Source organism: Veillonella sp. ICM51a, from assembly GCF_000524355.1.
In the GTDB taxonomy this organism is placed as follows: Bacteria; Bacillota; Negativicutes; order Veillonellales; family Veillonellaceae; genus Veillonella; species Veillonella atypica.
Genome location: NZ_JAPX01000030.1, coordinates 57,672 through 115,342 on the forward strand (window position 1 = coordinate 57,672; position 57,671 = coordinate 115,342).

53 protein-coding genes (2 of these 53 cut by a window edge) are annotated in these 57,671 nt (G+C 40.0%); 42 read left to right on the plus strand and 11 right to left on the minus strand.

Going from position 1 to position 57,671, the window contains the following annotated elements; all coding sequences use genetic code 11:
* The 3 genes from HMPREF1504_RS05125 to HMPREF1504_RS05135 all read left to right on the plus strand — a co-directional run.
* A protein-coding gene (locus HMPREF1504_RS05125; protein WP_038123993.1) for a dicarboxylate/amino acid:cation symporter crosses the window boundary here: on the plus strand, positions 1-644 show its 3' portion. It extends 679 nt beyond the left edge of the window; the window shows 644 of its 1,323 coding nt (coding positions 680-1,323); the start codon falls outside the window, past its left edge; the stop codon is at positions 642-644.
* 152 nt (positions 645-796) lie between these two features.
* Complete coding sequence (locus HMPREF1504_RS05130) at positions 797-1,432, plus strand: CoA pyrophosphatase (protein ID WP_038123995.1); 636 nt, start codon at positions 797-799, stop codon at positions 1,430-1,432.
* Positions 1,422-2,459 (plus strand): nicotinate-nucleotide--dimethylbenzimidazole phosphoribosyltransferase, encoded by a 1,038-nt coding sequence (locus tag HMPREF1504_RS05135; RefSeq protein WP_038123997.1) that lies wholly within the window; start codon positions 1,422-1,424, stop codon positions 2,457-2,459. The genes HMPREF1504_RS05130 and HMPREF1504_RS05135 overlap by 11 nt, the downstream gene beginning before the upstream one ends.
* 57 nt (positions 2,460-2,516) lie before the next feature.
* Here HMPREF1504_RS05135 and HMPREF1504_RS05140 read toward each other — a convergent pair whose 3' ends face one another.
* On the minus strand, positions 2,517-4,271 hold the full coding sequence (locus tag HMPREF1504_RS05140) for a 1-deoxy-D-xylulose-5-phosphate synthase (RefSeq protein ID WP_038123999.1): 1,755 nt from the start codon (positions 4,269-4,271) through the stop codon (positions 2,517-2,519).
* A 266-nt stretch (positions 4,272-4,537) separates the two neighbouring features.
* Positions 4,538-5,428 carry a PocR ligand-binding domain-containing protein gene (locus HMPREF1504_RS05145; protein ID WP_038124001.1) on the minus strand — a complete coding sequence of 297 codons (891 nt, stop codon included), beginning with the start codon at positions 5,426-5,428 and terminating at the stop codon, positions 4,538-4,540.
* A gap of 396 nt (positions 5,429-5,824) precedes the next feature.
* Between HMPREF1504_RS05145 and pduB (HMPREF1504_RS05150) the strand changes: the two genes are divergently transcribed.
* The 22 genes from pduB (HMPREF1504_RS05150) (at position 5,825) to HMPREF1504_RS05255 (ending at position 27,088) form a co-directional block, all read left to right on the plus strand.
* Complete coding sequence (gene pduB / locus HMPREF1504_RS05150) at positions 5,825-6,565, plus strand: propanediol utilization microcompartment protein PduB (protein ID WP_304412470.1); 741 nt, start codon at positions 5,825-5,827, stop codon at positions 6,563-6,565.
* A gap of 21 nt (positions 6,566-6,586) precedes the next feature.
* Positions 6,587-8,248, plus strand: a complete 1,662-nt coding sequence (locus HMPREF1504_RS05155) for a propanediol/glycerol family dehydratase large subunit (RefSeq protein ID WP_038124006.1) — start codon at positions 6,587-6,589, stop codon at positions 8,246-8,248.
* A 9-nt stretch (positions 8,249-8,257) separates the two neighbouring features.
* The gene (locus HMPREF1504_RS05160) at positions 8,258-8,956 is read left to right on the plus strand and encodes a propanediol/glycerol family dehydratase medium subunit (protein ID WP_156919363.1); all 699 of its coding nucleotides are present in this window, start codon (positions 8,258-8,260) and stop codon (positions 8,954-8,956) included.
* A gap of 11 nt (positions 8,957-8,967) precedes the next feature.
* Positions 8,968-9,489, plus strand: a complete 522-nt coding sequence (locus HMPREF1504_RS05165) for a diol dehydratase small subunit (protein WP_038124012.1) — start codon at positions 8,968-8,970, stop codon at positions 9,487-9,489.
* An 18-nt stretch (positions 9,490-9,507) separates the two neighbouring features.
* Positions 9,508-11,334 (plus strand): diol dehydratase reactivase subunit alpha, encoded by a 1,827-nt coding sequence (locus tag HMPREF1504_RS05170; RefSeq protein ID WP_038124014.1) that lies wholly within the window; start codon positions 9,508-9,510, stop codon positions 11,332-11,334.
* Positions 11,331-11,705 (plus strand): glycerol dehydratase reactivase beta/small subunit family protein, encoded by a 375-nt coding sequence (locus tag HMPREF1504_RS05175; protein ID WP_051411676.1) that lies wholly within the window; start codon positions 11,331-11,333, stop codon positions 11,703-11,705. Before HMPREF1504_RS05170 ends, HMPREF1504_RS05175 begins: the two co-directional genes overlap by 4 nt.
* A 27-nt stretch (positions 11,706-11,732) precedes the next feature.
* Complete coding sequence (locus tag HMPREF1504_RS05180; protein WP_038124020.1) at positions 11,733-12,785, plus strand: cob(I)yrinic acid a,c-diamide adenosyltransferase; 1,053 nt, start codon at positions 11,733-11,735, stop codon at positions 12,783-12,785.
* A 13-nt stretch (positions 12,786-12,798) separates the two neighbouring features.
* Complete coding sequence (locus tag HMPREF1504_RS05185; protein ID WP_038124023.1) at positions 12,799-13,521, plus strand: MIP/aquaporin family protein; 723 nt, start codon at positions 12,799-12,801, stop codon at positions 13,519-13,521.
* Between the two features lie 85 nt (positions 13,522-13,606).
* The gene (gene eutS, locus HMPREF1504_RS05190) at positions 13,607-13,969 is read left to right on the plus strand and encodes an ethanolamine utilization microcompartment protein EutS (protein ID WP_038117203.1); all 363 of its coding nucleotides are present in this window, start codon (positions 13,607-13,609) and stop codon (positions 13,967-13,969) included.
* 13 nt (positions 13,970-13,982) lie between these two features.
* A complete protein-coding gene (locus HMPREF1504_RS05195; protein WP_038124027.1) occupies positions 13,983-14,423 on the plus strand; it encodes a EutP/PduV family microcompartment system protein in 441 nt (146 codons plus the stop codon).
* 18 nt (positions 14,424-14,441) lie between these two features.
* Positions 14,442-15,449, plus strand: a complete 1,008-nt coding sequence (locus tag HMPREF1504_RS05200) for a nicotinate-nucleotide--dimethylbenzimidazole phosphoribosyltransferase (RefSeq protein WP_038124030.1) — start codon at positions 14,442-14,444, stop codon at positions 15,447-15,449.
* 45 nt (positions 15,450-15,494) lie between these two features.
* Entirely contained in the window at positions 15,495-15,776 is a 282-nt protein-coding gene (gene pduA, locus HMPREF1504_RS05205) for a propanediol utilization microcompartment protein PduA (RefSeq protein WP_005385289.1), read from the plus strand.
* Positions 15,777-15,778: 2 nt separating this feature from the next.
* Positions 15,779-16,630, plus strand: coding sequence for a propanediol utilization microcompartment protein PduB (pduB, locus tag HMPREF1504_RS05210; RefSeq protein WP_071991548.1), 852 nt, complete (start codon positions 15,779-15,781; stop codon positions 16,628-16,630).
* Between the two features lie 113 nt (positions 16,631-16,743).
* Positions 16,744-17,250: a BMC domain-containing protein gene (locus tag HMPREF1504_RS10635; RefSeq protein ID WP_051411677.1), complete on the plus strand. Its 507-nt coding sequence runs from the start codon at positions 16,744-16,746 to the stop codon at positions 17,248-17,250.
* 26 nt (positions 17,251-17,276) lie between these two features.
* Positions 17,277-17,552, plus strand: a complete 276-nt coding sequence (pduA, locus tag HMPREF1504_RS05220) for a propanediol utilization microcompartment protein PduA (RefSeq protein WP_005385294.1) — start codon at positions 17,277-17,279, stop codon at positions 17,550-17,552.
* A 6-nt stretch (positions 17,553-17,558) separates the two neighbouring features.
* Entirely contained in the window at positions 17,559-18,179 is a 621-nt protein-coding gene (pduL, locus tag HMPREF1504_RS05225) for a phosphate propanoyltransferase (protein WP_038124033.1), read from the plus strand.
* A 10-nt stretch (positions 18,180-18,189) separates the two neighbouring features.
* Entirely contained in the window at positions 18,190-19,029 is an 840-nt protein-coding gene (gene eutJ, locus HMPREF1504_RS05230; RefSeq protein WP_051411678.1) for an ethanolamine utilization protein EutJ, read from the plus strand.
* Between the two features lies 1 nt (position 19,030).
* Positions 19,031-19,522: a PduM family microcompartment protein gene (gene pduM / locus HMPREF1504_RS05235; protein WP_038124037.1), complete on the plus strand. Its 492-nt coding sequence runs from the start codon at positions 19,031-19,033 to the stop codon at positions 19,520-19,522.
* Positions 19,509-19,775, plus strand: a complete 267-nt coding sequence (locus HMPREF1504_RS05240; RefSeq protein WP_024066335.1) for a EutN/CcmL family microcompartment protein — start codon at positions 19,509-19,511, stop codon at positions 19,773-19,775. Before pduM ends, HMPREF1504_RS05240 begins: the two co-directional genes overlap by 14 nt.
* Positions 19,776-19,903: 128 nt before the next feature.
* Positions 19,904-21,337, plus strand: coding sequence for an aldehyde dehydrogenase family protein (locus tag HMPREF1504_RS05245; protein ID WP_232203322.1), 1,434 nt, complete (start codon positions 19,904-19,906; stop codon positions 21,335-21,337).
* An 11-nt stretch (positions 21,338-21,348) separates the two neighbouring features.
* Entirely contained in the window at positions 21,349-22,467 is a 1,119-nt protein-coding gene (locus HMPREF1504_RS05250; protein WP_038124046.1) for a 1-propanol dehydrogenase PduQ, read from the plus strand.
* Between the two features lie 364 nt (positions 22,468-22,831).
* On the plus strand, positions 22,832-27,088 hold the full coding sequence (locus HMPREF1504_RS05255) for a 2-hydroxyacyl-CoA dehydratase (RefSeq protein WP_038124048.1): 4,257 nt from the start codon (positions 22,832-22,834) through the stop codon (positions 27,086-27,088).
* Between the two features lie 110 nt (positions 27,089-27,198).
* On the opposite strand, the gene HMPREF1504_RS05260 is transcribed toward HMPREF1504_RS05255, so the two are convergent.
* The 3 genes from HMPREF1504_RS05260 to HMPREF1504_RS05270 form a co-directional block, all read right to left on the minus strand.
* Positions 27,199-28,392: a multidrug effflux MFS transporter gene (locus HMPREF1504_RS05260; protein ID WP_005375595.1), complete on the minus strand. Its 1,194-nt coding sequence runs from the start codon at positions 28,390-28,392 to the stop codon at positions 27,199-27,201.
* A 211-nt stretch (positions 28,393-28,603) separates the two neighbouring features.
* Positions 28,604-30,241: an L-lactate permease gene (locus tag HMPREF1504_RS05265; RefSeq protein ID WP_005375607.1), complete on the minus strand. Its 1,638-nt coding sequence runs from the start codon at positions 30,239-30,241 to the stop codon at positions 28,604-28,606.
* Positions 30,242-30,537: 296 nt separating this feature from the next.
* Positions 30,538-31,677 carry an Ldh family oxidoreductase gene (locus tag HMPREF1504_RS05270; protein WP_005379755.1) on the minus strand — a complete coding sequence of 380 codons (1,140 nt, stop codon included), beginning with the start codon at positions 31,675-31,677 and terminating at the stop codon, positions 30,538-30,540.
* A gap of 594 nt (positions 31,678-32,271) precedes the next feature.
* Here HMPREF1504_RS05270 and HMPREF1504_RS05275 point away from each other — a divergent pair.
* The 13 genes from HMPREF1504_RS05275 (at position 32,272) to cysK (ending at position 44,772) form a co-directional block, all read left to right on the plus strand.
* Positions 32,272-34,308 carry a molybdopterin-dependent oxidoreductase gene (locus HMPREF1504_RS05275; RefSeq protein WP_038124052.1) on the plus strand — a complete coding sequence of 679 codons (2,037 nt, stop codon included), beginning with the start codon at positions 32,272-32,274 and terminating at the stop codon, positions 34,306-34,308.
* A gap of 99 nt (positions 34,309-34,407) precedes the next feature.
* Positions 34,408-35,742: a branched-chain amino acid transport system II carrier protein gene (brnQ, locus tag HMPREF1504_RS05280; protein ID WP_005375597.1), complete on the plus strand. Its 1,335-nt coding sequence runs from the start codon at positions 34,408-34,410 to the stop codon at positions 35,740-35,742.
* Between the two features lie 187 nt (positions 35,743-35,929).
* Complete coding sequence (locus tag HMPREF1504_RS05285) at positions 35,930-36,169, plus strand: DUF1653 domain-containing protein (protein ID WP_005375614.1); 240 nt, start codon at positions 35,930-35,932, stop codon at positions 36,167-36,169.
* Positions 36,170-36,233: 64 nt separating this feature from the next.
* The gene (locus tag HMPREF1504_RS05290; RefSeq protein WP_005375586.1) at positions 36,234-37,010 is read left to right on the plus strand and encodes an HAD-IIB family hydrolase; all 777 of its coding nucleotides are present in this window, start codon (positions 36,234-36,236) and stop codon (positions 37,008-37,010) included.
* Positions 37,011-37,167: 157 nt separating this feature from the next.
* On the plus strand, positions 37,168-37,806 hold the full coding sequence (locus HMPREF1504_RS05295) for a peptidylprolyl isomerase (protein ID WP_005379758.1): 639 nt from the start codon (positions 37,168-37,170) through the stop codon (positions 37,804-37,806).
* 1 nt (position 37,807) lies between these two features.
* Entirely contained in the window at positions 37,808-38,104 is a 297-nt protein-coding gene (locus tag HMPREF1504_RS05300) for a GIY-YIG nuclease family protein (protein ID WP_232203323.1), read from the plus strand.
* Positions 38,105-38,180: 76 nt separating this feature from the next.
* Entirely contained in the window at positions 38,181-38,639 is a 459-nt protein-coding gene (locus HMPREF1504_RS05305; protein WP_038124057.1) for a DUF1934 domain-containing protein, read from the plus strand.
* Entirely contained in the window at positions 38,605-40,338 is a 1,734-nt protein-coding gene (argS, locus tag HMPREF1504_RS05310; protein WP_038124060.1) for an arginine--tRNA ligase, read from the plus strand. The genes HMPREF1504_RS05305 and argS overlap by 35 nt, the downstream gene beginning before the upstream one ends.
* Before the next feature lie 15 nt (positions 40,339-40,353).
* Entirely contained in the window at positions 40,354-41,964 is a 1,611-nt protein-coding gene (locus HMPREF1504_RS05315; RefSeq protein WP_009661514.1) for a CTP synthase, read from the plus strand.
* Between the two features lie 9 nt (positions 41,965-41,973).
* A complete protein-coding gene (locus tag HMPREF1504_RS05320; protein WP_005384033.1) occupies positions 41,974-42,186 on the plus strand; it encodes a hypothetical protein in 213 nt (70 codons plus the stop codon).
* A gap of 184 nt (positions 42,187-42,370) precedes the next feature.
* Positions 42,371-42,934 (plus strand): alkyl hydroperoxide reductase subunit C, encoded by a 564-nt coding sequence (ahpC, locus tag HMPREF1504_RS05325; RefSeq protein ID WP_005375602.1) that lies wholly within the window; start codon positions 42,371-42,373, stop codon positions 42,932-42,934.
* A gap of 383 nt (positions 42,935-43,317) precedes the next feature.
* Positions 43,318-43,767, plus strand: a complete 450-nt coding sequence (locus tag HMPREF1504_RS05330) for an Rrf2 family transcriptional regulator (RefSeq protein ID WP_005375570.1) — start codon at positions 43,318-43,320, stop codon at positions 43,765-43,767.
* 69 nt (positions 43,768-43,836) lie between these two features.
* Complete coding sequence (cysK, locus tag HMPREF1504_RS05335) at positions 43,837-44,772, plus strand: cysteine synthase A (RefSeq protein WP_038124066.1); 936 nt, start codon at positions 43,837-43,839, stop codon at positions 44,770-44,772.
* A gap of 161 nt (positions 44,773-44,933) precedes the next feature.
* Here cysK and HMPREF1504_RS10440 read toward each other — a convergent pair whose 3' ends face one another.
* Positions 44,934-48,212 carry a subtype B tannase gene (locus HMPREF1504_RS10440; protein ID WP_051411679.1) on the minus strand — a complete coding sequence of 1,093 codons (3,279 nt, stop codon included), beginning with the start codon at positions 48,210-48,212 and terminating at the stop codon, positions 44,934-44,936.
* Between the two features lie 487 nt (positions 48,213-48,699).
* Here HMPREF1504_RS10440 and HMPREF1504_RS05345 point away from each other — a divergent pair, with 487 nt between their 5' ends.
* Both HMPREF1504_RS05345 and HMPREF1504_RS05350 read left to right on the plus strand, forming a co-directional pair.
* The gene (locus tag HMPREF1504_RS05345; protein ID WP_038124070.1) at positions 48,700-49,284 is read left to right on the plus strand and encodes a hypothetical protein; all 585 of its coding nucleotides are present in this window, start codon (positions 48,700-48,702) and stop codon (positions 49,282-49,284) included.
* Positions 49,285-49,292: 8 nt separating this feature from the next.
* Entirely contained in the window at positions 49,293-49,871 is a 579-nt protein-coding gene (locus tag HMPREF1504_RS05350) for a hypothetical protein (protein WP_038124072.1), read from the plus strand.
* A gap of 126 nt (positions 49,872-49,997) precedes the next feature.
* On the opposite strand, the gene HMPREF1504_RS05355 is transcribed toward HMPREF1504_RS05350, so the two are convergent.
* Genes HMPREF1504_RS05355 through dapF form a run of 4 tightly spaced genes read right to left on the minus strand, consistent with a single transcriptional unit; the run spans position 49,998 to position 55,191 of the window.
* The gene (locus HMPREF1504_RS05355; RefSeq protein WP_038124076.1) at positions 49,998-51,977 is read right to left on the minus strand and encodes a fructose-specific PTS transporter subunit EIIC; all 1,980 of its coding nucleotides are present in this window, start codon (positions 51,975-51,977) and stop codon (positions 49,998-50,000) included.
* 40 nt (positions 51,978-52,017) lie between these two features.
* Positions 52,018-52,926 (minus strand): 1-phosphofructokinase, encoded by a 909-nt coding sequence (gene pfkB / locus HMPREF1504_RS05360; RefSeq protein WP_038124079.1) that lies wholly within the window; start codon positions 52,924-52,926, stop codon positions 52,018-52,020.
* Between the two features lie 35 nt (positions 52,927-52,961).
* Positions 52,962-54,299: a Na+/H+ antiporter NhaC family protein gene (locus HMPREF1504_RS05365; protein ID WP_038124149.1), complete on the minus strand. Its 1,338-nt coding sequence runs from the start codon at positions 54,297-54,299 to the stop codon at positions 52,962-52,964.
* A gap of 58 nt (positions 54,300-54,357) precedes the next feature.
* Positions 54,358-55,191 (minus strand): diaminopimelate epimerase, encoded by an 834-nt coding sequence (dapF, locus tag HMPREF1504_RS05370; RefSeq protein ID WP_005381293.1) that lies wholly within the window; start codon positions 55,189-55,191, stop codon positions 54,358-54,360.
* Between the two features lie 205 nt (positions 55,192-55,396).
* On the opposite strand from dapF, the gene ptsP reads away from it, so the two are divergent.
* The gene (ptsP, locus tag HMPREF1504_RS05375) at positions 55,397-57,124 is read left to right on the plus strand and encodes a phosphoenolpyruvate--protein phosphotransferase (protein WP_038124084.1); all 1,728 of its coding nucleotides are present in this window, start codon (positions 55,397-55,399) and stop codon (positions 57,122-57,124) included.
* 114 nt (positions 57,125-57,238) lie between these two features.
* Entirely contained in the window at positions 57,239-57,499 is a 261-nt protein-coding gene (locus tag HMPREF1504_RS05380) for an HPr family phosphocarrier protein (protein ID WP_005377050.1), read from the plus strand.
* A 45-nt stretch (positions 57,500-57,544) separates the two neighbouring features.
* On the opposite strand, the gene HMPREF1504_RS05385 is transcribed toward HMPREF1504_RS05380, so the two are convergent.
* Positions 57,545-57,671 carry the final stretch of a metal-sensing transcriptional repressor gene (locus HMPREF1504_RS05385; RefSeq protein WP_005377006.1) on the minus strand. Its footprint extends 152 nt past the window's final position, so only the last 127 of its 279 coding nucleotides appear in the window; the start codon falls outside the window, past its right edge; it ends in the stop codon at positions 57,545-57,547.

The window sequence follows — 57,671 nt, forward strand, 5'->3', positions numbered from 1 at the left end:
CACAAATCGAAGCGGGTGTCATCGTTGGTGCATTAGGTAAATATACAGCTGTTGTAATCGGCGGTAACTTGATTCAATTCTTTATTGTAATTCCATTGTTCTTGTTGTTCCGTGGCTTAAACCCTATCGATGTATTCCGCAAAATGTCTCCAGCTGTAGCTGTTGCATTGTTTACAAAATCCTCAGCTGCTACATTGCCTGTAACATTAGCATCTGCAGAAGACAATTTGAAAGCACATCCTTCTGTAGCGCGTTTCGTATTGCCAATTTGTACAACAATTAACATGAATGGTTGCGCAGCTTTCATTCTTGTTACATCCTTGTTTGTAATGCAAAATGCAGGCATTGAACTAACAGCTGGTACTATGGTAGCTTGGCTCTTCATCGCTGTTCTTGCAGCCATCGGTAATGCAGGGGTTCCAATGGGTTGCTATTTCTTAACATTATCCTTGATGAGCTCCATTGGCGCGCCAATCGGTTTACTTGGTATTATCTTGCCAATCTATACGATTATCGACATGATTGAAACGGCCGAAAACGTTTGGTCCGATGCATCTGTATGTGCCATGGTTGATAATGATTTGAAAGGTACATTAGACGATCCTGACTCTCATGATGATATGCCTCAATTCCAAGGTGCGTAGATTGTACTTTACAAAAGCATAATATATAAATAGGTTGCCTCTTATATGTGAGGCAACCTATTTTGCTTTCAAATAAAAAAATATAATATTGTGCTATTTCTACTGTTTTCTGGAAAACGATTATTGGTATAATGAAGAAAAGGGGGATGACTATGGATAGACAATTGAGCGCATACTTAAATGGACGAGATCCACAAGTGGCCACAGATATTGATGTTATAACGGCTGCGGTGGCAGTGCCATTAGTTGAAGTTGATGGTGAGGATCATGTCCTATTTACTGTGCGTAGTCAGACCTTACGTAGACAGCCTGGTGAAATTAGCTTTCCTGGTGGACATTGTGAAAGCACTGATAAAACAGGAGCTGATGCGGCCATTCGTGAATGCTCGGAAGAACTAGGAATCGATACAAGTCAAATTGAAGTACTGGGACCTCTAGATTGTTTAGTCTCTGCCATTGGCGTGAAACTACATGCAGTGGCCGTACGTTTACATACATCTGAGTTTAATCCAAACCCAGACGAAGTAGGAGAAATTTTTACGGTGCCATTGTCGTATTTACTTGAAATGGAACCTACTGTAGGTCATTTGGATATTGGTACAAAACCGTTGCGAGACTTTCCATTCCACCTATTAGAAGGATATCAAATAGACTGGAAGATTCGTCAAAATTACTCGGTTTATTTTTATCCCTATAAACAATATACAATATGGGGATTAACAGGTAGGGTACTTAAAAATTTCCTAGATTTATATGGACAAGGTAATACGATTAAAAATGAAAGATAATGAAATAGCTTCATTTGATAAAGAATTGAATAAATTCCTCCAACCTAAATGCCTTATTCCTGGTGGTCTAGGACTGTGGGAAACTTATTTTCGTAGAATCTGTACTGCTTGGGGCTGTATTGACAGTGAAATCAGACCGCAGCACATCATATTTTCCGCCGATAATGGGTGCAATATGGAAGGCTATGTAGGTTATAACTATGAAGTAACACAGAAGCAGTCTCGAAATATGGTGCTTGGGAATACAGCTGCTACACTATTTTGTAAATTCAATACTATTCCTTATGAGGTTGTCGATGTAGGGATTGCCTCAGAGGATGGTATTGGTGTTGATTGTAAGGTTGCAAAAGGCACAAAGAATATCTTGCATGGTCCAGCTATGACATCCGAAGAGTTTAATGCTGCCTTTCAAGCTGGGTATGAACGGGTAGAATATTACGTAGCACAAAAAATTAATTTGTTTTCTTTTGGAGAAATGGGGCTAGGGAATACTACGACATCTGCCTGTGTCTTATCTGCATTGACGAAGGCTACTCCAGAGGAAACAGTCGGTTTTGGATCATGGCCTGATAAGCCGGATTTGATGAAGCGTAAGATTGATTTTGTGCGACAAGTATTAGACTTTCATCAGGATTATTTGGATGTGTCAAATGAAATTGATAGGGTTCATACCATAATAGCTCGTGTAGGAGGATTTGATATTGCGGCCATTACCGGTGCCATGATAGCCTGTACAGAGCATCGTGTTCCATTTGTCATTGATGGTTTTATTACGGCCGTAGCGGCAGCTTGTGCTACGCATATAAATCCACAAGTTGAGGACTATGCATTACCATCCCATCATTCAAGAGAACGAGGTATGGATATAGCGTTGGCGGAGGTTGGCCTTACCCGAGATATGGTTCCTATTCAAGCTCAAATGGCTATGGGCGAGGGGACGGGGGCTATTTTAATGGTACAAATGCTTAGAACTACGCATCATATGTTCGTCAACGTAGGCACGTTTGCAGATATAATGAAATTATAGAATATATACAAGAAACGCTCAGTTTTAAACTGAGCGTTTTGTCATATCTGTATTGAATTAATATTGTATGGTTCGTATATCATTTAAAATTTGAGCTATATCCAAATGATTTTGATGTAATACATCTTCCGGTTTGTATCGGTCGTAGAATTGTTTGGAAATACCATAGTTTAAGACTTTCATGGATGTTTTTCCATAATAGCTAGCAATCTTTTGACCATAGCCACCTTCCAGCTCACCATCTTCTAGGGTAATGACGATTTGGTGATCCTTTGTTAATTGATTTAATGTGCCGGTGTCCAAACTAGAAATGCAAAGCGGTTTTATAATGGTCGGAGAAATTTGCATTGTGTCTTGTATTGCGTGGCCAAGTTCGATAGCTTTATGGTAGAAATTACCGACACCTATGATGGCAATCGTATTACCGGATTGGGTTATGCCATACGATGTGACGGGACTATCTGTTGTATTGGATTGATTGGTGTCATGAATCGGTATCCCTACAGGAATGCGTATGGCGATAGGGTGATTGTGCTGCTCCAAGCCATAATGAATGGCCGATTCTAATTCTTCTACTGTTGTAGGGGATAGGTACATGAGGTTTGGCATGTTGCCGAGCATGGTAATATCGTTGAATCCAAGGTGTGTCATGTCCTTGTTACCATAAATGGATGCACGATATACAAGGATCAGTGCACTGCTATTGTTAATACATAGGTCATTAATGACTTGGTCGTAAGCACGTTGTAAAAATGTACTGTAAATCGGTAAAATCGGCGTGCCACCATTATGGGCGATGCCGGCAAGTAATGTTGTGGCGTGCTCTTCTGCAATGCCTACGTCGATATATTGGTTACCTAGTTTTTCACGTATATCCTTCGTTAAGCAGAATCCGCCAGGTGTAGCAGCTGTAACGATACATGCAGCTTTATTTTGCTCTAGTGTATCGATGAGTTGTTTTGCAACGATAGATTCATAGCTATTGGTATAGCGTTTTTTTGTTTCCCCTGTGTCAATATCAAATCCAGATGGATTGTGAAAGCTTTCAGGATTGGTAATAGCCTTGTCGTAACCGTAACCCTTTGTCGTATGGATGTGGAGTACTATCGGTGTTGTCTCTGCTTTACATTCTGTTAGAGCCTTGATTACGGTTGGCAACGAATTGCCATCGTCGACGTAACGATACGAAAAGCCTAGAGCTTTAAAGATATTATTAGGGCTTTCACCATTAGTTTCGCGCAATCGTTGAAGATGGCTATACAAACCGCCGTGATTTTCCGCAATAGATTGATCGTTGTCGTTGATGATGATCAAACATTGAGAGGCCATTGTAGCTAAATGATTCAATGCTTCATAAGCTTCGCCACCAGAGAGCGCTCCGTCGCCGATTAAAGTAATAATTGGATGCGTCTTATGCTGTAAATCGCGTCCAATCATGAGTCCACAAGCTAAACTGAGGCTTGTAGAAGCATGGCCTAGGTGAAATGCGTCGTAGGTGCTTTCATCAGGATTACTATAACCGGATACGGTGTGAAATTTGTCCTTATCCTTAAAGCCTTCGTGACGGCCTGTTAAAATCTTATGAGCATAACTTTGATGGGAAATATCAAATATAAATTGAGAATCATCAAGGCCGAACACATGATGCAAGGCAACAATAATGTCAGTGGCTCCTAAGGATGAACCGATGTGACCGCCAATGTGTGATGTTCTATGGATGATTAAGTTTCGTATATGTTGTGCGATGACCTCGAGCTCTGATATAGAGCAGTCGCGCAAGTCGCTAGGAATTTGAATATCTGTCAGTTCCATAGGTCTCCTACATGATCCATACTAATGGATAAATCAATTACAGTTAATGAAATATATAACTCATTAATAGCTATTATAACATTATAGAGTAAAATTATTTATAAACAAAAAGAAAGTTCGATATATTTAGATATAACTCTAACTCTATATGTAAAGTGACTGTTATAATATAATCTCTTATTACTAAAAATAGCTATTAGATGATTGTGTATCAAATCAACTAATAGCTATTTTTGTATATTTCTCAAGAAAAAGCCTTTATTTTATTAAACATCAATGGGTTTGGCATATTTTTTTCTGTATGAATGGGGCGTTTCATTGGTAGCCATTTTAAATATTTTGCAGAAATAACTAGTCCGATTATATCCAAGTGTTTTACTTATTTGATTAATCGTTAATTGTGAGTAGGCTAGCAATTTCTTTGCTTCTTGTATGCGTAGTAGTGTTATGTATTGCACTACTGAGAGCCCTGTGTCATCTTTGAAAATTTTAGAGAAGTAGGACTCGCTTAAATGAATATGTTCTGAAATTCTCCTTAGAGATACACGTTTGCTCAGGTTTTTTTCTATGTATAGCATAGCTTTTCGAATCTCTGGACGATTAATAGGTCGTTCAGTTTCTACGAAGTCTGGCAATTGTTCATAAGGCATTTCTTCGGCTATGACATCGTTAAATGGAAAATAATGCTCTACTAAGATCCGCAACACCTTTGTAGCACTGTAAATTTGTTCAGCAGTCAGAGTGGGTAATGCTAGATACAAGGCACGAAGTTTAGTGTCATGGTGCCAGTCTGTTTGGGTCGGTAAAATTGGCTTAATAGTTGTATCTTCTGTTTTTGTTTGTCCTGCCATGATGAAGCCTAAGATGGCACCATCTTTCATAATCGGCACAGAAAAATCTATGAGTCCCATATGACAACGGTATGGGCAGGAAGATAGTTCTTTTGTAGCATCTAGTCCGCCATATAAGTCGCATTGATTACAACGTTTGGCATAGGTTGAATTGCGCCTAACAACTTTGCAAAATGGAGAAAAGTTATACTCCTGAGATAACACTTTTCCACGATTATTTACAAAAATTGCCGCAATTTTTGTTATATTTGTGAAATCACGCATGATTTCGTTAATAAGTTTTGTATCTGTTGTGGTACAAATCATATTGGAGTCTCCAATCACAAATGTGTTAAGAGGTCTAGAATACACACCAATTTAATAGCTCTACTTGCTCTCTATCTAATATGCTGGCTCTAAACCTAAAAAGAGAAAAGTGACATATTAAATAAAATTCATATACATATAATTAGAGGTAATTACTCTTACGTATTCACCTTTATATGTAGGAGTATAACAAAATTTTAGTATTTTGATAATAGAAAAATCATATTTTACAAATATTCATAAAAAAGTTATATTTGAAAGTTTCTATAATAAAGATATAGATATCCATATTATTTCATAAATTTAGAAAGGATTGAGCCCAATGAATAATGAACAATAAAGCATCTCTATAAATTTATGGATATGGGAACTTTAGTCGTTTATATATTTGAGTAAATACTGAAGTTACCTTACGTTACACATAAGGAGGGTATTATGGCGACTACATGTGGATTAACCGAATTTGTGGGTACTAGCAAAACAGGTGATACTATAGGTCTCGTAATTGCTAATGTTGATCAACAAGTATTAGATGCGATGAAATTAAAGAAAAAATATCGTTCCATCGGTATTTTAGGTGCGCGTACTGGTGCAGGTCCACACATTATGGCAGCTGACGAAGCAGTAAAAGCAACAAATACAGAAATCGTTAGCATCGAATTACCACGTGATACTAAAGGTGGCGCAGGCCATGGTTCATTAATCATCTTTGGTGGTGATGATGTATCCGATGTAAAACGAGCTATTGAAGTGGCATTGGCTGAAGTGGAACGCACCTTTGGCGACGTATACGCAAACGATGCTGGTCATATTGAGCTTCAATATACAGCACGTGCTAGCCACGCGGTAAATGCAGCATTTGGCGCTCCTGAAGGTAAAGCCTTTGGCCTTATCGTAGGTGCTCCAGCAGCGATTGGTGTAGTGATGGCCGATGTAGCTGTTAAATCTGCAAACGTTGATGTAATTGGTTATGCATCACCTTCTGCAGGTACAAGTAATTCTAATGAAGTAATTTTACAGATTTCTGGCGATTCTGGGGCTGTGCGACAAGCGGTTATTTCTGCTCGTGAAGTAGGTAAACAATTGCTCGGTACTATGGGTGACGAACCAGTGAACGGAGCCCCTTCCTATATCTAATCTGAAAGGATGGTATGCCCTATGAAATCAAAACGTTTCGAAGTCTTAAGTCAACGTCCTGTTAATCAGGATGGTTATGTAAAGGAATGGGTAGAGGAAGGTTTTATAGCCATGGAATCTCCTCAAGATCCAAAGCCTAGCCTCAAAATCGAAGGCGGTCGCATCGTTGAACTCGATGGTAAACGCCGTGAAGATTTTGATCTTATCGATACATTTATTGCGAACTACGGTATCGTTCTCGATGGTGCTCAACAAGCGATGGCAATGGACTCAAAAGAGATTGCTAATATGATGCTTACACCATCAGTGCCTCGTGAAGAAATCGTTAAGATTTGTAAATCTATTACCCCAGCGAAAATGCTGGAAGTTGTTTCTTGCATGAACGTTGTTGAAATGATGCAATGTATGCAAAAAATGCGTGCTCGTCGTACAATGGCTAACCAAGCCCATGTAACGAACGTAAACGACAACCCAGTACAAATCGCAGCGGATGCTGCAGAAGGTGCGCTTCGTGGGTTCGCAGAAGAAGAAACAACAGTTGCAGTTGCTCGTTATGCACCACTTAATGCGATCAGCTTACTTGTAGGTTCTCAATGTGGTCGACCAGGCGTATTGACTCAATGCTCCTTGGAAGAAGCAACAGAATTGGAACTTGGTATGCGTGGCTTCACAGCTTATGCAGAAACTATTTCTGTATATGGTACAGAAGATGTATTTACTGATGGTGATGATACACCTTGGTCTAAAGGCTTCCTCGCATCTGCTTATGCATCTCGGGGCCTTAAAATGCGCTTTACTTCTGGTACAGGTTCTGAAGTACAAATGGGCCAAGCAGAAGGTAAATCTATGTTGTACCTTGAAATCCGTTGCCTATACATCACAAAAGGCGCTGGCGTACAAGGTATCCAAAATGGTTCTGTAAGCTGTATCGGTATTCCAGCAGCCGTACCTTCTGGTATCCGTGCTGTATTAGCAGAAAACCTTGTAGCAGCTATGCTCGACCTTGAATGTGCATCTAGTAATGACCAAACATTCAGTCACTCCGACTTGCGTAGAACAGCTCGTACATTGATGCAATTTGCACCTGGTACTGACTTCATCTGCTCTGGTTATAGTTCTACACCAAACTATGACAACATGTTCGCTGGTTCCAACTGGGATGCAGAGGACTATGATGACTGGACAGTTATTCAACGCGACCTCAAGGTAAATGGTGGTCTTATTCCTGCTCGCGAAGAAGAAGTCGTAGCAGTACGTAATAAAGCGGCGCGTGCATTACAAGCTTTGTTCAAAGCCTTAGGCTTACCTCCAATTACAGATCAAGAGGTAGAGGCTGCTACCTATGCGAATGGTTCTAAAGATATGCCTCCTCGGGACAAGGTTGCAGATATTAAAGCGGCTCAAGACTTGTTGAATCGCGGTGTTACAGGTGTTGACTTCGTAAAAGGCTTAGCTAAAGAAGGTCATCAAGATGTAGCACAAAGTATTTTGAACTTATTAAAACAAAAAATCTCCGGCGATTACTTACAAACATCGGCCATCTTTGACCGTGATTTCAATGTTATCTCCGCGATTAACAATAGAAATGACTATCAAGGTGTTGGCACAGGGTATCGTGTGGAAGGTGAAGATTGGGAACGTATTAAAGATATTCCAAACGCCATTGATCCACGGGATATATAAGGAGGTGTCATGATGGCTGAAATTAACAGAGATGTATTACGTTCTATTATCCTAGACGTTTTACAAGAAATGGGTGGTGTTCATGAGGCACCACAATTCAAGGCTAGTGTTGGTGAAAGCACAGCACCAAGTGCGGCTCCTAGACATGAAGAACCAACTGGTGATGATAGCTGGCTCCAAACTGGTGGACCTGCACAACCTGGTACAAGTGCTGATGAAGTAGTCATCGCTGTAGGCCCTGCTTTTGGCCGCAGTCAACGACAAACCATCGTTGGTGTACCGCATCAAGAAGTAATTCGCCAATTAGTAGCTGGTATCGAAGAAGAAGGTTTAAAAGCTCGTGTAATCCGTGTATATCGGTCCTCTGACGTAGCGGCTGTAGCTGTTGAAGGTGATTCTATTTCTGGTTCCGGTGTATGTATCGGTATTCAATCTAAAGGTACAACCTTGATTCACCAACGGGATTTACAACCACTTTCTAACTTGGAATTATTCCCTCAGGCACCGCTATTAACAGCTGAAACATACCGCGCTATCGGTAAAAATGCTGCTAAATATGCTAAAGGTGAATCCCCAACACCAGTACCAACCTTGAATGATCAAATGGCTAGACCAAAATATCAAGCATTATCTGCATTGCTTCATATTAAAGAAACTAAGCATGTAGTTAAAGGTAAGCCAGCTGATGAAGTCCGTGTCACTGTATAAGGAGGTTTACTATGGCTAATGAATTAGAAACCTTAATTCGTCAAATCGTTTCCGAATTAGAAGGGGCAAAAAGTAATGTAACACATTCCACTGCCCCATATACAACAGCTACTGTAGATAGAGATGTTACAGTAGAAGATTATCCAATTGCAAAAAAACACCCAGAGTGGATTGATCTTGGACAAGGTCGTGATTTGAGCCATATTACGATGGATAACGTAATGGCAGGACACATCACAATGGATGATTTGAAAATTTCTCCATCCATTTTGAAAGCTCAGGGTCAAATCGCTAAGGCAGGGGGCCGAGATCAAATTGAACTCAATTTCTCACGTGCCGCAGAAATGACTAAAGTCAGCGATAAACGCTTACTTGAGATGTATAATGCACTTCGCCCATATCGTTCTTCTAAACAAGAATTGTTAGATATTGCAAGCGAACTCGATGGCCTAGGGGCTCCAATTTGTGCAAATTTTGTGCGAGAAGCTGCAGAGAATTATGAACGACGTAAAAAACTGAAAGGTGATAATTAATCTATAGGAGATGTCATTATGAAACGAATTGTTGGCATCGATATCGGAAACTCTACAACAGAAGCGGCCTTGGCCGAAATTCATAGCAATGGGGAAGTAAAGTTTTTATCCTCTGCTATTGCTAGTACGACTGGTATTAAGGGAACACGAGAAAATATCATAGGTCTCATGGATGCTCTTAAATCGCTAATCAAGTCTGCTAATCTTACACTGCGAGATATTGACTTAGTTCGCATTAATGAGGCTACACCAGTTATTGGTGATGTGGCTATGGAAACGATTACTGAAACGATTATTACAGAATCGACTATGATTGGTCACAATCCTAAAACACCAGGTGGTTTAGGCCTTGGGGTAGGCTATACGGTTCCTATTGAACAACTTATCGACAAGCCGCAAGGTCAGCCATACATCGTGGTAGCTCCAAAGATTATTGATTTTGAGGTTATAGCAAAGCTTATCAATGCATACTGTCAACGAGGGTATGATATTCGAGCTGCTATCCTTCAAGCCGATGATGGGGTGCTCGTCAACAATCGATTGGATAATAAAATTCCTATCGTAGATGAGGTTGCATATATCGATAAAATTCCAATGGGTATGCTTTCTGCTGTAGAAGTTGTAGAACCGGGACAAGTGGTATCACAATTATCAAATCCTTATGGGATTGCCACTGTATTTGAACTTTCACCAGAGGAAACAAAGAATATTGTACCCATTGCTAGAGCCCTCATCGGGAACCGTTCTGCTGTAGTCATTAAAACACCGGCAGGGGACGTTAAAGAACGGGTAATACCGGCAGGTTCCATCATTGTTATGGGAAATGACAGAACTGTATCCGTTGATATATCTGCAGGGGCGGAAAGAATCATGGAAACCCTTGAATCTGTCCATCCAATTGAGGATATCAGTGGTGAACCAGGGACGAATGTAGGTGGCATGCTTGAAAAGGTTCGCCTTACAATGGCGCAATTGACAAATAAATCACCAAAAGACGTATATATTCAAGATTTACTAGCTGTAGATGTGGCTGTTCCTATTAATGTGAAAGGTGGGCTTGCAGGTGAGTTCTCTATGGAACAGGCTGTAGGCATTGCCTCTATGGTTAAGTCAGATCATTTACAAATGGAAATTATCGCAAAGCAGGTAGAAAAAGAGTTAGGCGTACCTGTTGAAATCGGCGGTGAAGAGGCTGAATCAGCTATTTTAGGCGCTTTGACTACACCAGGGACAGCCAAACCAATGGCTATACTCGATTTAGGAGCGGGTTCTACTGATGCATCTATCATCAACCAAGAAGGGAAAATTAAGGCCATTCATCTTGCAGGGGCAGGAAATATGGTAACCATGTTAATCAACTCCGAACTTGGTTTAGAGGACATGCATATTGCAGAAGCCATCAAACGAGATCCATTGGCTCAAGTGCTTAGTGTATATCATATTCGTCACGAAGATGGAACGGTGCAGTTCTTTAATGAACCACTTTCTGCAGCATTGTTTGGTCGTGTTGTTATTGTCACTCCTGATGGGCTCGTTCCTGTAGAGCGAGATATCCCCTTAGAAACGATTAAGCGCGTCCGTCAAACGGCAAAGAAGCGGGTGTTTGTAACAAATTCTCTCCGTGCCTTGGCATCTGTTAGTCCTACTCATAATGTGCGAGATATACCATTTGTTGTTATCGTTGGTGGTTCTGCATTAGACTTTGAAATTCCTCAACTCGTAACCGATGCACTTTCACAATATGCATTAGTAGCAGGTCGAGGTAATATTCGAGGCGTTGAAGGAGCACGAAATGCGGTAGCAACAGGATTGGTATTATCCTATGCACAGAAGGGAGGCCTATGATGGATCAAAGTATCGTCAGTAAGCCAACCATATTGCTGTATGCTACAGAGCATATCAGTGAGGATGTACTAAAACCCGTTCTATATGGTATTGAAGAGGAAGGTCTACCTGTTGTCATTGAATCCCATTGTGGTACGCATATGGCATTGGCTGATTTAGCATCTCGTAATTCAGCTTTGTCCGTAGGCATAGGCGTTGATGAACAAGCTATTGTATTGACCTATAAAAATATACCAGCGCATCAATTTATCTACCGACTTAGTGATTACAGTCAATATCCAGATAGCTTACGCACCTTAGGTGTCAATGCAGCTCGTCTTGTAAAAGGAAACCCTTTCGTTTCTGATGAACGATTGGAAGTGGCCTTTTAAATATAACTAACTTGAGAGGTGGTGCATATGGCTATTTATACGAAAACCGGTGATGCAGGTACAACGGCCTTATTTGATGGGACACGGGTACCTAAAAATTCACTTCGTGTGGACACATATGGAACCTTTGATGAATTAAATGCACAGGTTAGTGTATGTGAGAAATTGGTCGTCTCACCAGACAATAAGCATGTGCTTCACACATTACAACATCAGCTCTTCCGCTTATGTGCGGAGGTAGCAACGCCTCATGTAGAAAATCTTAGTGAAAGCAGCAATTTGATTTCACAACAAGATATAAGCGAATTGGAACACATGATTGATGACTATACAAAGAGATTGCCGCAGCAACATAGCTTTATATTAAGCGGAAATTATCTATCTGCTGCAGAGCTACATGTGGCGCGCACAATCTGTCGTCGCGGTGAACGGTTGCTTATTAGCTTAGGATCTGTAGAACCAATTCGCGATGAGGTTCGTAAATTTATTAATCGACTATCTGATGCTCTGTATATCATGGCTCGCATGGAAGACTATGTACAATTTGTAGAAACAATTGTAGAACGCGTTTCAGAACGTGTAGCAACTAGTCCTGCGGAAATACTGATAGAAACCAATCAATGCGTAGGTAATATAGAGCATACTACTGAAAATGGCGTTTATGATATGACAACTGGAACAGAGTTAGAGCATATTATGACGAAGCTTTCACAAACAGCAATGGACTACGCTCAGTCCATAGATGTACCTATCGTTGTATCTATAGTAGATGCAAATGGTATATTAATGTATTTCCAACGTATGTCAGATGCATTGCTCATTAGTAACGACATCGCACAGGCAAAAGCGTATACCGCAGTGGCGCTTAAATCAGCAACTCATGAAATACATCCAAGCGCACAGCCTGATGGTGACCTATTTAATATAGAATCCATGGTAAACCGTAAAATCTGCACCTTTGGTGGAGGATATCCAATCATCATGAATGGAAAGATTGTTGGAGGACTTGGCATTAGCGGTGGTACCGTGGCACAGGATATGGACATTGCATCTCACGCATTACAATCTTTGTTAATTTAATGAGGTGAAAACAATGGACGTAACACAAATGTATATTAGTGAATTTGTTGGTACAGCCGTTTTAATTGCATTTGGTAATGGTACAAATGCATCAATTCTGTTAAAGAAAACAATAGTAAGTGCTTTTGGTACTAACTGGTTAAATATTATTTTTGGATGGGCTTTTGCCGTAGCCTTTGGTGTGTATGTTGGGATTACACTTGGTGGTCCCGGCCATTTGAACCCAGCTGTTACCTTTGCCCTTGCTGTGGCGGGTATATTTCCTTGGGATCAAGTGGTTCCAATGTCTATTGCTCAAATTGCTGGTGGTTTTACAGGTGCTGCCATTGCTGCACTATTCTATTATCCACACTTTAAAGTAACCGGTCCTGACGAAGGTAACTGTGTAGGAATTTTTGCAACAGGTCCAGCTATTGATAATAAACCTTTCAATTTGATATCTGAAATTATAGCAACGTTTATGTTTATGTTAGCTATTCTCTGTTTAGGTAAAATGGCTGATGGTTTAGCACCTATGGTCATCGGTATCTTGGTAGCATCTGTTGGTATGTCCTTTGGTGCAACAACAGGATATGCCTTAAATCCAGCGCGCGATTTTGGCCCACGCTTAGCATATTTCTTACTACCGATTCCTAATAAGGGAACTGCGAACTGGCAATATGCATGGGTACCATTTATTGGTCCGTTGATTGGGGCAGGTTTGGCAGTATTATTCTTCCAATTAGTGGCGCCTTAATTATAGCTAGAGTATATAAAACAAGGACGAACTATGGTGTGTCGGTATAGTTTAAAGAATACATATTGAATTAGGAGGAAATTATATGGCCTTTCAAGAGGTAATTGATGCAAAACAGCGCATCATACAAGAATTTGTACCCGGAAAGCAGGTTACGATAGCACATGTTATTGCCAATCCTAAGCCTGATTTATTTAGGAAAATGGGGCTAGAGGAAAAAGGGCGTAATGCCATTGGAATTCTTACCATAACACCTGGCGAAGGGACCATTATTGCAGCCGATATTGCGAGTAAATCTGGTGATATCGAAATTGGTTTCATCGATAGATTTTCGGGGGCACTTCTTATAACTGGTGATGTATCTGCTGTTGAATCTGCATTGCGTAGTGTAATTGAAGGATTGCAACGCATATTAGGATTTTTCCCAACAGATTTAACAAGATCCTAATGAAAGGATAATTATGAGCACTGAAAAGAAAGAAAAGCGTATCCTTCTAGTAGGACGTAGCGGTTGTGGAAAGACTACATTAGCAGATACGATTACACATGGCTCAGCTACGTATCATAAGACACAAGCGATAACGCGCGTGGGAAACTTCATCGATACCCCTGGAGAATACATGGAAAATCCTAATTATTATCGAGGCATTATCTTGCACGCCTATGATGCGGATTTAGTGATTTTCATGATTCCTGCAGGTGATGAAACAACCATATTCCCACCAAGTTTTGGGAACTCCTTAAACCGCGAGGTTATAGGTGTTGTATCAAAGGTGGATACGGGTAAAGATATAGAGGCGCCTCGACGCAATCTCAAATTAGCGGGAGCTACTAAGATTTTCGAAATATCAGTTCACGACGAAGAGTCGTTAAAACAATTATGTAACTACATATACGGTTAGTTGAAAGAAGGTTTTTCCATGGACAAAGGTTTTGAAGAACAAGTTAATCAATTTATTTTAAATAAGGCGATCATTCCAAAAAGCTTGGGTCTATGGGAACGATATTTCAAAAAAATGTGTCTTGCTTGGCAGGATATGAAACCTGAGATTCATGCTCAGCATATTATCTTTTCTGCAGATAATGGTATTTCTGTAGATGGTTTAATCGGTTATAACTATGAGATTACCCGTAAACAATCTCAGAATATGATTGATGGTAAAAGTGCAGTTGCTAATTATTGTATTTTTAACCATATTCCTTACGAAGTGGTAGATGTAGGCATTGCTTGCCCCCGAGGTATTGGGGTCAATCGAAAGGTAGCTCAAGGCACGAAGAATATATTAGATGGTGCTGCTATGAGTGATGAAGAATTTGACCTAGCATACCAAGCGGGATATAACCGCGTTGTCTACTATGCAGAATCGGGAATTAATCTATTTTCCTTCGGAGAAATGGGTGTTGGTAACACGACTACGTCAGCAGCTGTCTTAAGTGGTCTTACAAAGCTAGACCCACGGATAACCGTAGGTCCTGGATCCGGTCCTGAGGACGAAGCGTACATGAATCAAAAACGTGAGTTTGTGCGGACTGCACTATCTCATCATAAGGGGCACTTAAATAGTCCAAAAGAAGTAATTAGTCGCGTAGGTGGCTTTGATATAGCCGCTATTACAGGCGCTATGGTAGCTTGTACAGACCTACATATTCCATTTGTAATCGATGGATATATTACAGCAGTTGCAATGGCTTGTGCTACTCAAATGAATGGAGAAGCTCCATTATACGGCATTCCATCTCATTATTCTCGCGAGGTAGGGATGGCCGCAGCATTGGCTTATGCAAATATTCGTCTTGATGAAGTTCCAATCCATGGACAAATGGCATTAGGAGAAGGAACTGGTGCTGTACTAATGGTACAACTACTTAAAACAGCACACTTTGCCTTTATGAATATAGGTACCATGGTGGAACTATTAGAAAAATAAAATTTGTAACCTTTGTTTTATATTTTGTAAAAGGAGAGAAAACAGATGACACAAGAAGCATTAGGTATGGTGGAAACTAAGGGCCTAGTAGGCGCAATTGAAGCAGCTGATGCAATGCTTAAAGCAGCTAATGTAGAATTAGTAGGCAATGAAAAAATTGGTTCTGGTCTTGTTACTGTTATGGTTCGTGGTGATGTAGGTGCTGTAAAAGCGGCTGTAGACGCAGGTGCAGCTGCTGCAGAGCGCGTAGGCATTGTTATCTCTACTCATGTAATTCCAAGACCACATAAAGATGTAGAAGGTATTTTACCAACAAAGGGTGAATAATTATGGCCGATACTAAAAGTATGGTAGATGAGATTTTAAAACGCGTGTTGATGCGTATAGATGATGCTGACTTGGGTGATATTACAACTAATACAGCAAATAACGTGCCTGGTGCATGTGACTCAGCGACTATAAAATTACCTACCGTCTCACAACTACAAACTTCTATGATTACTGAACACGTAGGTAGCACTACAACTGGCGATACAATTGGTCTCGTAATTGCCAATGTAGATAGTCAAGTATTGGAAGCTATGAAGCTCACTAAGTCATATCGATCCATAGGTATCTTGGGTTCACGAACAGGTGCAGGACCACAAATTATGGCTGCTGATGAAGCTGTAAAAGCAACGAATACAGAGATTGTTAGTATTGAGTTCGCTCGTGATATGAAAGGCGGTGCCGGAGCTGGTTCCCTTATCATATTTGGTGGCGATGATGTATCTGATGTAAGGCGTTCTGTGGAGGTCGCATTACGTGAATTAGAACGCACCTTTGGTGAAGTATATATGAATGAAGCTGGTCATGTAGAAATTCAATATACAGCTCGTGCAGGAGAAGCATTAGTTACTGCCTTTGGTACACCAGAGGGTAAAGCTTTTGGATTAATCGTTGGTGCGCCAGCAGCTATCGGTGTAGTTATGGCGGATACAGCAGTTAAGTCAGCTAATGTAGATGTGGTAGGCTATCGTTCACCATCTAGCTCAGCTATGAGTAATGAAGTTATTTTACAAATCAGTGGTGATTCAGGGGCTGTTAAACAGGCTGTAAAAGCAGCGCGTGATGTAGGCCTAGCATTGCTTGAAACTATGGGAAACGTACCTAAGAACACAGGTTGTTCCTATATAATCTAGATATTCAATCTTTTATATTGGTTTAATATAATTGCCACGTTGTAATGAATGATATTTTCATAATATGAATCTTAAAAGCGAATCATCTAGAAAGTTAGTTAATGGGAGGTGTTATGGTGAAAGATTCACTAGGGTTACTAGAAGTAGCAGGCTTACTGGGGGCTATCACCGCATCAGATGCAATGGTTAAAGCTGCAAATGTACGGCTTATAGGCATAGAAAAGGCAAGAGGTCTTGGTTGGATGACCGTAAAGGTTGTTGGTGATGTGGGAGCTGTTGAGGCAGCTGTTCAGACTGGTGTAGCTATTACAAAAGATATGAATCTTTATGTAGCTCATAAAGTAATTCCAAGACCTGCAGAAGGTTTGGTGGAATCCTTTAATGATGACTTTACAGATAAGTTAGATAATGTATCTGATGATACAAAATTAGCTGAGAATTCTGTGGATAATGAATCAGTAAAAACAGACGTTATTACTTCTGTGGAAGAGAAACCTGTATTAGATGAAAAGGTTGTTGAGGTGTTAGACGAAATTGTATCTACAATTGTAGAACCGAAAAGTTCTAAGTCAACAGAGACTAAAAAAACAACACCAAAGAAAAAAACTAAAAAGAAATAAAGTAGTAAAAAATAAAGGAGATTATCATGAATAACGCATTAGGCATGGTAGAAACAAAAGGTTTAGTAGGCGCAATTGAAGCGGCTGACGCAATGGTAAAAGCAGCTAACGTTACATTAGAAGGTACCGAAAAAATTGGTTCCGGTCTTGTAACTGTCATGGTCCGCGGTGATGTAGGTGCTGTAAAAGCGGCTGTTGATGCAGGTTGTGCAGCAGCACAAAAAGTAGGCGAAGTAGTATCTACTCATGTAATTCCACGTCCTCATAGTGACGTAGAATTAATCTTACCTAAGAAAGGATAATAGTTTATGGATCGGGAAAAGATTCGTGCTATCGTACGAGAAGTGATCGAAGCCATGTTCGAATCATCCATTCCCGTAGGTGTAAGCAATAGACATGTTCATCTATGTCAGGAGGACTGGGATATATTATTTCCTAATCAGGCTATTACTAAGAAAAGTGACTTAAAACAAACTGGAGAGTTTGCATCAGAACAAACAGTTACTTTAGTGGGGCTTAAAGGGGTCATTCAAAATGTCCGCGTATTAGGTCCGCTTAGAAAACAGTCACAAGTGGAGGTTTCTTTGACAGATGCTCGTACATTAGGTATAAAACCTCCTATAGTGTTATCTGGTCATTTAGAATCAGCCGTAGAGATTACTCTATGTACTGAAAATGGTGAAATCACGAAACCTATTTGTATCGCTGCAAAACGACATATTCATATGTCGCCTGATGATGCAAAACGGCTTAATGTAAACGATGGCGATAACGTTAATGTTGAGCTTCAAACGCCAGAACGCACCACTGTATTTGGTGATGTTATCGTTCGGGCCGTGCCCGGTTTTGTCCTAGAACTCCATATTGATACAGATGAGGCAAATGCTGCCAATGTACAAGGTACAGTGATGGCGAGAATTGTACAGTAAAGTAGGTGATATGATGAAAGGTTTGAAAAAGGCAAATAATACCTTGCAAGAGTTCTCTGATCTTGTAGAGTCTAAAAAAGTGAGCTCTCATAATCAAAAGAATTTGCGCGTAGGCATTGACCTTGGTACATCATCTATTGTCCTATCCGTAGTAAATGATAAAGGTAAACCTATATATGGTGCCTTTGAATATAATGAGTCCATTCGAGACGGCCTTGTAGTTGACTATGTGGGAGCTGTTACGATTACTCGAGCGTTAAAGGCTAAGGCAGAAGCAGCCTTAGGAACAGAACTTGTATATGCCGCAGCAGCTGTTCCACCTGGAACGATAGGCAAGAATAAAGATGTAGTAGGTCATGTTCTTGAAAGTGCCGGTTTTGAAGTAACTTGCATTCTAGACGAACCTACCGCTGCTGCTAATGTGCTAGGCATTACCGATGGCGCTGTTATCGACGTCGGTGGTGGTACTACGGGCATAAGCATTTTAAAAGATGGCCGAGTTGTATATACCGTAGATGAGCCTACAGGAGGTACCCATATGAATCTTGTTATTAGTGGGGCCTATGGGATTTCAATCCCGGAAGCGGAGGCCTATAAGCGCAATGAAGCTAATAAACGCGATGTATATGCAACCATACGGCCTGTTGTAGAAAAAATGGCAGCTATTTCTAAGCGTGCGTTACAAGAGGGTGGCTATGAAAAGGGGACTCCCATTGTTGTTGTAGGTGGTGCTTCTAATTTTGAGGAGTTTACAAAAACTTTCAGTCAATATATAGGATTACCCGTAGATAAGCCATTATATCCAGAGTTTGTAACGCCCTTAGGAATTGCCATGGGAAGTGAGCATTAATATGGATGCATTAGTTAAACTGGTGCTAGAACGCCTAGAAAAGCGCATGACATCCACTGCTACGTTTATAGTCACAGAGTGTAATAGCTATGATGAACATATATTGTTGCAGAATCAACTCATTTCTTTTACTGGTATAGATTATGGTCATATACGAGAGTTAATAAGCGATACATTGGTGCCTTGGGTAGTTTGCCTGCACCGTGCATTAGCGTATGACTGTGAGGTGACAATACGCCTAGCAGTTCCTGTAACCTCGTTGTTGAATCCATCAGTCATTCTAGATTGGCCTATCAGATTTTTAGATAAAGTTGGCCGTCCTATATGCGCCAGTCATCAAGCATGGATTACGGCCTCTTTTGTAAAATCTTGTGAAAGTCATTCTATTATCGTCATATATAGGGGACAACGGTTCACCATGGCTGCTCGTGATGAAATTGAGCGCTTAGGTATCACAATAATTGAAGGGAACGAGAAGTATGCAAGTCGGTAAAGTAGTGGGTAGTATCGTATCTACTCAAAAGCATGAATCTCTAAAGGGAATGAAACTGATGATGGTAGATATTCTCGATGGAGAACAAGAGTTGACGGGGCGCATAGAAATCGCCGTCGATACAGTATGTGCTGGTGAAGGTGAATATGTGCTTCTAACTCGAGGCTCATCGGCACGGCATATTTTCGAAGATGATAAAGGCACCGCAGTAGATTGTGCTATTGTGGGTATTATTGATAGTTTTGAAAAATAATTGTATAGGAAATAGCTGGTGCCAGAGTTAAACCTAGTTATTGTGTCACATCATGAATGTATCTTTGATTGTGTACACTGTAAGTTGAGATGGTCATTGCATCAGCCATGCAACCTATATGGAGGTTCATGATGGAAAATAATATACAGTTGAAAGAAATGATTCGCTCCATGGTTATAGATGTATTAGAGGGGAAAAAGCAAGAAACAGCTTCATCACAACATATCAAACAAGCATCTAGAGGGCAAGTTGAACCAGGTGTATTTGATACAGTTGATGAAGCAATTCAAGCAGCAAAAGTAGCACAAGAACGCTTTGAAGATTGCACTTTGGCAACTCGTGAGAAGGTAATAGCAGATATTCGTGCTGCTATGCGTCCACGAGTACAAGAGTTGGCTTTAAAAACTGTTGAAGAAACAGGTATGGGTCGTGTTGCGGATAAAGTACTGAAATTGAATCTTACTCTAGATAAAACACCTGGAGTAGAAGATCTTGTTACAGAGTGTGAAACTGGTGATAATGGTATGACATTGTATGAATTATCTGCTTACGGTGTTATTGGTGCTATTACCCCAAGTACTAATCCAGCAGAAACTTTAATATGTAATACAATTGGTATGCTAGCAGCAGGGAATGCAGTATTTTTTAGTGTGCATCCTGGTGCTAAGCATCTCAGTCGATTGTTAGTTAGTGAACTTAACCAAATAATTTCTAAATCGATTGGCATTGAAAACCTTATCGTTACACTTAGTGAACCATCTATTGAGTCTGCTCAAGAGATGATGGTACATCCAGATGTAAGCTTATTGGTTGTTACTGGTGGCCCTGGTGTAGTAAAACAAGCACTACAAAGTGGCAAAAAGGTGATTGGTGCAGGTGCTGGTAATCCACCAGCTTTTGTAGATGAAACCGCAGATATAAAAAAGGCAGCTCAAGATATTGTTCTCGGTGCTAGCCTTGATAATAATATTTTATGTATTGCCGAAAAGAGTGTCGTTGCAATGCGTCAAATTGAGCCACAGTTGGTTCAAGAAATGGTGAGAGTAGGCTGTGTACTCGTTGAAAATCAACAAGATATTCAACGTTTGGTAGACTTAACTGTATTACCGAATGGGACACCAAATAAAAAGTTTGTTGGTAAGAATGCTAGCGTTATACTTGATGCGGCACGTATCCCATATAATGGTGATCCACGATTGATTATTATACGTACTCCTAAAGACCATCCATTTGCAGTTATTGAAATGTTGATGCCTATTCTCCCTGTTGTGACAGTAGACAGCTTTGATGAAGGCCTCGAAGTATGCTTGATGTTAGAAGCAGGCTTACATCATACGGCAACAATGCATTCCTTAAATATGGAACGCCTTAATCGAATGGCGCGTAAAATGAAAACATCTATTTTTGTTAAAAATGGTCCATCCTATGCGGGCCTTGGATTTAGTGGTGAAGGTACGACAACCTTTACAATCGCTACACCTACTGGGGAATCGACTACATCTGCTCGATGCTTTGCACGACGTCGTAGATGTTGCTTAACGACAGGATTTAATATTCGATAGGTGGTGAGCATGTGGATAAATGGACTTTTCCAACTCAAATTTATGCAGGATCAGATTCGTTGAATCGTCTTACAGAATTTAATAATGAATCCATCCTTATCATATGTGATCCATTTTTAAAAGATTCTCCAAGCCTTACTTATGTAATGGGGTTAATGGATAATAAAAATGAGGTCAGCATTTATACTGATGTTGTACCAGATCCTCCAATCTCGCATGTCGCTAAGGGGATTGAATATATGCAAGGTATTAAACCTTCTATAATTATCGCCATAGGTGGGGGCTCTTGTATTGATATGAGTAAAGGTATAGCCTATTTTGGACGTAAGTTAAAGCATATGAATATTAAATCTTTCATTGCTATTCCTACCACTAGTGGGACTGGCTCAGAGGTTACATCTTTTGCGGTTCTTACGGACAGCGAAACTAAGATAAAATATCCTCTTGTGGACGATGCAGTACTACCTGATGAAGCATTATTAACGCCATTATTTGTAAAAACATCTCCACCAGGTGTTACTGCTTATAGTGGCATGGATGTATTAGTTCATGCACTTGAAGCTTATGTGGCAACGGCAGCAAATAACTTTACCGATGCTTTAGCTCAACAGGCAATTGAACTTGTTTTTGAATACTTACCAAAATGTCATAAAACAACAGCTACAGATCAAGACCGCATGTCTATGCACGAAGCATCATGCCTTGCAGGACTTTCTTTTAATAAGGCTGGATTAGGTATTGTTCATGCTATGGCTCATCAGTTGGGAGGACAGTTTCATGTGCCTCATGGCCTTGCTAATAGCATGCTTTTACCTTATGTAATTGCCTTTAACTGTTCTCATAACCCTGAAGTAGCGAAAAAGTATGCAGATTTGTCTGCTAAATTGGGCTTTGCATCGTATGAATCTTCAGAAGAAAAGAAATTAGGTGCTTTTTTAGAAGCAATTATTAAATTGCAACGCACTTTAGAGTGTCCAATGACACTTACTGATTTCGGCATAGATAAGGCCACAGCTGAGGAGAAATTAAATCTAATGGCCGATAGAGCATTAGAGGATATGTGTTATCGATTTAATCCATATCCAGCTAATCGAAATGATTTAATTAAGTTATATAGAAATGTTTTATAAAACACAATATAAGACTAGTATTAATGGATACTTAAAAAGAGGCTTTAATAGTTATTAAGGTCTCTTTTTTGTAAGTTTTACGCAGTTAATGTATCTTTGCACACAAAACTTTTCACGTGGGAGTGGTATAATAAAAAATACACGACATATAGAGTTATATATATTTTATTAGGAATAGTCATGTTCTATATACCACATTGGAATATGGAAAAACCTAGAATTAATCTCTGTTTGTTGTATAATATATTTAATATTTAATTTTTTAGATGTGTAGTTAAAAGCTTTATTATTTAACTTTTACTTAAATGTATGAAGAAAAATGGTGCGAGCGTACTAATTCTTCATTTTTTCAAGAGAGGTATATATGCAAAAATCCTTACGTATGGGGATCGATGTTGGCTCTACAACGGTCAAGGTCGTTTTGTTGGACGAACAAGATAATTATTTGTATAAAAAATATATCCGACATTACGCCAATATTTTGGATACTGTTCATACATTGCTACAAGAGGCTCAAGTGGGCTATGAAGAAGCAAAAGTACATGTAGCAATTACAGGTTCTGGCGGTATGGCGATGGCTGATAAGGTGCGTATACCTTTTGTACAAGAAGTAATTGCCGAAACAAAGGCGATAAAAGCGTTGTACCCACAAACTGATGTTATTATCGAACTTGGTGGTGAAGATGCTAAGGTTACGTATCTAGGTCGTACTGCAGAACATCGCATGAATGGTTCTTGTGCCGGTGGTACAGGTGCTTTCATAGATCAAATGGCAACATTATTGCAAACGGATGCATCCGGCCTTAATCAATTGGCGATGAATGCGGATACTATTTACCCAATTGCCGCTCGTTGTGGTGTATTTGCGAAAACAGACGTACAAGCATTGCTAAATCAAGGCGCATCTCATGAAAATATTGCAAAGTCCGTATTTCAAGCCATCGTTAACCAAACGATTGCAGGCCTTGCATGTGGTCATAAAATTGAAGGGAATGTAGCCTTCCTCGGTGGTCCATTGACATTCTTATCCGAATTACGTCAATGCTTCTGTGACACCTTAGAACTCGATGAAGCACATCGTATCATCCCTGAAAATGGTGAGTTGTTTATTGCCCTAGGCGCAGCTCTCATGAATGATGAATGTCGTGATATTACAGTAGGTGAATTGACGAAGGAAATCGGTGCGCTTATTGGTGTACCAATGGAAGCAACCGATCGTGTGGATCCGCTATTTAGAAATGAAGCGGAATTAGAAGAATTCCGTGCACGTCATGCTAAGGCGGTAACACCGAAGGGTGATATTAAAGATGCTGAAGGTCCATGTTACCTCGGTATCGATGCGGGTTCTACGACGTTGAAAGTCGTCTTGATCAATAGCAAGAATGAAATCATCTTCTCTCACTATGGCCCAAATCATGGTAAACCATTAGAAAAATCCCAAGAACTAATAGAGAAAATCTATAGCTTATTGCCAAAAGGGGCTTACATCGCTCATTCTGGTGTAACTGGATATGGCGAAGCCTTCTTGAAACGAGCTCTTGGTATCGATATTGGGGAAGTAGAAACAATTGCCCATTATCGTGCTGCTCAATTCTTCTGCCCTGATGTATCCTTCATCTTGGATATTGGCGGTCAAGATATGAAATGTACAAAGGTACGCGATGGATACATTGAAGACATAGTATTGAATGAAGCCTGCTCCTCTGGTTGTGGTTCCTTTATTGATACCTTTGCTACATCCTTGCGTTTGCCGATTGAGCAATTTGCCAAGGAAGGTTTATTGGCACCTATGCCAATCGACTTGGGGTCTCGCTGTACCGTATTTATGAATTCCAAGGTAAAACAGGCGCAAAAAGAAGGGGCTACTGTACCGGATATCGCCGCTGGCCTTGCATATTCTGTTATCAAGAATGCATTGTATAAGGTGCTTAAGGTAAAAGATCCTAAGGAATTAGGTGACCACATCGTCGTACAAGGCGGTACATTTTATAATGAAGCGGTGCTTCGTGCCTTTGAAAAATTAATGGGCGTCGAAGTAATTCGCCCTGATGTATCCGGCTTGATGGGGGCTTATGGTATGGCATTGCTCGCTTCTGAAGCGGCAGAAGAGTTACAAAATCAACATAGCACATTGCTTGATAGTGACGGTTTGAAATCCTTGCAAGTGTCTACATCCATGCGTAATTGCGGATTGTGCTCTAATAATTGTATGCTTACCATCAATGCATTCTCCGATGGCCGTACCTATGTAACGGGTAATCGTTGCGACCGTGGTGCCGGTGATATGATTCAAGAGAAACATAAGCCTGTTCCAAATATGGTAGACGTAAAATTACGCCGTTATTTTGATTACTTCCTCAAGAAAAATATTCCTGAGTTTGAAGGTAAATTGCGTATTGGTATTCCTCGCGTCCTCAATATGTACGAAGATTTTCCGTTCTGGTTTACATTCTTCAATCAATTAGGCTGCGAAGTGGTATTGTCAGATTATACGACGAAGGATCAATATAATAAAGCAATTGATACGATTCCTTCCGATACAGCGTGTTATCCTGCTAAGGCTGTTCATGGTCATATTCGTGATCTTGCCCAAGCCCAAGTTGATTTAATCTGGTACCCATGTATTCAACATGGTCCAAAGGAATTTAGCCGCGACAATAATTACCATTGTCCTATGGTTATTTCTTACCCAGAATTGATTCGAAACAATATGCAAGATGTGATGGGAAAAACGCCATTTTATGCGCCATTCTTACCACTAGCAGATAAGAAATCATTGGTGCCTGCTTTGGTGAAAGCCTTAAAAGATTTGCCATTCTCTAAATCTGAAATTTCTAATGCCGTTGAGACTGCTTGGGCCGAACAAGAAAAATGTAAGGCTGACTATCGCGAGATGACAAAGAAAACTGTATCTCGTCTCGTAGCAGAACAAGTGCCTACCATCGTATTGGCAGGTCGTCCATATCACTTAGACTCCGGTATTAATCATGGTATCCCTGAGCTCATTACCTCTCTTGGTATGGCGGTTCTTACCGAAGATGGTGTAGCACCATTAGGTAAGGATATTAAACATCTTCGCGTTGTAGACCAATGGTCATACCATAGTCGTCTATATCATGCAGCTGAATTCGTAAGTCGTACAGAAGGGTTCCAAATTGTTGAGTTGAACTCCTTCGGTTGTGGTCTTGATTCCATTGTGGCAGATCAAGTAAAGGATATCTTATCTGCAAAGCATAAGATTCATACATTGCTTAAAATTGATGAAGGTACAAACTTAGGCGCTGTCACTATTCGCTTACGTTCCTTGCAATCCGTAATGGAACGGAGTATGCGTAAACACCATAATCCAGAAGCTCCTATAGAGACCGTTGTTGATGATACACCAGCATATGATTATGAACGCGTTGTCTTTACTGAAGAAATGCGTAAGACCTATAAGATTTTGGTGCCTCAAATGTCACCTCTTCATTTCCAACTATTGGAGCCAGTGCTTAAGTCTGAAGGTTATGACTTTGACATGTTACCAGCACCTACGCGTGAAGATGTAGAGATAGGTCTAAAATATATCAATAATGATGCATGTTATCCTGCTATCATCGTTGTAGGCCAATTGATGAGCGCCTTATTGTCTGGTAAATATGATGTTAATAAGACAGCTGTTATTATCTCTCAAACCGGTGGCGGTTGTCGTGCTACCAACTATATTGGTTATTTGCGTAAAGCCCTCATCGATGCAGGTATGAAACAAGTTCCAATCTTGTCACTTAATGCGAGTGATATGGAACGTCAACCAGGCTTTAAATTGACTAAATCCTTCTTACATCGCATGATTCAAGCCGTAGTATACGGCGATGCGTTGATGCAATGTGTATTGGCTACGCGCCCTTATGAAATTAATCCAGGATCTGCAGATGCATTGTGCGATTATTGGGTTAAAAAATTACGGGAACGTATTACAAAAGCTAATATATTCCAATATAGTAAATATATTAAGAACATCATTGAAGACTTTGACAATTTACCAGTCGATAAATCTAAGCCGAAACCTCGTGTTGGCGTGGTAGGTGAAATCTACGTTAAATTCCATCCAAGTGCGAACAACCATATTAATGAACTTATAGAGAAGGAAGGTGGCGAGGTTGTAACCTCTGGTCTACTAGACTTTTTCTTGTACTGTGCTATGGATAGTACATATCGTGCTAAACACTTAGATGGTACATGGCTTTCCGGATTCTTTGGATCCTTGGCTCGCGAAGCGTTAGAATTATACCGTTTGCCATATGCAAAAGCCGTTGCAGCATCTAAGCATTTTGATCCATTGCAACGGATGACGAAGGTTTCAAAAGAAGCGGCTCATTATATTGACCTTGGTAATCAATGCGGTGAAGGTTGGTTCCTTACAGGTGATATGATTGATCTTATCGAAAAAGGTGCGAAACAAGTAGTTTGCTTGCAACCATTTGGCTGCTTACCTAACCACGTTAGTGGTAAAGGCATGGTAAAAACATTATCCGAAGCATATCCTGATGTGCGCATTGCAGCCATCGACTATGATCCAGGTTCAAGTGCGGTAAACCAAGCAAATCGATTGAAATTGTTGTTAGCAACAATGTTTGAATGATAATGTAATAATCAATTATATAATTACTGAATATAAAAAAAGCGTCCCTAGTGATATGTCCCCTCTTTACTGAACAACCAGTAAAGAGGGGACATATGAGGGACGCTTTTTTATGAAATTGATGAATCTTCTTTAATCATTGTATAGAAGCATACTAATGCTAATACAGCACATACAACCATAACAATCCCCATAGGGATACCAGTATGACTTCCACCAATACCAACTAATGGCGATACGAACCCGGCTGAAAACATGCCTGCAAATCCTAAAATAGCAGAGGCGCTACCTGCTTTATGTCCATATTTCGCCATTGCCATAGAGAACCCTGTTGATCCAAATACAGATACGGTACAAACTGTAAAGAACAGAATGACACTAGTTATAATAAAGGACCAATTAAAATACATTGCACAAAGGAATAGGATAGAACCAATCGTTAATTGCAATAGACTGGTATGTAAAATGGTTTTTATTTTTACAACATTACTTACTTTGGCACTGATTACGCTAGCGAGGATAATACCGCAACTATTAATCCCGAACATATAACTAAACTCTTGTGCAGATAAATTGAATATATTTTGATATACAAAGGATGAACCCGAAATATAGGCAAAGAAACCACCAAAGGCGAATAGCTGAACTAGAGTCTGGCCTAAGAAAGAATTATCTTTTAGTAGAGCACCGTAGTTTTTAAATGCTGTTGCTATACCACCGGAAATACGCTTTTCTGATGGTAGGCTTTCAGTAAAAATGAAAGAGCCCATAAGTAACAGTGCAGAGAAAACGGCGAGGACAATAAAAATAAAGCGCCATGTAGAAAATAATAAAAGCTGACCACCTATAAGCGGTGCAATAACAGGAGCTAATCCGTTGACGAGCATGAGTAGAGACATGAGTCGCATTAATTCCTTACCAGATGCAAAATCCCGGGAGATGGCCTTAGCAATAACAACTCCGATAGAACCTGTTAAACCTTGTAAAAATCGTGCAACTAGTAAAATCTCAATATTGGGCGCAATAGCACAGAGTATACTAGCGATTACACAGAGGATATTGCCAATGATGAGTGGTTTTTTTCGCCCCAATGAGTCACTAAGCGGACCGCCAATCAATTGACCGATAGCGATACCAAAAGTCATAATACCAATTGTCATCTGAATGAGGGACGCATTTGTATTAAGTTCATGAGGCATGATTGGTAATGCTGGTAGATATAAATCAGTACCAAGTGGTGTGATGGCCGTAAGAAGTCCTAGAAATACGACAATGAATAAAGATATTTTCTTTGTAGACTCCATAAAATCTCCTATATTAAAAAAGGGAAAAATAAAAGTCTGCGAATCGCACTTCGCAGACTGCATTTAATTTTATCTATTTAACAAGGGTATTGTAACATGATTAATAAGAAAAAGCTATAGGTTTATGTATGAGTAACAAGGGTATTGCTTATTAGTATTTGAAATAAAAAGAACAGCTCACGAATGAGCTGTTCTTTTATATTACCAATTCTTAGAAGAAGATGTGGTGAATTTCATGGATGAAATGTTGACCGAAGAAGGAGATACAACCATGCATGATGATGAAGATGATGAAGTATTTGAACGCGCTGTTCATGATAACACTTGCTTCGATTTCATGTTCTAAGTTGTGAGCTTCTTCTGCATTGATTTCTTTGTGGTTTTCTAAGTATGCTTTCAAAGCAGGACCTACGGCACCAATAGAAATTGCAATGGATTGTGGGGACAACATTTTGCCGATACCAGCTGCACCGGAGTTAACAGCTGCTAACCAGAAGCCAAGATCTTCGAAGTTTGTAGGATTTAAACCTTGAGCTGCAGCGATTTGAAGTGGTCCAAACAATACGTTGGAGTTTGTACCGGAACCTGTTAAGAACGCACCCAATGCACCTACGATAGGAGCGAATAGAGGATACAAGGAACCTGTACCTGCAACCATTGCTTTAGCGATGTCTGCAGTCATACCAGAGTATGTCATCAATTTAGCAGTCATAACAACTGTGATGATTGTAAGGTATGTGAATTTCAAGTTTTTAACTGTGGAACCCAATGTACCGAAGATTTCACCAGCTTTTGCTTTTTGGATGAAACCACCAACGATACCAGCGATGAAAATCATGATACCAGGAGTTGCAATCCATACGAATGTGTAAGGTTTTGCACCAGCACCTTGGTAAATAGGTACAGATGTTTTAATGGATGCAAGAGGACCATTGATTGCTGGGAACAATTTAGAGGTTAATAATAATAATACGAAGATTAAGATGAATGGCATTGCAGCCACAAGGCCTTCGCCACCAGAAACTTTAGGAACTTCGCCAGTTTGTTTAACTGCGTATTGAGGATCATTAGGAGGCATAATTTTTGCACAACCGATGATCACTGCCATGATTACGATGGATGCAGAAATTACGGATAATTCAGGACCCATTACAGCATTGATTACAGTTTCAGGAATAGCTAATGCTAAACCAGAAAGTAATGTTACAAGGAATACGCCTTTTAACGCTTTGATACCGCCACCGATAATCATAACTACGAAGAAAGGAGCGATAAGGTTAAGCAAGAATAATTGTACGGAAATGAATGTACCTAAATGGCTTGGATCAAGGCTTGTTAAGGAAGCCAATGTAGTTGTTGGGATACCAATGGAGCCGAATGTTGTTGGTACGGAGTTTGCAACGAGACATGCGATGATAGATTTTAGTGGGTCAAAACCTACGGCAACCATCATAGCAGCTGGAATTGCAACGGCAGTACCAAAGCCAGCCATACCTTCCATGAAAGCACCGAAGCCCCATGCAAGTAATAATGCAAGTACACGAGTATCAGATGTTACAGAGGAAAGCATGGTTTTAATAGTTTCCATAGCTTTCGTATGTACTACCAAGTTGTAAACGAAGATAGCTGCTGTAATAACTAATAGGATAGGCCAAATTGCCAATGCGGCACCTTCAAGGGCACCAGTGACCATAATAAATGGGTCGGATTGGAATGCTGTAATAGCGATGATGAAAGAACCGATTGCAGCAACACTTGTTGCTTGCCATGCAGGTAATTTCAAGATGGATAACGCTACAATCAACCAAATGATTGGAGATAGCGCTAATAGAACGGTGAGAGCACTCATTTCTAAAATCATCCTTTCAAGAAAAATAAAAATATATGCTTAACAGGACGATGTAGCAATAATCAATTTAATTGATGAGTAATTCGCTATTGGATTGAGTTGTAAAAGTTCAGTAATAATAAAAGATTACAATAAAATAACAGATATACTTATCAGAAAAAGTGATATATCTCTTAAAATTTTTTAACCTCATAGTTTATGAGGTTAAAAAAATATAAGAGAGGGGACATAAACAGTGTTTATGTCCCCCTCTGTACTAACTACATGTCCGTGTTAGGGCCAACACTAATTAGATATTAGTAGTTACCTTTGAACATTGTAGCAGGAGCTTCTGGTACATAATCGCCGAAGTAGGATTTGAAGTCTAAACCTAATTCATTGCAAAGATCTTGAACTTCAAGCATTGTACCGTTAAGTACAGGGATGCCTTCAGCTTTAACTTTAGCAACAGATTCATGTTCTTTTTCGCCATGAGTATAGATGCGGTCTTGACCTTGAGCTTTAGGAGCTTCACGTAATTCTTGTAAGAATTGAGAGAAGTGTTTTTTGATTTCAGCTGGGTCACCGAAGAATTCAGGGTTGATAGCCATGAAGCCGTGGCAGATATTGGATTTGCCGCCAACCATACATTTATTGGAAGTACCACCTTGGGAAAGGATGGAGGAGAATAATTCAGCAATCATGCCGTTACCATAACCTTTGTGGCCGCCAAGAACTTCTGTAGCACCACCTAAAGGAAGGATACCGCCGCCTTCATGACGAGAAATGTTGCCCAATACTTCAGCTGCATCAGTGGAAGGAACGCCGTCTTTGTTAACAGCCCAGCCATCTGGAGTAGCTTTGCCCATTTTGTTGTACATTTCAAGTTTACCACGAGTTACTACTGTAGTGGAGCAATCGAAGAAGAAGTCAACAGGATCAGCTGGTACAGTCCAAGCGATAGGGTTGGAACCAAGCATAGCTTTACGAGCATATACAGGAACCATGATTGCTTCGGAGTTTGTACAAGAGAAACCGATTAAGCCTTGGTCGGATGCCATTTTAGCATAGTAACCAGCGATACCATAGTGGTTGGAGTTACGTACGGATACGATACCAACACCGGATTTTTTAGCTTTTTCGATAGCCATTTCCATAGCTTTGTGACCCAACAATTGGCCCATGCCGTCATGACCGTCGATAACTGCGGAGATTGGAGTTTCTTTTACGATTTCAGGTTTTGCGTCGATTTTGATCAAGCCGTTAGTGATACCTTTGTGGTAACGAACCATACGTTGCATACCATGGCTTTGAATACCGAATAAGTCGGAAGTCAAAAGTACGTCTTGGATGATGTCAGCTTCTTTTTCGGAGAAACCGAATTTTTGGAAAGCATCCATGCTCAATTTTTTCAATGTTTCATAAGGGAAAAGAACAGTGTTTTTTGCGTCTGCCATTGTTAAAACCTCTTTTCAGAAAATATGACCTGATATAGTTGACTCCACTCTGTTATATCAATGAATGTGATATGATGTCCGGTGAGTTCTATATCCTCTCAAATGACAATGTCAGTATAGCACACAAAGTTGAGTTATTGAATAGTTTTACATAACTTAATGCATTACATAATTTGCATAACTTACGTGAAATTTATCACACAGGTTAACGAAAAGCACTGAAATAATCGATAATACCTTGAAATTATAAATCATGACTTTTGGTAATAGATACATTCCTGAACGTAAAAAATGGTACTTTTATGCGTTGCTTATCTGTTTGTATTGTAGGGGAGAAACTATAAATAAATACTGAAAAGTATCGATATTTATTGTGTATCTACATGGTACACATTAATAAAAGTTATAACGTCATACACTTATTTTGATAAGTGATTTTGCTATATGCATTGATATACAATGTATTCATTGATGCGAAGTTTGAAAAATATCGATATTCGTTAATTTTGTTACAGATATAGTGGTATATGTATGATACTATAATTATACATATAAAATTACTGCTATAAATAAGATGATAAGCGAGGTGCTTATATGAAAGAATATAAAAGTGTATGTCCCTATGATTGTCCTGATGCTTGTGGACTTATACTTATAGTAGATGAGAATAAAGTGACAAAGGTTCGCGGTAATAAAGAGCACGCTTTCACACGGGGGACATTATGTCCTAAGATGGCTCATTATGAGCGTGTTATTCATTCGCCTAAACGTTTGATGACACCATTACGCCGAATTGGTAAAAAAGGTATTGGTCCAGATCAATTTACACCCATTTCATGGGACGAGGCCTTAGAGCGAATTGTAGAAAATTTTAACCATACTATTAATACCTATGGTAGTGAAAGTATTCTTCGTTATTCCTATGCGGGGACCATGGGGGCTGTAAATAGTCCTGCAGCGGATTATTTCTTCCGTTGTATTGGCGCTACTAGTCAAGACAGAGGGATTTGTTCTCCTGCGAAACAAGCAGCATTTAAGTCTGTTTATGGAGACACAGTAGCTATCAAACCACAAGAAGCACAACATAGTGATTTGATTATATTATGGAGCCTTAATGCGACGGCTACAGATGTACATATATTACACGATGTGAATGTGGCAAAACGAAACGGCGCTTTTGTATGGATTATAGATACCCATAAAACATATACTTATGATCAAGGTACACATCATGTGTATGTAAAACCCGGTTCTGATGGTGCATTAGCACTTGGTATGATGCATATCATACATCGGGATGGTCTTGAGGATACTACATTTATTCAAGCATATGTGCAAGGTTATGATGAGCTAGTACGAGCTGTATTGCCTACATTTACTCCAGAATATGTTTCCTCTATATGTGGTGTACCGGTTGAAATCATAGAAGAACTAGCTCATGCCTATGCAAAAGCAAAGGCTCCATTTATCCGTCTCGGTAGTGGTGTATCCCGCTATGGTAATGGAGCAATGAGTTGCCGGTGTATCAATGCACTCCCTGCCGTGGTAGGTGCATGGCAACATTTAGGTGGCGGCTTATTATCTAGTTCTAGTAGTAGCCAATATTTTAATAAATCATTCATGCAACAACCTAATACACCAACGCCGTCTAAACGGATGATGCCGATGATATTATTAGGGGATTTGTTGACAAATCCAAAAGCGCTTCTAGAGCATGGATTAGAGGATACTAGTGGCGGGGTTCCCGTTCATAGTCTATATATCTTTTCATCAAATCCAGCTATAACGGCACCAAATCAAAATCTCGTTAGACAAGGTCTTATGAGAGATGATTTATTTACCGTTGTGCATGAACGCTTCTTTACAGATACATGTGCATATGCAGATATTATCTTACCAGCCACGAGCTCTGCTGAATCCGATGATATTTTTAACTCTTACGGACACTATACAATTGCGGCCAGTTACCAAGCTATTTCTCCGGTTGGTGAATCGAAATCTAATTGGCAAGTTATTTCTGAACTTGCTCAGCATATGGGTTTAGATGATCCTTTCTTTGCCATGACAGAACGAGAACTAATTGAGCATATGGTTCGCAATTCGTCTAAACTTTCACAAGACGAACAAGATGCCATTTTACGTGGCGACTTGGTTGAAGTAGCATTGCCAGACAATTATAAGATGGATTTTAAAACGCCGTCAGGCAAAATCGAAATCTTAAATCCTCGAGAATCCATTCCGTTGATTACCTATACAGAACCTTATGGTGATGATGAACCATTCTGGTTGATTATCGGTAATGATATACGTATATTAGATTCTAGTTTTTGTGAACTAGAATTTGATGATTCTGAATTGATGAAGCTACGAATGCATCCAGATGATGCTGCATTATATAACATTAATAATAGTGATGCTGTGGAAATTTATAATAATCGAGGGGCTGTTCGTATTAAAGTATATCTAGATGATACGGTACAACGAGGTACACTTGTGACCCTTGGTGTATGGTGGCAATCTCAGTCCAGTGACGCTAAGGTAGGAATCAATGCTGTAACTGCATCTAGACCGACTGATGAAGCATGGGGGAGTACATTCTATGACGTACAAGTTAATATTCGTAAGGTGTAATGAAAGTTCGATATAATTCGATTTTGCTGTTGAATCAGATTACCATATCATATATAATGTTATCTAATATGATAGTGTAGTACGAAGGGAGATAACCTTATGGATGGAAAAGAAAATCTATCACTGCGCGCCTATTTAGCTATAGGCATGATGTTATTCGCCCTATTCTTTGGTGCGGGAAATCTTATTTTCCCGGCCGCATTAGGTCAACACGCAGGGTCTAATGTAGGATGGGCATTAGCTGGTTTTGTATTAACTGGCGTAGGATTACCGTTACTTGGCGTTATGGCCATGGGCTATTCCGGATGTAAAGACGTTGAGGAACTAGCAGGTCGTGCGCATCCTATATATGGTCTTATTTATACAGTGGCCTTATATTTAAGTATTGGTCCTATGTTTGCGACACCAAGAACGGGTACCGTTGCGTATGAAATTGCGATCAAGCCATTTTTACAAGGCATGACTTTGGATATGCAACCACTGTTCCTTGCTATATTCTTTGGCGTTTCTTTGTGGCTATCGATTAGTCCTCAAAAGCTTGTTAATCGTATTGGCAATATTTTGACACCTGCATTATTGCTTGTTATTTTATTATTGATTATCAAATCTTTTGTTACACCGATTGGGGCATATGCGGTGCCTCAACCAGCTTACGCGACTAATGGTACAGCCGTATTGCAAGGCTTCCTCGATGGCTATAATACAATGGATGCATTGGCTTCTGTGGTGTTTGCTATTCTCGTCATCGATTTTGTACGTCTTACAGGTGCTACATCTCGCGATATTATTACGAAAACTGTGATGGAGGTTGGTGCTATTGCGGTAGCATTACTCGGCATTGTGTATATATTCATTGCGAATATCGGCGCTACAAGCGTAGAGCGATTTGGCTTGTTTGATACAGGCGCACCGGTGTTAACAGCTAGTGCGGACTTCCTCTTTGGGGGAACTGGTCAAATTATTTTGGCTATCATCGTTCTATTAGCTTGCTTGAGTACAAGTATTGGTCTTATTACTTCTTGTAGTACATATTTCCACAAACTATATAGCAAAATTAGCTATAAAATGTATGTTGTCATATTCTCTGTGGCTGCATTTGCACTTGGGCTGTTCGGATTGAAAACAATCATTAGTGCAGCTATTCCAGTGTTGATGTTATTGTATCCGTTGACGATTGTTATTATCTTGTTAGCCTTAAGTGATACTGTTTTTGGCGGTCGTCGTTGCGTATATGGTTGGACTATTGGATTGACCATGATTTCTGCCTTAATGAGCGGTCTTGAAACTGCTGGTTGGGCACCTGATGCCATCGAAGGTTTGTTTACCCAATATATTCCGTTCCAAGGTATTGGTATGGGCTGGGTAAGTTTTGCAATTCTTGGCTTTATCATAGGTCTTATTCATAAGGGCTTGGTTTCAGATACAACTAAATAAATGTAGAATGTTACTCGCATTCTCCTTTTATACTCTATTGGCTCAGTCCTTCTTAGAAGGATTACAGTAAAAGAAAAGGGGGATGCGAGTGTTTTGTTTATAGTGATAAAAATCTTTTTTCAAATAGTATTTCCTAGTATAATGTTTAATAAGAAATGAAAGATCGTTTTAGTAAGCCGAGGTAGTTATGAACGAAATTGTAAAAGGTGGTTTGTATCGTCATTTTAAAGGTATGTATTATTACGTGTTAGATGTGGCTACACATTCTGAAACGGGTGAAAAATTGGTGGTATATCAAAAATTATATGATGACCGCGATTTGTATGTACGTCCCTTAGACATGTTTTGTAGCGATGTAGATCGAGATAAATATCCTGATGTGAAACAACAAAAACGCTTTCAATTAATGAGTGGACGAGATGAATAGTGCTTACCGGGTAGAGTTTATAGTTTGTATATGAACTCGTATATAGCGATAGATAGGAGGACTTGTGGAACAAAAATTTTTCTTTTTTGATATTGATAACACATTGGCTGTATGGCCTGAAGGAAAAATTCCCAATAGTGCTCAGTATTGTATAGATGAATTGCAACGGCGTGGCCATTTAGTATCGATTGCAACAGGTAGAATACAAGTTGATGCTATGCGTTTTGCCGAGCAAGCTAGAATTACAAATGTAGTTGCTGATGGAGGTCATAGTATAACCATTGATGGGAAATTGGTATCTATGATTGGCATGAATCGAGATATGTGTATTCAATATTTAGAATATCTTGAGTCAAAGCATATTCCATGGGCTGTAACAGACCGCAATAAATTGGGGCGCATTACACCGTATAAAGAAATATTAGAATGGCATCCTGATTGGGACGTGTTTAAAACCGTAGTGGATCCAGAGTTCGACTTTCACAGTGTAGAAGATTTCTATAAAATCTATGTATTTTTCAAAGATGGAGAAGAAGAGGAAAAAGATATCGAGCATATGACGCATAAGCTTATTCGCTATGGCGATGGGTGCGTTTTATATGAACCTATGGAAAAAGCATTGGGGATTCGCAATATGATTGGACATTTCAATATGAAGCCAAATCAAGTTGTCGTTTTTGGTGATGGCTATAATGATTTGTCTATGTTTAGACCGGAGTGGTTAAACATTGCCATGGGAAATGCTCGTCCGGAGCTTAAATTAGAGGCCGATTATGTTACAACTGACTGTGATAAGGATGGTATTTACAATGCATGTAAGCATTTTGGATGGATTGATTAATCGTTGGCATAAGACCATTTAGATTATAAATTTTTATAGAATTTTAAAGAAATTCATAGTGAAAACATGATATACTAATAAAGAGCCGCTCATGGGTTGAGCGGTTTTTCTATGTATATATAATTTGGGGAAATTCTATATTTTGTGAGGGATTATCATGAATGTTAAAAGAATATTAGGTTGTGCTCTATTGGGGGGCATGATGGTAGTAACCGCAGCGTGTGGCAATAATAGTGCAGATAAAACGATTACACCTGTTGCACAAGCTGAAACGGTTAATAAGATGCCTAATTTTACAAATGCTCCAATTGCAGATGAATATGCTGTTTTTGATACAAATTATGGACAAATTAAAATTCGTTTGTATGGCTCTAAAGCGCCTATTACCGTTAAAAACTTTGACTACCTTGTAAAAAAAGGCTTTTATAATGGCGTTACGTTCCATCGCGTTATCGATGGATTTATGATTCAAGGTGGCGACCCAACAGGGACAGGTGCAGGTGGCCCTGGTTATGAGATTCCAGATGAATTTTCTAATGATCTTCATTTTAATAAAATGGGGATTCTTGCCATGGCAAATCGTGGGCCGAATACAGGTGGTTCTCAGTTCTTTATTACCTTGGGACCTACGCCTCATCTCGATAATAAACACACCATTTTTGGTATAGTTGTACAAGGTATGGATGTGGTCGAAAAAATTGGTAAGGTAAAAACAGATAAAAATGATAAGCCTGTTGATCCTGTGATCATTAATTCGATTACCATTGAGCCGATTAAGGATGATGCTAGTAAATAAGATGAATCATGAACAATTTTTCACGTATATTGTGAGATGTGCTGATGAAAGCTTGTATTGCGGGTGGACAACGGATTTAAAAAAACGGTTGGATGCTCATAATGGCGTTATAAAAGGTGGGGCTAAGTATACGAAATGTCGTAGACCAGTGTATTTGGTTTATTATGAAAGCTTTCAAAGTAAACAAGAGGCACAGTCGCGAGAATATGCTATTAAACGACTCAATAGGATCCAAAAATTACAGCTTATTGCGTCAGGTGAGAATAGAGCAATTGAACGTATAAATCTATTGAAATAGAGTGTACAAAACATTCAAAACGACCCTTGTTTGTGCTATAATATATTGATATGTTATGACCATGGAGGAGAAAAACATGAAGCGGGTTCTAGTATCCGTAAAAAGTGTACAACGAGACATAGATGGGCAGGATACCGTGGTGGAATTAATTTCTCCAGGTACTTCACATGAAAAGAACGGAGTCCAATATATTCGCTATGAAGAATCGAGCGTAACAGGTCTTGAAGGGGTTAAGACGATCATCAAGATTTACGAAGATTCCATTGTTCTTTTGCGTACTGGTGCTGTGAATATGCGACATCAATACATTCGCGGTGAGGAACGCCAGTCCACATATGAAACGCCATTAGGCGATCTTCACATGGCCGTAAAAACACATGAATTAACAGTAGACTTTCACAATGGAACGGGTCGTGTTCATCTCGGATATGATATTTCCATAGAAGGTGAATGGCAATTTTATAATCAGTTAGATATAGACGTGCGGGAGGATACAGAGCATGGACATGAAGGAAATCCTGAAATCGGGGATTGAACAGGCATTACAAGAAACGATTAATAGTGGTGGTTTGCCAGCTGGGGAATATCCAGAAATCGTTCTAGAAGTGCCACCTCAAAAGGAATTCGGCGATTTTTCTACGAACATTGCTATGCAATCCGCTCGTGTGGCTCGTCAAAACCCTCGTGCTATTGCAGAGACATTAATTAGTCATATGGATTTTGATTGGCTTGAACGTGCTGAAGTAGCTGGTGCAGGTTTTATCAACTTCTTCTTAAAATCCGATATGGTGTATGATACCTTGAAAGCTATCTTGAATGCTGGTGATCAATACGGTGTGCAACCATTGCGTGCACGCGATACGATTCAAGTAGAGTACGTAAGTGCGAACCCAACAGGTCCGTTACATGTCGGTCATGGTCGTGGTGCTGCGTATGGTAGTGCACTTGTAAACTTGTTACGTGCAGCAGGTTATAATGTACAATCCGAGTACTACATCAATGATGCAGGTAACCAAATCGATAATATGGCTATCTCCATTGAATACCGTTTCCAAGAGTTGCAAGGAGCTACATTAGTGTTCCCACCTAAGCGCAACGAAGATGGTTCCATGCCTGAATTCGATATTCCAGAAGGAGCTCTCGTGTTCCCTGAAAATGGCTACCGTGGTCCTGATATTATCGAGACTGCAAAAGCTATTGCAGAACGCGAAGGCTTCGATAAATTAAATGCTATGAACGAAGCTGATCGTGTAGCATTGTTTAAAGAAGAGGGCTTAAAAGAAAAATTAGCTCGCTTAGAGGAAACATTAAGCAATTTCCGTGTTACTTTCGATAATTGGTTCTCTGAACGTACGGTTCATGAAACTGATGAAATTCATCACTCCGTAGAGGCTTTGAAAGCTCTTGGCAAGGTGTATGAAAAGAATGGCGCTTTGTGGTTGAAATCCACTGATTATGGCGATGATAAAGACCGCGTAGTCATCCGTGACAATGGTGTGCCTACATATTTGGCAGCAGATATTGCATATCATCGCAATAAATATGATCGTGGCTTTAAAGAAATGATCGACATTTGGGGCGCTGACCATCATGGTTATGTGTGTCGTGTAAAAGCGGCTATGGCAGCCTTTGGCTATGACCCAGATAAATTGACTGTATTGTTGTTACAAATGGTAGCGTTATTCCGCGATGGACAACTCGTTAAATTATCTAAGCGTAGCGGCGATAGCGTTACATTAGATGAATTGATTGAAGAGGTTGGCGTAGATGCATCTCGTTACTTCTTCTTGATGCGTTCGCTAGATAGTCAACTTGATTTCGATATTAACTTGGCAAAATCTCGTAGCAATGATAATCCTGTGTATTATATCCAATATGCTCATGCCCGTATTCACAGTATTTATAACCAAGTCCGTGAAGCAGGTATTGCATTTGGTGATTATAGTGAAACTGATTTCACAACGCTTACAAGTGAAATGGAATTAGAATTAATTAAAAAATTAGCTGAATATCCAGAAGAGGTTGTTCAATCTGCCGAACATCGTGCACCTCATCGTATTGCTCGTTACTTATACGATTTGGCAAGTATGTTCCACTCCTTCTATCGTCAAGGTCGTATCATTGGCGTAGATCCATCATTGCAACAAGCTCGTCTTGGGTTAATCACAGCGATTGCTCTTGTACTTCGTCAAGGCTTGGGTATTTTAGGTATTTCCGCTCCGGAAAAAATGTAGTAGGTGGGAGGCATCATGGCAACTAAGTATATTTTCGTAACAGGCGGCGTAGTTTCTTCCTTGGGAAAAGGGATTACAGCTGCATCTTTGGGCCGATTATTGAAAAACCGCGGTTTTAATGTAACGATTCAAAAATTTGACCCATATATCAATATCGATCCTGGTACAATGAGTCCTTACCAACATGGCGAAGTATTTGTAACCGATGATGGTGCTGAAACAGACTTGGACTTGGGTCACTATGAACGCTTTATCGATATTAATCTTAGCAAGCGTTCCAATATTACTGCTGGTAAAGTATATTGGTCCGTTATCAATAAAGAACGTAAGGGTGACTATTTAGGTAGCACTGTACAAGTTATTCCTCACGTTACAAATGAAATTAAACAAAATGTATACCGCGTAGGTAAAGAAGATAATGCTGATGTAGTTATCACTGAAATCGGTGGTACTGTCGGCGATATTGAAAGCTTGCCATTTATGGAAGCAATTCGCCAAGTCAAAAAAGATGTAGGTCGTAACGATGTATTGTATATTCACGTTACATTAGTACCATATATCAACGCAGCAGGTGAATTAAAAACAAAACCTACCCAACATAGCGTAAAAGAATTGCGCGGTATTGGTATTCAACCAGATATTTTGGTATGCCGCAGTGAAAAACATATTTCCGACGAAATGAAGGAAAAGTTGGCATTGTTCTGCGATGTAGAACCAGCGGCCGTAATTGAAAACCAAACGTGTGATTCCATCTATGAAGTACCATTGATGATGCAAGATCAAGGGCTTGATGATATTGTCATTAAGAAATTGGGTCTTGAAGAACGTCCTTGCGATATGACTGCATGGAAAGAAATGGTTCATAAAATTTTGAATCCTAGCAAAGATATTACAGTAGCTATCGTAGGTAAATATGTAGCTTTGCACGATGCGTATCTTTCTGTAGCAGAAGCATTGAGCCATGCTGGTATCGAGACTGATACTAAGGTGAACATTCGTTGGATTGATTCCGAAGAACTTGATGATATTTCTGTAGATCCTAAAGAAGTATTTGAGGGCATTGATGGTATCGTTGTTCCTGGTGGCTTTGGTTCCCGTGGCGTAGAAGGAAAAATCCGTACTATCAATTATGCTCGTGAAAACAAAGTTCCATTCCTCGGTTTATGCCTTGGCATGCAATCTGCTGTAATGGAATTTGCTCGTAATGTATGTGCCATGGAAGGTGCTACATCTAGCGAATTTGATGAAGATGCAAAATACAAAGTTATCGACTTGATGAGTGATCAAGTGGATGTAGATAAAAAAGGTGGCACAATGCGCCTTGGCATCTATCCATGTAAATTAGAAGCGGGTACAAAAGCGCGTGAAGTATATGGCGAAGACCTTGTATACGAACGTCATCGTCATCGTTATGAATTCAACAATGAATATCGTCAACAATTGAGTGATGCAGGCCTTGTTATTTCTGGTACATCTCCAGATGGTCGTCTTGTTGAAAGCATCGAAGTTAAGGGTCATCCATTCTTCGTAGGTACACAAGCACATCCAGAATTAAAATCTCGTCCAAACAATGCTCATCCATTATTCCGTGGATTTGTAGATGCGATTTTGGAACTTAAAAAGTAGAGAATAGAAATGGGATCCATTTTATCTATTATAGGTATCTTTATATTAGCTGCACTTAAATTAGAGCAGTTCGTATATGGTAAATCGGGGAAACAACAGTCTACAACTGGACATGTGACGCGGCGTGGTATTGCTAATATAGCAGGACTTATTGCTTTTGATCACGCTATAAGTAGTAAGTCCGTTGTGGTACGTAAAAAGAAGGAAGATACTCAGAAATGAGTATCTTCCTTCTTTTTTTGCTGTATCGAAAAAACTTGCAAAAATATATCGATAAATTTAAAAATAATGCTTGCTATTTTAAATGATTAGTGTTATTATATAGACAAAGATAGATATAGATTTGATGTAGGTACATCAATAGAACATATAGTAATCGTTATTTAGAAATATAAAGGAGGACACAATGTCTATTATTGGTAAGAAACTCCCTGAATTTACACTTGATGCTTTCAAAAAACCTGAATTGGTAAAGGTAAGCACTGCAGACGTATTAGGTAAATGGTCTGTATTCGTATTCTATCCAGCAGATTTCACATTTGTATGCCCTACAGAATTGGAAGACGTACAAGAATCTTATGCTGAATTGAAAGAATTAGGTTGCGAAGTTTACTCCGTATCCACTGATTCTGAATATGTTCACAAAGCATGGTCCGATGCTTCTCCAAGCATCAATAAAATTGAATACTACATGCTAGCTGATAAGAAACATGAATTAGCTGATTTCTTCGATGTATTCGATCCTGAATCTGCTATGGCATACCGCGGTACATTCGTAATTGACCCAGAAGGCATTATCCGCACAGCGGAAATTCACGATATGGGTATTGGCCGTTCTGCAGAAGAACTTGTTCGTAAAGTACAAGCTGCTCAATTTGTAGCTAAACATGGCGATCAAGTGTGCCCTGCACGGTGGAAACCAGGTAAAGATACATTAACACCAGGTCTTGACCTAGTAGGTAAAATCTAAGACTACTAGATAGACCAACAACCTCTTCAAATGACAACATTTGGGCACGGATCGTATCTCCAACGATACCGGTAAGCCCCATTACATGGTGAAACACTCTCCAATTCACTAATGTAAACCTCATATAACAAACTACAAACTATACGCAAAAAGACCAGCCTTTGGGCTGGTCTTTTTGTCGCAGTGTATCCAATTAGTATAGGTAAATACTGTTATTCGTAAAACCTTTTGACAAAGTAGGAAATAAACTCTTGCATTTTTACAGTTAGTATTCTATAATGAAATTAATTCCTAGCGATGCACAAGGTTTTATACATTCGCATAGGAGGTATATAAAATGTTTGTTCAAGGGACGCTAGCTTTTAAAAAGGAAGGCAATATACATGAGAATTTCTACAAAAGGAAGATATGCTTTGATGGTTCTCATCGATCTAGCTGAGCAAGGTCAGGGAAAACCCGTGTCATTACGTTCTGTTGCAGAACGACAAGGCATATCTGAGAAATATTTAGAAGGTATTGTGGCTCGATTAGGAGCGGCCAGTTTAGTTGATAGCATTCGTGGTAAATACGGCGGTTATCGTTTATCTAAAAAACCTAGTGAATATACAATCATTGAAATTTTGATGGCTACAGAGGAATCAATGGCTATTATTTCATCTCTAGATGAAGGTGTATCTACGGATGATGTCATTAATGAACGCACCGTTGGATTCTGGGCGGGGTTACAAAATTACATTCACGATTATCTAGAAAGTGTGACCTTACAAGACGTTATTGATGGTACATACGCAAAACTAGATACAAAATATGATAATTGGGATGGCTCTATTTAAGAGGCACATAATTATATATTACATACCATTTATAGTATCCATAATATCCGAATATAAGGAGTGTTGATTATGTCTAAAATCGCAAAATCTTTTGTTGAATTAATTGGTAAAACACCATTGTTGGCAGCTACTCGTTTTGGTGAAAGCGTAGGTGCTGATGCTAATATTTTAGCTAAACTTGAATACTTTAACCCAGGTGGTTCCGTAAAGGATCGTATCGCTGCTGCTATCATTCAAGCTGCTGTTGCATCTGGTGAATTACAACCAGGCGGTACTATCGTAGAAGCTACATCTGGTAATACAGGTATTGGTTTATCCGCTGTAGGCGCTGCACTTGGTTATAAGGTTGTTATCGTAATGCCTGAAACAATGTCTATCGAACGCCGTAAATTAATGCTTGGCTATGGTGCACAACTCGTCTTAACTGATGGTGCACTTGGTATGAAAGGCGCGATTGCAAAGGCAAAAGAAATCGTAACAGCTACTGCTGGTGCTGTAGAAGCAGGCCAATTCGTAAACCAAGCTAATCCTGCAATTCACTATAAAACTACAGGCCCTGAAATCTGGGGTGACACAGATGGTGCTGTAGATATCTTCGTAGCTGGTGTTGGTACAGGTGGTACATTAACTGGTACAGGTCGTTTCTTGAAAGAACAAAATCCTGATGTTAAGATCGTAGCTGTAGAACCTAAAGACTCTGCTGTATTATCTAACGGTAAACCAGGTCCTCATAAAATCCAAGGTTTAGGTGCAGGTTTTATTCCTGAAACATTGGATACTAAAATTTATGATGAAGTTATTCAAGTTGCTAACGAAGATGCTTTTAAAACAGCACAAGACTTTGGTCATACACAAGGTATCTTGGTAGGTATTTCCTCCGGTGCTGCATTATGGGCCGCTACAGAATTGGCAAAACGCCCTGAAAACAAAGGTAAGAATATCGTAGTTATTCTTCCAGATACAGGTGAACGTTACTTGTCTACTGCTTTATTCCCTGAAGATTAATAACATTTCAATATAATACTAGTAATAAAGGCGCCCTACTTGTTTAGGACGCCTTTGTTGTCGATATAAGATAAAAATAACAAACAAGTCTGTAATAGCATCATGTATGGAGGCTATTACAGACTTGTTACGTTATGGAATAAGTTTATAATCGAGATAGATTATCTACCGTTTTTTACAATAGAATCCATCCAGTTGAATAAATCTTGTAAATCGTAATCGCCAGCGTGATCCACACCAAATGGTGTAGCCATGTCTACACTATATCCGAGATTTTGTGCACGAGTGCCTACGATTAATGGGATGGCAACAGATGTATTGCTATCTGCTGTACCATAGCGAATTCGATAATATTTAGCGTTTGTTGCACTAGGAGAACCAAGATAGTTCATAGGGTTCATCATAGTAACGATTTTAGCGTTTTCTACATATACATCATTATTAGTCGTTGTATCATGTAGTGCCGCTGTAATCGTGAAGTGATTAGTATCGCTAGTGCTTGTACCGAATAGGCTGTTTTCACCAGAATCATTAGATCTAGAGTCAAATGCACCTGGTACCTTAGAACGACTAGTAAAGCTATTATAAGCGTCCCAATCAATATCTTTCACCAGACCTGTATTCTTATCTAATATTAAGAAAGAATAGCGAGACAAATCAGCGCCATTAGATTTAGCTTTATTAGCGGCATCGATGATGAAAGATTTTACATATTGCTTGAATGTGCCATTACCTTTCTTATCGAGTTTTAAAATAATGCCAGTTCTATCACGTAATTGTAAGTTGTTTACATAGTCAGGGAAGTGGCTCTTAAGCAAATCTGAGTATGCCACATCATCATTCGTTAAGTTCACACGTTGTACACTACGTTGCATTGGAGCCGGTGCACCGCCTACATTCGCTTGAGGCAATTCACCTTGTCCCATAGTCACTTTATTAAATGATGTGATGCCGTTATAGCTCCATTCGTAAGCCATATCTGCAGCATCTAGATTTGTAATCGGTGCGTAAGCAGAGGATGCATACACATCGGTAGATGCAGTAGCAGCGCCGAGAGCCTGTAGATATGGTTGGTAATCAGATGTATTACCTGTTGCGCCTTGTAATAAGGAAACGGCACCGCCTGCGCTAGTACCATTCGTAATAATATGTTTTGCGTTACCTGGCATAGTCGCATCATTAGCATGTAAATAAGCTGTAGCCGCTTGTAAGTCTACAATGACTGCTGGTGCTTTGCCGATGAAGTTACCATCAGAAGCTTTATTTGTACGGCCACGTGTAGCAGGGGATGCAACAACATAACCTCTAGACAATGCATAGAGAGCACTATTTGGCTTATTATTTTCTAGTTTTGGTGCCATAGGTTGGCTTGGCATATAACCGCCAACATTATTTGGCATAAAGATTGGTGCTGTTTGTGTATTATAACCATTTACAGTGCCATTATTGAAATACTCTTCAGGTATGTAAATGTTTATGTACTGCTGATCAATATCGATAGGATTTGATACATATGGGATATATTCAAATGCGCGATATTTAATCTCTTTATTATCTACCGTTCCCGTCATTGACTCGTAATTATTGATGTCAAAGGTGAGGGTAATCTTTGCAGACGTATCAGCTTGTAATGGTGGATCAATTGGCTGTGAAAGTATATTTTTTTCACCGGCTGTAGTAGAACCTTTGGTAGAAGCTTGATTACGTTCATTAACATACGATTCAGGCAATTTAGACTCTTGAGCTTGTTTTGCTTCCGCTTCCGCTCGAGCTTTTGCTTCGGCCTGAGCCTTAGCCTCCGCCTCGGCTTTAGTCTTAGCTTCTTGTTCTGCTTTAATCTTTGCCTCTTGTGCTGCTTTTGCTTGCTCTGCGGCAATACGTTCTTGTTCCGCTTTAATAGCGGCTTGGCGCTGAGCTTCAGCTTCCGCTTGAGCCTTAGCTTTTGCTTCTTGCGCTGCTTTGGCTTGCTCTGCTGCAATACGTTCTTGTTCAGCCTTAATAGCAGCTTGGCGCTGAGCCTCAGCTTCCGCTTGAGCCTTAGCTTTTGCTTCTTGCTCTGCTTTAGCTTGTTCTGCTGCAATACGCTCTTGTTCCGCTTTAATAGCCGCTTGGCGCTGAGCTTCAGCTTGAGCTTTTGCAGCCGCTTCTGCTGCTGCTTTCGCCTCAGCTGCTTCTAAACGAGCTTTTTCTGCATCCGCCTCAGCCTGTTCCACCGCGATACGTTCTTGTTCAGCTTTAATAGCCGCCTGGCGTTGAGCTTCGGCTTGCTCTGCAGCGATGCGTTCTTGTTCTGCTTTAATAGCCGCCTGGCGTTGAGCTTCGGCTTGCTCTGCAGCGATGCGTTCTTGTTCTGCTTTAATAGCGGCTTGACGTTGGGTCTCGGCTTGCTCTGCCGCGATGCGATCTTGTTCCGCTTTAATAGCGGCTTGACGTTGTGCCTCGGCTTGCTCTGCAGCGATGCGCTCTTGTTCCGCTTTAATAGCAGCTTGACGTTGGGCCTCGGCTTGCTCTGCAGCGATATTAATAGCAGCTTGACGTTGGGCCTCAGCTTGCTCTGCAGCGATGCGCTCTTGTTCCGCTTTAATAGCAGCTTGACGTTGGGCCTCGGCTTGCTCTGCAGCGATGCGCTCTTGTTCCGCTTTAATAGCAGCTTGGCGTTGAGCCTCAGCTTGCTCTGCAGCAATACGCTCTTGTTCCGCTTTGATAGCAGTTTGACGTTGAGCTTCTTGTTGCTGAGCTAATAACTCCGCTTGGCGCTGTGCCTCTTGTTGTTGTGCTAATAATGCGGCTTGGCGTTGAGATTCGGCAGCTCGTTCAGCTGCCATTTGGCGCACTGCTTGCGCTTGTTCACTGCTTTGTTGTTGCATTGCTTCTTGTTGTGCAGCTTGTTCTTCCGCTAATTTAGCTAAACGCTCACGTTCAGCACGTTGAATATCGCGAATTGTTAATGTCCGTTTTGCAATAACTGATTTAGTCGTGGTTGTATTGGCAACTACTAATGGTGTAGTAGATTGTTCTTGCACAATGATCGGTGTACGTTGTACTTGCGTTGTTTGCATTTGCTGCTTGCCATCTACTTGTTTTTGAATGGTAACCGGTTCAGTTTTACGTTGTACATTGATTAAACTATGCATTGCCAATGTTGGTTCCATCATAGTATTCGTTTGTTTATTAACAACATATTGTGGTTGCGACACAGCTCTATATTGTTCTTCTAAAGCTTTAGCTGTATCTGGAACTGGTACTGGGCGCACACGAGGGACCATAGGTTGTACGACTGGAGTCGCTACATTATTAATAGTTTCTGTCGTTGATTCAGAAGTAGTTTTAGATCCTACTAAATCATTCATGTTAAGGACCGGAGCTGCGTGAGCAACGCCACCCAATGCTGCTGCTGCAAAAAACGCAGCAGTCACTTGACGTTTCTTAGATGATTTCATGAATTATTCTCCGAACTAGATTTCAAATAATAATTTATAATTTTAAAAATTATTTATATTTATATAGTTTATCATAAATATGGCTAATTGTACAATTTCCATAAATATAGGCTATATCAAGCAAAAATGGTATTACAGGAAATTAGAAATTTAGAATTAAATTTAAAATCATATGTTATAGAGGCATAATAGCTGATTATAGAAAACAGAAGAGAAACTAAATCATCTAAATGTTGAGAAGATAAAGTATATCAAGTAATTTGGAATAAGGTTAAGACTGGTTATGTAGTTATTTCTAAATTTGTAAAAATAGCGGTAAGAAAAAAACTGTAGCAGAAGGTAATACTACTATAATAATTGATGGTAATACAGGTATTAATGCTGACAATTTGAAGTCGAGAGAATATTAGACTTATGTATACATTTCTCAATAAAATATGGTATGCTTTGGGTAATTTAATCGAGTTTTGTTTTTAAAGGAGAGAACATGTTTAGAAAATTCTTATTAGCATGTATGGTGATGGCTGCTTTTACCATGCAAATTCAAGCTATTTCAATTAATGAATTAAATAGTTCATCGCAGTTTAAAAATGTGTATCAAAAATCGTATCCTTATGAAGGCGGTTCTATACAAAATAAGCTAATAAGTTATTTAAATACATATTCTGTAGAGTCTCTAGAATACGCAGCACCGCACTATAAATTAAAAGGTACTTTTTATGCTGTTTATGAAACTCCTCGAAGTACATCTATTACAGAATATGAATTAACTACTACCTATGATACGAATTACTCATTAGGGTCCTTAATACAAGCTATGAATGTTGTAAAGCCATCACCATCTATGTATGCTGTGATTAAGGCTGCACAGGATGAATCAGGCATACAAGTCGAGTTACAAGAGGTGAAACGATATAATGGGGACGGTACAGAGGTTACTAGTAAAGTTCCTTTAGTGCATCAATTACGTCCTATAGATCGTGGCCGGTTTGATGAAGACTTATTTGCTGTAGCAGACGCTATGTTTACTGTAGCGTATCAGCAGCATTTTGACGATATTGTAGTGAAATGAGGTGCCTTATGAAACATTTTGTATTTCTTGTGGCGCTGGTATGTGTTTTGTGTGCTTCTTTAAATTCTGTGAAGGCTGTGTCCAATACTGAGTTGCAAGATACTAGTCGTTTTGCACGAATTATATCTAAAGGTGATACAGGTGGTGGAGATGGTAAATATATTGAATTAAGTACTATCCGAAATAATTCTACAGATGCGCATACAAAAAATATAGAGGCTAAGATATATGTTGTATTGCCTTCATCTGATTTAATTAGGGAATATAAGGTTCGTTATGACTATGACTTAAACCTTTCCCTTGCTAATATGGTAGCCAAGGCATCAAAGCTAAAAACAAGACTGCCAGATTTTTCTTTACATGAACTATGGAATATAAAAATGATGGAATCTGGTATTGTAGGGACGGTACTAAATCAACAGGATTACACTCTCAATGGTGAAAGTAAACCAACACAACCAGCTCTTAAAGGCTATGAGAATGTTACATTCTTAACACCTACGGACTTTGATTTTGAAAGCTATCATGTTGCTAATCGCGTATTTAAAATGGTATATGGTACATTTTATGATGATGTAATCCGATGAGCGGATCGAAGATATAAGTTATAAATACAAACACCCTATGTCAGTGTTGTGACATAGGGTGTTTTGCATACATTAGTTATTAGTCAGTCATTTATAATGATTAAACTAAATAGATCAACTGTGATATTATTTTTTGAGTTTTGGTTTTACGATAGCCAAGATAATGCAAGCCACAACGGAACCGATTGCAATGGATGCAAGGTAAAGAAGTGGGTTGCCGATTGTTGGTACTACGAAGATACCACCGTGAGGTGCACGTAATGTACATTCAAAGAACATGGATAATGCACCAGCTGTACCAGCACCGATGATGCAAGAAGGCAATACACGGATAGGATCAGCTGCGGCAAATGGGATAGCACCTTCTGTGATGAAGGAAAGCCCCATGATGTAATTTGTAATACCAGATTTACGTTCTGCTTCTGTGAAGCGGCTAGGGAAGAATGTTGTACAAAGGGCAATCGCCAATGGAGGAACCATACCACCAGCCATAACAGCGGCCATAATACCATATTCACCAGTTGCTAGAGCGCCTGTACCGATAACATAGGCTGCTTTGTTGACAGGACCACCCATATCAACAGACATCATAGCACCGAAGACAAGACCTAATAATACGCGGCTAGTAGTGCCCATTGTTTGCAAGGAATTCATAAGCCATTCGTTCAAAGCAGATACTGGTGGATTGATGATAAATGTAATAGCGATACCAATGAACAATACGCCCAGTACAGGGTAGAAGAGTACTGGTTTTGTACCTTCTAATGCTTGAGGTAATCCGGATACGAGTTTCTTAACTAACAGTACTAAGTAACCTGCTGCAAAGCCTGCAATCAAGGCACCGAGGAAACCAGAACCGCCTTGGCTTGCTAGCAAGCCACCAACGAAACCCGCTACAAGACCTGGACGGTCTGCAATACTCATAGCGATGTAACCAGCTAGAACAGGTAACATAAATCCGAAGGAAGCACCGCCGATTTTCATTAGGAATGCAGATAATGGTGTGCCAGAACCAAAGTTTTTGGCATTAGCTGGATCGAATGTGTCAAATAGGAATGCGAGAGCGATTAGAATACCACCGCCGATAACAAATGGCAACATGTGAGATACGCCATTCATCAAATGCTTGTAGATTTGTCGGCCAAAGCTATCTTTTGCATCGATAGCAGATTCAGCACTATCTTTGTCAGATTGAGAGGCATGGTATACCGGTACTGTACCAGACATAGCTTCACGCAATAATTCTTCTGCTTTATTAATGCCGTTTGCCACCTTAGTTTGAATCATTGGCTTGCCATCAAATCGAGCCATTTCAACTTGGCGGTCAGAAGCGACGATGATGCATTTAGCATGCTCGATTTCTTCTGCTGTAAGTGCATCCTTAATGCCAGAAGCACCATTCTTTTCTACCTTTAAAGAAATGCCCATTTCCTTAGCTTTACGTTCCAAGGATTCGGCAGCCATGTATGTATGAGCAATGCCAGTAGGACAGCCTGTAACAGCTAATACTTCGTAATGTGGATTATCTACAGATACCTTAGGAACTACCTTTTCGATAGCCTCTGTAGCTTTTGCTTCGATAGCATCGGTAATGCTTGGTGCTTTTTCATCTTCCGTCTTGATATAGCCTTCTACAGATGGATCAAAGTTGCCTTCTTCTTTGGCGGTGATAAGTTCTAGAAAACGGTCTACTGTAGCAGCTTGGATGAGAGCGTTTTTGAAGTCCGGATCAATTACCATAGTGGCTAATTTGCTCAATACCTCTACATGAGTGTCTGCAGCGCCTTCTGGTGCTGCAATCATGAAGAATAGGCGAGATGGTTGTCCATCGAGGGCCTCGAAATCAACACCGTTAGGAACGACCATAGCAGCAAGGCCAGCTTCCTTTACACCTGCTGATTTAGCATGTGGTGTGGCGATACCGTCGCCAAGGCCAGTAGAACCGGATTCTTCGCGGGCAAAGACAGCTTCTAAGTATTCTGCCTTGTCAGATAGGTTGCCGCCTTTATCCATTAAATCACCTAGAGTGTAAATGGCATCCGCTTTGTTAGTTGGTGATGCATTCAGCAGGATTGATTGGGGCTTTAATAAATCAGTAATCTTCATGTGTGTACTCCTTACTGTACATATATAATGAATAATAAAATTAACGAATGGTGTTAAGCAAGGCGAGGACCTCGTCCTTGGTGGCTAGATTCTCCGAAAAGGCTGAAGCAGAGCCTGTAGCAATACCCCAATAGAGGGCTTGTTGTAAATCTTGGGTGTTGAGGTATCCAGTCATGAAACCAGCTACCATAGAATCGCCGGCACCAACGGAGTTAATAAGCGTTCCTTTAGGTGCAGGACTTGTATAGACTGTACCATCAGCGGATACCAAGATAGCACCATCTCCAGCCATGGAGATGAGCACATGTTGTGCACCTTGGGACTGTAATTTTTTAGCTGCAGTGACTAAATCATCTTTTGTAGACAATGTACGTCCGAAGATTTCGCTTAATTCGTGATTGTTTGGTTTGATTAAAAATGGTTTGTATGGCAATACACGAGTTAATAGATCCTTAGTTGCGTCTACGACGATATGAATATGTTTATTAGCTAAGCGCTTCATAATGATTTCGTACATATCACTTGGGAGGCTAGACGGAATGCTGCCTGCTAAGATTAATGTATCTTGCTCTGTTAATGCATCAAGTTGGGCGTATAAGGCCTGTAGTTCCTCATCGGCTATGATAGGACCACGACCATTGATTTCCGTTTCTTCATCGGATGCTTTTACTTTAACATTGATGCGGGTTAAACCCTCTCTAAGACGGATAAAGCTTTCACGAACGCCAAATTCATTGAGCTGACGCACAATTTCATCACCTGTAAAGCCAGCGATAAAACCGAGTGCCGTTGTATCCATGCCTAGGTTATTGAGGACGATGGATACATTGATACCCTTGCCACCGCCCAGCACATATTCTTGTTCAGTGCGATTGATTGTACCTGTGGTTAAGTGGTCTAAGCGAACGATATAATCCAATGCAGGATTGAAAGTAATCGTATAAATCATAAGTTTTCCTCTATATTTCGTATAAATAGAATGTATTAATGGACTTGTTGTTCCTTGCGTCGTAAGCGATACCAGTAGATAAGTGGTACTAAGTATAAGAAGAACGCAAAGGGTACGTAACCGGCAGGCGAGACATCCATCATAATGACAGGTACGAGTGCCGCGATATTCCATGGTTGTAAGGCTGCAATAAGGATGCCGCTGTTTTCAAAGTCTAGCATGACATCTTCATCATGAATGCGTTCCTTTGCATAGGTGGTACGCATAATTGAATGCGTCATGATTACTGCAATTGCTTGACTACAACCTAGAGCACCTGTAATAAATGCAATTAGTACATTCGACGCAAAGAGTTTGGCGCGACCTGATACGTGTTGTAAAAGGCTGCGAATATCATTCCAAAAACCAACGCCTTCAAGCATGCCGGAAATGGAACAAGCCATGAATATAGATAGGGTTGGTATCCACATCATTTGTAGGCCTCCGCCGTGGATAATATCCGATAGCGGATTATAATCCGGCAGATGGAACCCCAATACGGTAAATTGTAACATATCCATTACTGTATAATTTTGATGGATAACTGCGAGGATGGTTGCCGCCAGTGCACTAATACCAATAGGCCAACGTATAGATAGCTTTGTTGGTAACAAACCAATAATGATAAGAACTGGTATCCATAATGTCCAATGGATATTAAACACGAAATGAATCGTATCCGGTAGATAACTGTTAGTGTAGTCTAGTGGAAACCATAGGGATAAGAGTAGATACAATATACAGCTGATGATGAGAGCAGGTAAGCTATCTTTCAACATGATTGGTATATTGCTATTTACTTTGGTGTGCGTTAGAGCAGCTACGAGAGAGGCGCTAGAGGATAGAGGTGAGTTTCTGTCTCCTAAATAGGCGCCTGCCATAATGGCACCTGCTACAATATCAATAGGCAGATTACCAGCTTTGGCAATTGTAATTAGTACAATACCGATGGTGCCCACTGTTCCTAGCGATGTACCAAGTAACATACTCACGCAGGATGTAATTAAAAATGCGCAGATTATGAAAAGATTTGGATTAATCAATTCAATACTAGACGCAATAATCATGGGAATAATCCCTGATGCTTGCCACATGGCTATGAGCCAGCCGATGAGCAAAAAGATTTGCATAACCACGATTGAGGTTTTGGCACTGGTCCAGGACATGCGGAGTAAGTCTTTTGGATTATATCCTTGTCGATATAGAGCGTAAGCGAAGCACAACCATACGAGGATTAATGCGTAGCCGATGGGGACACTAAACATGACAGATGCGAGAATAATGATGATAGAAACGATTAATGATATCAATAGTCCCATATTATTTGGCATCATGGTGCGCCCTTGTTTATATTTTAGGTATGCCTGTAATAGTAATTGTAGCCACTTCATATTATTCGATAGGAAGTTCGGTTTCGAATACTTCCTCAGCAGGGCCCGTCATAAGAACCGTGCCATCCTCCAAATAACTGATGTGTAATGTGCCAAGATATAATTCTACATCGACCTCGCGTCCTGTAAGACCTTTTTTATGGGACATAACAGCAGATGCGCAGGAACCTGTACCACAAGCAAGCGTGGCGCCAGCACCGCGTTCCCAAGTGCGGACCTTAATATGGTGGTCGTTTACGACCTCGACATAGTTCACGTTTGTATTGGATGGGAATGCATCGTGTTTTTCAAGAATTGGACCTTGTGTTGTAACCGGTGCTTTCGTGATGTCGTCCACAAAAACCTCTGTGTGCGGTACACCGAGAAGAACGGAACTTACTGTTACTGTTTCGCCATTTACATCGAGGTCCACATCGATGACCTTATCCATGGTTACATTCATAGGAATGTCTTTGCTGTTAAAGAACGGTTTGCCCATGTCTACTGTCACTTGTGTAACAATGCCATTTTCAATGGTTAACGTTGGTTTCATAACGCCTGCTAATGTTTCGATGGTGAAAGTATCTTTTGTAATTTCACCGTGTTCATAGGCATATTTTGCAAAGCAACGAATGCCATTACCACACATTTCTGCTTCGCTGCCGTCTGAGTTGATGATGCGCATGCGTACATCGCATGTATTAGATGGTACAACGATTACAAGACCATCGGCGCCGATACCTGTACGACGGTCGCAGAGGCGGATGGCGAGATCTGTATAATCTTTATTGGCCCCTTGTGAGTCAGAAAAGAGGATAAAATCGTTGCCGAGGCCATGCATTTTTGTTAATTTCATACATACTCCTATTCGATGTCACACTAGATAAATGCGACTATTCCTTACAATAGAGTAGACTTTCACTATGATACTCGTGAAAGTCTACGGTTAACTATATATAATATAACATTATATCACAGATAGGGTCTCTCTTTATTGTTCAATGTAAAAATGTTAAAATATAATGTAATGTAGTTTATCGGATATAGAAAGAGGAACACACATGCGAATTCAAGGGATTTCTGGATCTCGAGGCGTTGCTGTTGGCAATGTGTACAAATATATACAAGAAGAAATCGTAATACCTGATTATGAGGTGACTGATGACCAAGTAGAGGGTGAAATTGGCAAATTTGCTAGCGCTATGGCTGCAACCCTTAAACAATTAGATACGATTCGTCAAAAAGCATTGGTTGATATGGGGGCAGATGAGGCTGCTATTTTTGAAGCTCATATGCAAATCGCACAAGACCCATCCTTGTCTGATGGTATCAAGTCCCTTGTAGAAAATTCAAAGATGAACGTCGTAGCTGCTACGGCGCAAACGATAGAAACCTTTGCGGCTATTTTCATCGGCATGGATGATCCATATATGCGTGAACGTGGTGCGGATATTAAAGATATTGGCGATCGTTTGATGCGTAACATGCTTGGCATGAACCCTCGTGGTTTATCTCATATTTCCGGTGAGGTTATTATCGTGGCTCACGATTTGGCTCCATCTGATACGGCTTCACTAGATAAAAATGTTGTAAAAGGTATCGTAACAGCTGCTGGTGGTCCGACATCTCATGCAGCTATCATGGCGCGTACCTTAGAAATTCCTGCCGTTATGGGCGTTGGTGATATTGAAAGCTTTACTGACGATGTGCGTGCTGTTGTACTTGGCACTGATGGTGAAGTGATTACGGAACCATCCGATGAAGAGTGGGAACGTTATACAAAAGAAGCTGCAGATTTCCAAGACGAGTTGAAACGTTTAAAGGACTCTGCTAATTTAGAAGCCGTTACAAAGGACGGACATCATGTTGATTTATTCGGTAATATTGGTAAATCCAAAGATGCGGACCATGCGTTGACCATGGGCGCTCAAGGTATTGGCCTATATCGCACCGAATTCCTTTACATGGAAAATGATGAACTACCTACAGAAGATGTACAGTTTGAACAATATAAACAAGTAGCAGAGAGTATGAAGGGCCAACCTGTCATCATCCGTACTATGGATATCGGTGGTGATAAGGAATTAAAATGCCTAGACTTACCTGAAGAAATGAATCCATTCCTCGGGTATCGTGCCATTCGTATTTCCTTGAACCGTCCGGATATTTTTAAGGTCCAATTACGTGCACTCCTTCGGGCCAGTGCGTTTGGCGACATTCACATCATGTATCCTATGATTGCATCCGTAGAAGAGGTTAAAGCGGCAAACGCTATGCTCGACGAATGCAAGGAAGAATTAATGGCTGAAGGGGTAGCTTTCAATACAGATATCAAAGTAGGTATTATGATTGAGGTGCCAGCGGCAGCCGTTATTTCTCCGATTTTGGCTAAATATGTAGATTTCTTTAGTATCGGTACCAATGACCTTTGCCAATACACATTGGCGGTTGACCGTATGAATGAGGCCATCGGCAATTTATATCAACCATTGCATCCCGCTGTATTACGCCTTATCAAACACGTAATTGATGCGAGTCACGAACAAGGTAAATTTACAGGTATGTGTGGTGAGTTAGCTGGTGATCCAGTTGCAACTATGATTTTATTGGGATTAGGACTTGATGAATTCTCTATGACTGCATCATCCATTCCATTGATTAAAAATATTTTACGCTCTGTTACAAAAGCAGAATGTGAAGCATTTGCTCAAAAAGCATTGACTATGGATACAGCTGAAGAAATCACAGCCTATGCAAAATCATTACTCGCTGAAAAAGGTTTGGCATAGACCATAGCTTTCATAAAAACAAACTTGAATTTGATAGGGGTAAACTGATACAATACCTATATTAATAGCAAAGATATTAGGCGTTTTTGTGCGCTCCGTAGAAAGAGGTAACTCATGAAAGAAGTAACAGTAGAAATCACAAACGAATCTGGTTTACATGCTCGTCCAGCGACTGCATTTACACAATTGGCTGCAAAATTTGCGTCCAAATTGACAATCGCAGCAAATGGTAAAACCGCAGATGCTAAATCCATTTTGACTGTATTAACATTGGGTGCAACAAAAGGCACATCCGTAGTATTAACTGCTGATGGTGCTGATGAAGATGATGCATTAGCAGCACTTAGCGAGTTCTTAACAACGAACCACGACTAATACGCAAAAGAGGCAATACCCTGATCATTAGGATATTGCCTCTTTTTATTTTCCCATATTGGCAAAGCGCTCTACAGCAACTGTAAAGTCATTAATTGTTTTATCTACATCACCATGTTGTATACCATCGCGTACACAATGGTTGATATGTCCTTCGAGGACCACTTGGCCA

Excerpts from the sequence above, each read along its gene's own strand:
- HMPREF1504_RS05270 (WP_005379755.1), bottom strand. The coding sequence starts at position 31,677 with ATGGCAGACGCAAAAAACACTGTTCTTTTCCCTTATGAAACATTGAAA.
- HMPREF1504_RS05200 (WP_038124030.1), top strand. The coding sequence starts at position 14,442 with ATGGACAAAGGTTTTGAAGAACAAGTTAATCAATTTATTTTAAATAAG.
- HMPREF1504_RS05265 (WP_005375607.1), bottom strand. The coding sequence starts at position 30,241 with ATGAGTGCTCTCACCGTTCTATTAGCGCTATCTCCAATCATTTGGTTG.
- HMPREF1504_RS05315 (WP_009661514.1), top strand. The coding sequence starts at position 40,354 with ATGGCAACTAAGTATATTTTCGTAACAGGCGGCGTAGTTTCTTCCTTG.
- HMPREF1504_RS05195 (WP_038124027.1), top strand. The coding sequence starts at position 13,983 with ATGAGCACTGAAAAGAAAGAAAAGCGTATCCTTCTAGTAGGACGTAGC.
- HMPREF1504_RS05260 (WP_005375595.1), bottom strand. The coding sequence starts at position 28,392 with ATGGAGTCTACAAAGAAAATATCTTTATTCATTGTCGTATTTCTAGGA.
- HMPREF1504_RS05130 (WP_038123995.1), top strand. The coding sequence starts at position 797 with ATGGATAGACAATTGAGCGCATACTTAAATGGACGAGATCCACAAGTG.
- HMPREF1504_RS05175 (WP_051411676.1), top strand. The coding sequence starts at position 11,331 with ATGATGGATCAAAGTATCGTCAGTAAGCCAACCATATTGCTGTATGCT.
- HMPREF1504_RS05285 (WP_005375614.1), top strand. The coding sequence starts at position 35,930 with ATGAACGAAATTGTAAAAGGTGGTTTGTATCGTCATTTTAAAGGTATG.
- cysK (WP_038124066.1), top strand. The coding sequence starts at position 43,837 with ATGTCTAAAATCGCAAAATCTTTTGTTGAATTAATTGGTAAAACACCA.
- pduL (WP_038124033.1), top strand. The coding sequence starts at position 17,559 with ATGGATCGGGAAAAGATTCGTGCTATCGTACGAGAAGTGATCGAAGCC.
- HMPREF1504_RS05255 (WP_038124048.1), top strand. The coding sequence starts at position 22,832 with ATGCAAAAATCCTTACGTATGGGGATCGATGTTGGCTCTACAACGGTC.
- HMPREF1504_RS05165 (WP_038124012.1), top strand. The coding sequence starts at position 8,968 with ATGGCTAATGAATTAGAAACCTTAATTCGTCAAATCGTTTCCGAATTA.
- brnQ (WP_005375597.1), top strand. The coding sequence starts at position 34,408 with ATGGATGGAAAAGAAAATCTATCACTGCGCGCCTATTTAGCTATAGGC.
- pduM (WP_038124037.1), top strand. The coding sequence starts at position 19,031 with ATGGATGCATTAGTTAAACTGGTGCTAGAACGCCTAGAAAAGCGCATG.
- pduB (WP_071991548.1), top strand. The coding sequence starts at position 15,779 with ATGGCCGATACTAAAAGTATGGTAGATGAGATTTTAAAACGCGTGTTG.
- argS (WP_038124060.1), top strand. The coding sequence starts at position 38,605 with ATGGACATGAAGGAAATCCTGAAATCGGGGATTGAACAGGCATTACAA.
- HMPREF1504_RS05145 (WP_038124001.1), bottom strand. The coding sequence starts at position 5,428 with ATGATTTGTACCACAACAGATACAAAACTTATTAACGAAATCATGCGT.
- HMPREF1504_RS05180 (WP_038124020.1), top strand. The coding sequence starts at position 11,733 with ATGGCTATTTATACGAAAACCGGTGATGCAGGTACAACGGCCTTATTT.
- HMPREF1504_RS05380 (WP_005377050.1), top strand. The coding sequence starts at position 57,239 with ATGAAAGAAGTAACAGTAGAAATCACAAACGAATCTGGTTTACATGCT.
- pduA (WP_005385289.1), top strand. The coding sequence starts at position 15,495 with ATGACACAAGAAGCATTAGGTATGGTGGAAACTAAGGGCCTAGTAGGC.
- HMPREF1504_RS05135 (WP_038123997.1), top strand. The coding sequence starts at position 1,422 with ATGAAAGATAATGAAATAGCTTCATTTGATAAAGAATTGAATAAATTC.
- HMPREF1504_RS05275 (WP_038124052.1), top strand. The coding sequence starts at position 32,272 with ATGAAAGAATATAAAAGTGTATGTCCCTATGATTGTCCTGATGCTTGT.
- HMPREF1504_RS05185 (WP_038124023.1), top strand. The coding sequence starts at position 12,799 with ATGGACGTAACACAAATGTATATTAGTGAATTTGTTGGTACAGCCGTT.
- eutJ (WP_051411678.1), top strand. The coding sequence starts at position 18,190 with ATGATGAAAGGTTTGAAAAAGGCAAATAATACCTTGCAAGAGTTCTCT.
- HMPREF1504_RS05300 (WP_232203323.1), top strand. The coding sequence starts at position 37,808 with ATGAATCATGAACAATTTTTCACGTATATTGTGAGATGTGCTGATGAA.
- ahpC (WP_005375602.1), top strand. The coding sequence starts at position 42,371 with ATGTCTATTATTGGTAAGAAACTCCCTGAATTTACACTTGATGCTTTC.
- HMPREF1504_RS05170 (WP_038124014.1), top strand. The coding sequence starts at position 9,508 with ATGAAACGAATTGTTGGCATCGATATCGGAAACTCTACAACAGAAGCG.
- HMPREF1504_RS05245 (WP_232203322.1), top strand. The coding sequence starts at position 19,904 with ATGATGGAAAATAATATACAGTTGAAAGAAATGATTCGCTCCATGGTT.
- HMPREF1504_RS05365 (WP_038124149.1), bottom strand. The coding sequence starts at position 54,299 with ATGATGCCAAATAATATGGGACTATTGATATCATTAATCGTTTCTATC.
- HMPREF1504_RS05330 (WP_005375570.1), top strand. The coding sequence starts at position 43,318 with ATGAGAATTTCTACAAAAGGAAGATATGCTTTGATGGTTCTCATCGAT.
- ptsP (WP_038124084.1), top strand. The coding sequence starts at position 55,397 with ATGCGAATTCAAGGGATTTCTGGATCTCGAGGCGTTGCTGTTGGCAAT.
- dapF (WP_005381293.1), bottom strand. The coding sequence starts at position 55,191 with ATGAAATTAACAAAAATGCATGGCCTCGGCAACGATTTTATCCTCTTT.
- HMPREF1504_RS10440 (WP_051411679.1), bottom strand. The coding sequence starts at position 48,212 with ATGAAATCATCTAAGAAACGTCAAGTGACTGCTGCGTTTTTTGCAGCA.
- pfkB (WP_038124079.1), bottom strand. The coding sequence starts at position 52,926 with ATGATTTATACGATTACTTTCAATCCTGCATTGGATTATATCGTTCGC.
- HMPREF1504_RS05240 (WP_024066335.1), top strand. The coding sequence starts at position 19,509 with ATGCAAGTCGGTAAAGTAGTGGGTAGTATCGTATCTACTCAAAAGCAT.
- HMPREF1504_RS05140 (WP_038123999.1), bottom strand. The coding sequence starts at position 4,271 with ATGGAACTGACAGATATTCAAATTCCTAGCGACTTGCGCGACTGCTCT.
- HMPREF1504_RS10635 (WP_051411677.1), top strand. The coding sequence starts at position 16,744 with ATGGTGAAAGATTCACTAGGGTTACTAGAAGTAGCAGGCTTACTGGGG.
- eutS (WP_038117203.1), top strand. The coding sequence starts at position 13,607 with ATGGCCTTTCAAGAGGTAATTGATGCAAAACAGCGCATCATACAAGAA.
- HMPREF1504_RS05345 (WP_038124070.1), top strand. The coding sequence starts at position 48,700 with ATGTTTAGAAAATTCTTATTAGCATGTATGGTGATGGCTGCTTTTACC.
- HMPREF1504_RS05320 (WP_005384033.1), top strand. The coding sequence starts at position 41,974 with ATGGGATCCATTTTATCTATTATAGGTATCTTTATATTAGCTGCACTT.
- HMPREF1504_RS05155 (WP_038124006.1), top strand. The coding sequence starts at position 6,587 with ATGAAATCAAAACGTTTCGAAGTCTTAAGTCAACGTCCTGTTAATCAG.
- pduA (WP_005385294.1), top strand. The coding sequence starts at position 17,277 with ATGAATAACGCATTAGGCATGGTAGAAACAAAAGGTTTAGTAGGCGCA.
- HMPREF1504_RS05355 (WP_038124076.1), bottom strand. The coding sequence starts at position 51,977 with ATGAAGATTACTGATTTATTAAAGCCCCAATCAATCCTGCTGAATGCA.
- HMPREF1504_RS05305 (WP_038124057.1), top strand. The coding sequence starts at position 38,181 with ATGAAGCGGGTTCTAGTATCCGTAAAAAGTGTACAACGAGACATAGAT.
- HMPREF1504_RS05295 (WP_005379758.1), top strand. The coding sequence starts at position 37,168 with ATGAATGTTAAAAGAATATTAGGTTGTGCTCTATTGGGGGGCATGATG.
- HMPREF1504_RS05160 (WP_156919363.1), top strand. The coding sequence starts at position 8,258 with ATGATGGCTGAAATTAACAGAGATGTATTACGTTCTATTATCCTAGAC.
- HMPREF1504_RS05350 (WP_038124072.1), top strand. The coding sequence starts at position 49,293 with ATGAAACATTTTGTATTTCTTGTGGCGCTGGTATGTGTTTTGTGTGCT.